The sequence below is a fragment of the Micromonospora sp. NPDC002389 genome (genome assembly GCF_040296095.1).
Classification (GTDB): Bacteria; Actinomycetota; Actinomycetes; order Mycobacteriales; family Micromonosporaceae; genus Micromonospora.
Genome location: NZ_JBEOWP010000001.1, coordinates 476,904 through 532,583, shown reverse-complemented (window position 1 = coordinate 532,583; position 55,680 = coordinate 476,904). Strand labels below are relative to the sequence as shown.

The 55,680-nt window shown below is 69.3% G+C and carries 65 protein-coding genes, 4 tRNA genes and 1 pseudogene (2 of these 70 running past the window's edge); 68 read left to right on the top strand and 2 right to left on the bottom strand.

Going from position 1 to position 55,680, the window contains the following annotated elements; all coding sequences use genetic code 11:
• From ABT008_RS02465 to ABT008_RS02430, 8 genes are all read left to right on the top strand, one after another.
• Positions 1-79, top strand: partial view of a NuoI/complex I 23 kDa subunit family protein gene (locus tag ABT008_RS02465; RefSeq protein ID WP_502890321.1) — the 3' portion only. 587 nt of this gene lie to the left of the window's left edge; the window shows 79 of its 666 coding nt (coding positions 588-666); its start codon lies off the left edge, out of view; the stop codon is at positions 77-79.
• Positions 76-660, top strand: a complete 585-nt coding sequence (locus ABT008_RS02460; RefSeq protein WP_350692924.1) for an NADH-quinone oxidoreductase subunit J family protein — start codon at positions 76-78, stop codon at positions 658-660. Before ABT008_RS02465 ends, ABT008_RS02460 begins: the two co-directional genes overlap by 4 nt.
• Entirely contained in the window at positions 657-1,031 is a 375-nt protein-coding gene (gene nuoK / locus ABT008_RS02455; protein ID WP_350692923.1) for an NADH-quinone oxidoreductase subunit NuoK, read from the top strand. The genes ABT008_RS02460 and nuoK overlap by 4 nt, the downstream gene beginning before the upstream one ends.
• The gene (locus tag ABT008_RS02450; RefSeq protein WP_350692922.1) at positions 1,028-2,980 is read left to right on the top strand and encodes an NADH-quinone oxidoreductase subunit 5 family protein; all 1,953 of its coding nucleotides are present in this window, start codon (positions 1,028-1,030) and stop codon (positions 2,978-2,980) included. Before nuoK ends, ABT008_RS02450 begins: the two co-directional genes overlap by 4 nt.
• A complete protein-coding gene (locus ABT008_RS02445) occupies positions 2,977-4,515 on the top strand; it encodes a complex I subunit 4 family protein (protein WP_350692920.1) in 1,539 nt (512 codons plus the stop codon). The genes ABT008_RS02450 and ABT008_RS02445 overlap by 4 nt, the downstream gene beginning before the upstream one ends.
• 111 nt (positions 4,516-4,626) lie before the next feature.
• The gene (locus ABT008_RS02440) at positions 4,627-6,087 is read left to right on the top strand and encodes an NADH-quinone oxidoreductase subunit N (RefSeq protein ID WP_350692919.1); all 1,461 of its coding nucleotides are present in this window, start codon (positions 4,627-4,629) and stop codon (positions 6,085-6,087) included.
• A 126-nt stretch (positions 6,088-6,213) separates the two neighbouring features.
• Positions 6,214-7,089, top strand: coding sequence for a zinc metalloprotease HtpX (htpX, locus tag ABT008_RS02435; RefSeq protein WP_350692918.1), 876 nt, complete (start codon positions 6,214-6,216; stop codon positions 7,087-7,089).
• Positions 7,090-7,245: 156 nt separating this feature from the next.
• A complete protein-coding gene (locus tag ABT008_RS02430) occupies positions 7,246-8,505 on the top strand; it encodes an MFS transporter (RefSeq protein WP_350692917.1) in 1,260 nt (419 codons plus the stop codon).
• A 160-nt stretch (positions 8,506-8,665) separates the two neighbouring features.
• On the opposite strand, the gene ABT008_RS02425 is transcribed toward ABT008_RS02430, so the two are convergent.
• Positions 8,666-9,295: a TetR/AcrR family transcriptional regulator gene (locus tag ABT008_RS02425; RefSeq protein ID WP_350692915.1), complete on the bottom strand. Its 630-nt coding sequence runs from the start codon at positions 9,293-9,295 to the stop codon at positions 8,666-8,668.
• 122 nt (positions 9,296-9,417) lie between these two features.
• Here ABT008_RS02425 and ABT008_RS02420 point away from each other — a divergent pair, with 122 nt between their 5' ends.
• Positions 9,418-10,239, top strand: a complete 822-nt coding sequence (locus ABT008_RS02420; RefSeq protein ID WP_350692914.1) for an SDR family NAD(P)-dependent oxidoreductase — start codon at positions 9,418-9,420, stop codon at positions 10,237-10,239.
• A gap of 216 nt (positions 10,240-10,455) precedes the next feature.
• On the opposite strand, the gene ABT008_RS02415 is transcribed toward ABT008_RS02420, so the two are convergent.
• Positions 10,456-10,950, bottom strand: a complete 495-nt coding sequence (locus ABT008_RS02415; RefSeq protein ID WP_350692913.1) for a YajQ family cyclic di-GMP-binding protein — start codon at positions 10,948-10,950, stop codon at positions 10,456-10,458.
• Between the two features lie 148 nt (positions 10,951-11,098).
• Here ABT008_RS02415 and ABT008_RS02410 point away from each other — a divergent pair.
• The 59 genes and pseudogenes from ABT008_RS02410 to rplQ form a co-directional block, all read left to right on the top strand.
• Positions 11,099-11,182, top strand: a tRNA-Tyr gene (locus ABT008_RS02410).
• Positions 11,183-11,445: 263 nt separating this feature from the next.
• On the top strand, positions 11,446-12,072 hold the full coding sequence (locus tag ABT008_RS02405) for a hypothetical protein (protein ID WP_350692911.1): 627 nt from the start codon (positions 11,446-11,448) through the stop codon (positions 12,070-12,072).
• 87 nt (positions 12,073-12,159) lie between these two features.
• Complete coding sequence (locus ABT008_RS02400) at positions 12,160-12,648, top strand: hypothetical protein (protein WP_350692909.1); 489 nt, start codon at positions 12,160-12,162, stop codon at positions 12,646-12,648.
• A 189-nt stretch (positions 12,649-12,837) separates the two neighbouring features.
• The gene (locus ABT008_RS02395; RefSeq protein WP_350692907.1) at positions 12,838-12,987 is read left to right on the top strand and encodes a hypothetical protein; all 150 of its coding nucleotides are present in this window, start codon (positions 12,838-12,840) and stop codon (positions 12,985-12,987) included.
• Positions 12,988-13,542: 555 nt separating this feature from the next.
• Positions 13,543-16,074, top strand: a complete 2,532-nt coding sequence (locus ABT008_RS02390) for a putative bifunctional diguanylate cyclase/phosphodiesterase (protein ID WP_350692905.1) — start codon at positions 13,543-13,545, stop codon at positions 16,072-16,074.
• A 92-nt stretch (positions 16,075-16,166) separates the two neighbouring features.
• Positions 16,167-16,239: transfer RNA gene (locus ABT008_RS02385), tRNA-Thr, on the top strand.
• A 25-nt stretch (positions 16,240-16,264) separates the two neighbouring features.
• Positions 16,265-16,337 (top strand) — tRNA-Met (locus ABT008_RS02380).
• A 131-nt stretch (positions 16,338-16,468) separates the two neighbouring features.
• The gene (rpmG, locus tag ABT008_RS02375; protein ID WP_007073056.1) at positions 16,469-16,636 is read left to right on the top strand and encodes a 50S ribosomal protein L33; all 168 of its coding nucleotides are present in this window, start codon (positions 16,469-16,471) and stop codon (positions 16,634-16,636) included.
• A gap of 124 nt (positions 16,637-16,760) precedes the next feature.
• Entirely contained in the window at positions 16,761-17,207 is a 447-nt protein-coding gene (locus ABT008_RS02370; RefSeq protein ID WP_350692903.1) for an FAS1-like dehydratase domain-containing protein, read from the top strand.
• A gap of 1 nt (position 17,208) precedes the next feature.
• Positions 17,209-17,601, top strand: a complete 393-nt coding sequence (locus ABT008_RS02365) for a MaoC family dehydratase (protein ID WP_350692901.1) — start codon at positions 17,209-17,211, stop codon at positions 17,599-17,601.
• 126 nt (positions 17,602-17,727) lie between these two features.
• Positions 17,728-17,800 (top strand) — tRNA-Trp (locus ABT008_RS02360).
• A gap of 213 nt (positions 17,801-18,013) precedes the next feature.
• Positions 18,014-18,412 (top strand): preprotein translocase subunit SecE, encoded by a 399-nt coding sequence (secE, locus tag ABT008_RS02355; RefSeq protein ID WP_350692899.1) that lies wholly within the window; start codon positions 18,014-18,016, stop codon positions 18,410-18,412.
• Positions 18,413-18,450: 38 nt separating this feature from the next.
• Positions 18,451-19,173 carry a transcription termination/antitermination protein NusG gene (gene nusG, locus ABT008_RS02350; protein ID WP_131052801.1) on the top strand — a complete coding sequence of 241 codons (723 nt, stop codon included), beginning with the start codon at positions 18,451-18,453 and terminating at the stop codon, positions 19,171-19,173.
• A 216-nt stretch (positions 19,174-19,389) separates the two neighbouring features.
• Positions 19,390-19,821 (top strand): 50S ribosomal protein L11, encoded by a 432-nt coding sequence (gene rplK, locus ABT008_RS02345; RefSeq protein ID WP_131052802.1) that lies wholly within the window; start codon positions 19,390-19,392, stop codon positions 19,819-19,821.
• Between the two features lie 82 nt (positions 19,822-19,903).
• Positions 19,904-20,620: a 50S ribosomal protein L1 gene (rplA, locus tag ABT008_RS02340; RefSeq protein ID WP_131052803.1), complete on the top strand. Its 717-nt coding sequence runs from the start codon at positions 19,904-19,906 to the stop codon at positions 20,618-20,620.
• A gap of 80 nt (positions 20,621-20,700) precedes the next feature.
• A complete protein-coding gene (locus tag ABT008_RS02335; RefSeq protein WP_350692897.1) occupies positions 20,701-21,477 on the top strand; it encodes an ABC transporter ATP-binding protein in 777 nt (258 codons plus the stop codon).
• Positions 21,474-22,163, top strand: a complete 690-nt coding sequence (locus ABT008_RS02330) for a hypothetical protein (RefSeq protein ID WP_350692896.1) — start codon at positions 21,474-21,476, stop codon at positions 22,161-22,163. The genes ABT008_RS02335 and ABT008_RS02330 overlap by 4 nt, the downstream gene beginning before the upstream one ends.
• Positions 22,164-22,488: 325 nt before the next feature.
• Positions 22,489-23,037 (top strand): 50S ribosomal protein L10, encoded by a 549-nt coding sequence (gene rplJ, locus ABT008_RS02325; RefSeq protein WP_350692895.1) that lies wholly within the window; start codon positions 22,489-22,491, stop codon positions 23,035-23,037.
• Positions 23,038-23,090: 53 nt separating this feature from the next.
• Entirely contained in the window at positions 23,091-23,477 is a 387-nt protein-coding gene (gene rplL, locus ABT008_RS02320; RefSeq protein ID WP_350692893.1) for a 50S ribosomal protein L7/L12, read from the top strand.
• Between the two features lie 571 nt (positions 23,478-24,048).
• Complete coding sequence (gene rpoB / locus ABT008_RS02315; protein WP_350692891.1) at positions 24,049-27,480, top strand: DNA-directed RNA polymerase subunit beta; 3,432 nt, start codon at positions 24,049-24,051, stop codon at positions 27,478-27,480.
• Between the two features lie 103 nt (positions 27,481-27,583).
• The gene (locus ABT008_RS02310) at positions 27,584-31,471 is read left to right on the top strand and encodes a DNA-directed RNA polymerase subunit beta' (protein ID WP_350693182.1); all 3,888 of its coding nucleotides are present in this window, start codon (positions 27,584-27,586) and stop codon (positions 31,469-31,471) included.
• Between the two features lie 102 nt (positions 31,472-31,573).
• Positions 31,574-31,939: a hypothetical protein gene (locus tag ABT008_RS02305; protein WP_350692889.1), complete on the top strand. Its 366-nt coding sequence runs from the start codon at positions 31,574-31,576 to the stop codon at positions 31,937-31,939.
• Between the two features lie 557 nt (positions 31,940-32,496).
• On the top strand, positions 32,497-32,871 hold the full coding sequence (locus tag ABT008_RS02300; protein WP_350693180.1) for a hypothetical protein: 375 nt from the start codon (positions 32,497-32,499) through the stop codon (positions 32,869-32,871).
• A gap of 509 nt (positions 32,872-33,380) precedes the next feature.
• Positions 33,381-33,755, top strand: coding sequence for a 30S ribosomal protein S12 (gene rpsL / locus ABT008_RS02295; protein ID WP_014440718.1), 375 nt, complete (start codon positions 33,381-33,383; stop codon positions 33,753-33,755).
• 1 nt (position 33,756) lies between these two features.
• Complete coding sequence (gene rpsG, locus ABT008_RS02290; protein WP_350692887.1) at positions 33,757-34,227, top strand: 30S ribosomal protein S7; 471 nt, start codon at positions 33,757-33,759, stop codon at positions 34,225-34,227.
• A gap of 75 nt (positions 34,228-34,302) precedes the next feature.
• On the top strand, positions 34,303-36,399 hold the full coding sequence (gene fusA, locus ABT008_RS02285; RefSeq protein WP_350692886.1) for an elongation factor G: 2,097 nt from the start codon (positions 34,303-34,305) through the stop codon (positions 36,397-36,399).
• A 212-nt stretch (positions 36,400-36,611) separates the two neighbouring features.
• Positions 36,612-37,805: an elongation factor Tu gene (gene tuf, locus ABT008_RS02280; protein WP_117226257.1), complete on the top strand. Its 1,194-nt coding sequence runs from the start codon at positions 36,612-36,614 to the stop codon at positions 37,803-37,805.
• 349 nt (positions 37,806-38,154) lie between these two features.
• Positions 38,155-38,463: a 30S ribosomal protein S10 gene (gene rpsJ, locus ABT008_RS02275; RefSeq protein ID WP_007073037.1), complete on the top strand. Its 309-nt coding sequence runs from the start codon at positions 38,155-38,157 to the stop codon at positions 38,461-38,463.
• An 11-nt stretch (positions 38,464-38,474) separates the two neighbouring features.
• Positions 38,475-39,140, top strand: a complete 666-nt coding sequence (gene rplC, locus ABT008_RS02270) for a 50S ribosomal protein L3 (RefSeq protein ID WP_350692884.1) — start codon at positions 38,475-38,477, stop codon at positions 39,138-39,140.
• Positions 39,137-39,787: a 50S ribosomal protein L4 gene (gene rplD / locus ABT008_RS02265; RefSeq protein WP_350692882.1), complete on the top strand. Its 651-nt coding sequence runs from the start codon at positions 39,137-39,139 to the stop codon at positions 39,785-39,787. Before rplC ends, rplD begins: the two co-directional genes overlap by 4 nt.
• The gene (gene rplW / locus ABT008_RS02260) at positions 39,784-40,086 is read left to right on the top strand and encodes a 50S ribosomal protein L23 (RefSeq protein ID WP_093403611.1); all 303 of its coding nucleotides are present in this window, start codon (positions 39,784-39,786) and stop codon (positions 40,084-40,086) included. Before rplD ends, rplW begins: the two co-directional genes overlap by 4 nt.
• A 12-nt stretch (positions 40,087-40,098) precedes the next feature.
• Positions 40,099-40,938, top strand: a complete 840-nt coding sequence (rplB, locus tag ABT008_RS02255; RefSeq protein ID WP_117226254.1) for a 50S ribosomal protein L2 — start codon at positions 40,099-40,101, stop codon at positions 40,936-40,938.
• A gap of 12 nt (positions 40,939-40,950) precedes the next feature.
• Entirely contained in the window at positions 40,951-41,232 is a 282-nt protein-coding gene (gene rpsS, locus ABT008_RS02250; RefSeq protein ID WP_067359615.1) for a 30S ribosomal protein S19, read from the top strand.
• 40 nt (positions 41,233-41,272) lie between these two features.
• A complete protein-coding gene (rplV, locus tag ABT008_RS02245) occupies positions 41,273-41,728 on the top strand; it encodes a 50S ribosomal protein L22 (RefSeq protein WP_350692880.1) in 456 nt (151 codons plus the stop codon).
• The gene (rpsC, locus tag ABT008_RS02240) at positions 41,728-42,582 is read left to right on the top strand and encodes a 30S ribosomal protein S3 (protein ID WP_131052671.1); all 855 of its coding nucleotides are present in this window, start codon (positions 41,728-41,730) and stop codon (positions 42,580-42,582) included. The genes rplV and rpsC overlap by 1 nt, the downstream gene beginning before the upstream one ends.
• A gap of 3 nt (positions 42,583-42,585) precedes the next feature.
• Positions 42,586-43,011, top strand: a complete 426-nt coding sequence (gene rplP / locus ABT008_RS02235; protein WP_007465292.1) for a 50S ribosomal protein L16 — start codon at positions 42,586-42,588, stop codon at positions 43,009-43,011.
• Positions 43,011-43,247, top strand: coding sequence for a 50S ribosomal protein L29 (gene rpmC / locus ABT008_RS02230; protein ID WP_007073028.1), 237 nt, complete (start codon positions 43,011-43,013; stop codon positions 43,245-43,247). The genes rplP and rpmC overlap by 1 nt, the downstream gene beginning before the upstream one ends.
• Positions 43,244-43,522 (top strand): 30S ribosomal protein S17, encoded by a 279-nt coding sequence (gene rpsQ / locus ABT008_RS02225; protein ID WP_350692878.1) that lies wholly within the window; start codon positions 43,244-43,246, stop codon positions 43,520-43,522. Before rpmC ends, rpsQ begins: the two co-directional genes overlap by 4 nt.
• Positions 43,523-43,618: 96 nt before the next feature.
• A complete protein-coding gene (rplN, locus tag ABT008_RS02220) occupies positions 43,619-43,987 on the top strand; it encodes a 50S ribosomal protein L14 (RefSeq protein ID WP_023358185.1) in 369 nt (122 codons plus the stop codon).
• Complete coding sequence (rplX, locus tag ABT008_RS02215) at positions 43,984-44,304, top strand: 50S ribosomal protein L24 (protein WP_350692876.1); 321 nt, start codon at positions 43,984-43,986, stop codon at positions 44,302-44,304. The genes rplN and rplX overlap by 4 nt, the downstream gene beginning before the upstream one ends.
• On the top strand, positions 44,304-44,873 hold the full coding sequence (gene rplE, locus ABT008_RS02210) for a 50S ribosomal protein L5 (protein ID WP_350692874.1): 570 nt from the start codon (positions 44,304-44,306) through the stop codon (positions 44,871-44,873). The genes rplX and rplE overlap by 1 nt, the downstream gene beginning before the upstream one ends.
• A gap of 1 nt (position 44,874) precedes the next feature.
• On the top strand, positions 44,875-45,060 hold the full coding sequence (locus ABT008_RS02205) for a type Z 30S ribosomal protein S14 (RefSeq protein ID WP_007073023.1): 186 nt from the start codon (positions 44,875-44,877) through the stop codon (positions 45,058-45,060).
• Positions 45,061-45,156: 96 nt separating this feature from the next.
• Complete coding sequence (gene rpsH, locus ABT008_RS02200; RefSeq protein ID WP_093403619.1) at positions 45,157-45,564, top strand: 30S ribosomal protein S8; 408 nt, start codon at positions 45,157-45,159, stop codon at positions 45,562-45,564.
• A 16-nt stretch (positions 45,565-45,580) separates the two neighbouring features.
• Positions 45,581-46,123 carry a 50S ribosomal protein L6 gene (rplF, locus tag ABT008_RS02195; protein WP_350692871.1) on the top strand — a complete coding sequence of 181 codons (543 nt, stop codon included), beginning with the start codon at positions 45,581-45,583 and terminating at the stop codon, positions 46,121-46,123.
• A complete protein-coding gene (gene rplR / locus ABT008_RS02190; protein WP_350692870.1) occupies positions 46,120-46,509 on the top strand; it encodes a 50S ribosomal protein L18 in 390 nt (129 codons plus the stop codon). The genes rplF and rplR overlap by 4 nt, the downstream gene beginning before the upstream one ends.
• Positions 46,510-46,543: 34 nt before the next feature.
• Entirely contained in the window at positions 46,544-47,158 is a 615-nt protein-coding gene (rpsE, locus tag ABT008_RS02185) for a 30S ribosomal protein S5 (protein ID WP_093403623.1), read from the top strand.
• On the top strand, positions 47,158-47,340 hold the full coding sequence (gene rpmD / locus ABT008_RS02180) for a 50S ribosomal protein L30 (protein ID WP_117226245.1): 183 nt from the start codon (positions 47,158-47,160) through the stop codon (positions 47,338-47,340). Before rpsE ends, rpmD begins: the two co-directional genes overlap by 1 nt.
• The gene (gene rplO, locus ABT008_RS02175) at positions 47,340-47,783 is read left to right on the top strand and encodes a 50S ribosomal protein L15 (RefSeq protein WP_350692869.1); all 444 of its coding nucleotides are present in this window, start codon (positions 47,340-47,342) and stop codon (positions 47,781-47,783) included. Before rpmD ends, rplO begins: the two co-directional genes overlap by 1 nt.
• A gap of 232 nt (positions 47,784-48,015) precedes the next feature.
• Positions 48,016-49,341 (top strand): preprotein translocase subunit SecY, encoded by a 1,326-nt coding sequence (gene secY, locus ABT008_RS02170; RefSeq protein ID WP_350692868.1) that lies wholly within the window; start codon positions 48,016-48,018, stop codon positions 49,339-49,341.
• Positions 49,342-49,995, top strand: coding sequence for an adenylate kinase (locus ABT008_RS02165; RefSeq protein ID WP_117226242.1), 654 nt, complete (start codon positions 49,342-49,344; stop codon positions 49,993-49,995).
• 89 nt (positions 49,996-50,084) lie between these two features.
• The gene (gene map / locus ABT008_RS02160) at positions 50,085-50,936 is read left to right on the top strand and encodes a type I methionyl aminopeptidase (protein ID WP_350692866.1); all 852 of its coding nucleotides are present in this window, start codon (positions 50,085-50,087) and stop codon (positions 50,934-50,936) included.
• Between the two features lie 250 nt (positions 50,937-51,186).
• Positions 51,187-51,732 (top strand): annotated as a pseudogene (locus ABT008_RS02155) (DUF1707 SHOCT-like domain-containing protein); the annotation flags it as partial.
• 414 nt (positions 51,733-52,146) lie between these two features.
• The gene (gene infA / locus ABT008_RS02150; protein ID WP_007073013.1) at positions 52,147-52,368 is read left to right on the top strand and encodes a translation initiation factor IF-1; all 222 of its coding nucleotides are present in this window, start codon (positions 52,147-52,149) and stop codon (positions 52,366-52,368) included.
• 91 nt (positions 52,369-52,459) lie between these two features.
• Positions 52,460-52,573 (top strand): 50S ribosomal protein L36, encoded by a 114-nt coding sequence (gene rpmJ / locus ABT008_RS02145; protein ID WP_012184307.1) that lies wholly within the window; start codon positions 52,460-52,462, stop codon positions 52,571-52,573.
• Positions 52,574-52,787: 214 nt separating this feature from the next.
• Positions 52,788-53,168 (top strand): 30S ribosomal protein S13, encoded by a 381-nt coding sequence (gene rpsM / locus ABT008_RS02140; RefSeq protein ID WP_117226239.1) that lies wholly within the window; start codon positions 52,788-52,790, stop codon positions 53,166-53,168.
• Positions 53,169-53,300: 132 nt separating this feature from the next.
• A complete protein-coding gene (rpsK, locus tag ABT008_RS02135; RefSeq protein ID WP_007073011.1) occupies positions 53,301-53,708 on the top strand; it encodes a 30S ribosomal protein S11 in 408 nt (135 codons plus the stop codon).
• 14 nt (positions 53,709-53,722) lie between these two features.
• Entirely contained in the window at positions 53,723-54,349 is a 627-nt protein-coding gene (gene rpsD / locus ABT008_RS02130) for a 30S ribosomal protein S4 (RefSeq protein ID WP_350692864.1), read from the top strand.
• A 98-nt stretch (positions 54,350-54,447) separates the two neighbouring features.
• Positions 54,448-55,470 carry a DNA-directed RNA polymerase subunit alpha gene (locus tag ABT008_RS02125; RefSeq protein ID WP_074472529.1) on the top strand — a complete coding sequence of 341 codons (1,023 nt, stop codon included), beginning with the start codon at positions 54,448-54,450 and terminating at the stop codon, positions 55,468-55,470.
• A gap of 34 nt (positions 55,471-55,504) precedes the next feature.
• A protein-coding gene (gene rplQ / locus ABT008_RS02120; protein ID WP_350692862.1) for a 50S ribosomal protein L17 crosses the window boundary here: on the top strand, positions 55,505-55,680 show its beginning. Its footprint extends 385 nt past the window's final position; 176 of the gene's 561 nt are visible here — the first part of the coding sequence; it begins with the start codon at positions 55,505-55,507; its stop codon lies beyond the right edge, outside the window.

The following is a 55,680-nucleotide window of genomic DNA, read 5'->3' as shown; positions in this document are numbered from 1 at the left end:
CCGCCCACCCGCCGCCGAGCCCGGTGCCGCAGGTGCGGGTACGCCCGAGACCGATGCCGGGGAAGGCACTCCCGCGTGACCGGGGTGGACGCCCTGCTGCTCGCCCTCGGTGCGGTGGCGGTCGGGTCGGGGGTGCTGGTGGTGGCGACCAGCCACCTGGTCCGGGCCGGGCTCTACCTGGTGGTCTGCCTCGGCGCGCTGGCCGCGATGTACCTGGTGCTCTCCGCCGAGATGGTGGCCTGGGTGCAGGTGCTGATCTATGTCGGCGCGGTGGTGGTGCTGCTGCTGTTCGCGGTGATGCTGACCCGGGCACCGATCGGCGCCTCCGACGACCTGGACCGTCCCGGCTGGCCCGCCGCGCTGATTGGTGGCGGCGTCGGGCTCGGGTTGTCCGCCCTGCTCGTCGACGCGTACCGCTGGACCACCGTGGAACTGCCCGAGCCGGGCAACGCCGAGCGCATCGGTGAGCAGGTCTTCGGGAGCTGGGTGCTGCCCTTCGAGGTGCTCTCCGTACTGCTGCTCTCCGCGCTGGTCGGCGCGATCGTGCTGTCCCGCCCGGAGATCGGTCGGGTGCCACGCGACCGGGCCGAGGCGTCCGAGGGCAGCGCGTCGGAGGGCGGCGCGTCCGAGGGCAGCGCGTCGGAGGGGCGGTCGCGGTGAGACCGGTCATCCCGTACGTCACCGCCGCCCTGCTGTTCGGCCTCGGCGTCTACGGCGTCCTGCGGCGGCGCAACGCGGTGCTGGTGCTGATGGCCGTGGAGTTGATGCTCAACGCGGTGAACCTGATCCTGATCACCGCCGACACCACGGCGAAGGCGCTGCTGCCGCACGGCGGGCAGGTCTTCGCCCTCTTCGTGATCGTGCTGGCCGCCGCCGAGATCGGCGTGGGCCTGGCGATCGTGCTCCAGCTCTATCGGATGCGGGCCAGTGTGGCGGTGGACGAGATCCCGCTGGCCGAGCGCCCTCCTGACGAGCCGACGCCGGTGACGGCCGGTCCGGCCGGCGGCGTGGTCGCGGAGGGGGAGCGGTGAGCACCACGACGCTGCTGGGTGTGCTGCTGCCGGTCGTCCCGCTGGTCGCCGGCCTGACCGGTCTGCTGCTGCCGCCCTCGCCGCGCGGCTCCGCCCTCGGTGCGGACCCGGCCCGCCGGGCGGCCGTCGCGCTCGGCGTGACCGGTGCGGCCGGTGCTCTCGCCCTGGCGGTGGCCCTGCTGGTCACGCTGGACGACCCGGTGGAGGCGTCGACCACCTGGATCGACCTCGGCGGTCTCGCCGTCACCCTCGGGGTACGCCTCGACGGTGCCGCCGCGCTGGTCGCCGTCGCGGTCACCGCCGTAGCCCTGGCCGTGCAGGTCTACTCGACCGGCTACCTGACCGGTGGCCCGCGCGAGGACGGGGACGTCGACCACGTACCCGTCGGGAGGGGAGCCGGCGAACCGGCAGGCTACCCGCCGTACGCGGCCCAGATCAGCCTCTTCACCGCCGCGATGCTGCTGGTGGTGGTCTCCGGGGACCTGATCCTGCTGCTGGTCGGCTGGGAGGTGATGGGCCTCTGCTCGTACCTGCTCATCGCGCACGACCGGCGGCTGCCGGAGGCCCCGGCCGCCGCGACGAAGGCGTTCCTGGTGACCCGGGTCGGCGACGTGGGCTTCCTGCTCGGCATCGCGCTGCTCGGCGTCTCGGCGGGCAGTTTCCGGATCCACGACGTGCTCGTCCACTCGCACAGCACCGCCACGCTCACCGCCGCCTGCCTGCTGCTGCTCGCCGGGGTGGCCGGCAAGAGCGCCCAGTTCCCGCTGCACACCTGGCTGCCCGACGCGATGGCCGGCCCGACCCCGATCTCCGCGTTGATCCACGCCGCGACCATGGTCGCCGCCGGGGTGTATGCGGTCACCCGACTGTGGCCGCTGTTCGAGGCCACGCCGGTCGCGTTGGCGGTACTCGGCGTGATGGCGTCGGTGACGCTGCTGCTCGGCGCGTTGGCCGCCACCGCGCAGGACGACATCAAGCGGGTGCTGGCCTGGTCCACGGTTTCCCAGCTCGGCTACATGACCGGTGCGCTGGCCGTCGGTTCGCCGTCCGCCGCCCTGTTCCACCTGCTCACCCATGCCGCCTTCAAGGCGCTGCTCTTCCTCGCCGCCGGTGCGGTGATCCACGCCCTCGGCACTGCGCTGATGTCCCGGATGGGCGGGCTGCGGCAGACCATGCCGGTCACCTTCTGGTGCATGCTGATCGGGCTGGGCGCGCTGGCCGGCGTACCGCCGCTCTCCGGTTTCTGGAGCAAGGAGGGCGTGCTGGCCGCCGCCGCCGACGCCGCCTCCGAGGGCGGCCCGGCTCCGACCTGGGTGGCGTGGCTGGTGCTGGTCTCCGGGCTGGTCGGGGTGGCGCTCACCGCCTGGTACGCCACCCGGCTGCTGCTGCGGACCTTCTTCGGCGCGCTGCGCAGCCCGCAGCTCCATCCGCACGATCCGCCCGCCGCCCTGCGCTGGCCACTGCTGCTGCTCGCGGTGCCGACGGTCCTGCTCGGCCTGGCCGGATTCTCGTCCTGGTTCACCGACCGGCTGCTCTCCAGCGCTCCCAGCGGGCTGGGCGTACCGGAACTGGTGCACATCGGGCCGCTGATGCTGCTGCCGCTGGCGCTGCTGCTGGTCGGGGTGGCCCTGGCCTGGCGGCGTGACCCGGCCGTCGACCCGGCCACCACGCTGGGTCCGCTGCGGCCGGTCCTCGCCCGCGCGTTCCGGCTCGACGACGTCCAGCACGCCCTGGTGGTACGCCCGACGACCGCGTTGGGTCGGCTGGCGCGTACCGCCGACGAGCGGGTGGTGGACGGCGCGGTCACCGGCACCGGGCGGGCGGCCCGAGCGCTCGGCGGCGGGCTGGGCACCCTGCACCGGTCGGCACTGCCCCGGGCGGTCGTCGCGGTGCTCGCCGGTGCGCTGCTGCTCGGCTTGGCCGCCGTCCTGATCGGAGGAGCGGCATGACGTCCGGGGAAGTCCTGCTGGTGGCGGTGCTCGCGCTGCCGGCCCTCGGTGCCCTGGCGGTCGCGGCCACGCCGCACGACCGGGGCGCGCGGGTTCTCGGCACCGTCGTCGCCGCGCTGACCCTGGTCGCGGCCGTCGCGCTGCTCGCCGGCCGGGACGCCGGCTGGTCGGCGTACCTGCCGGACGGCAACGCCGGTGCGGTGCTGCCCTGGCACACCGTCGACCTGCCCTGGGTACCCGGTCTGGACCTGCGCTTCCACCTCGGGGTGGACGGCATCTCCTGGCCGTTGGTGGTGCTCACCGCCCTGCTCACGCTGCTCTGCTGCGGCTACAGCCTCTGGCGGGTGCCGACCGGCGGCAGTGGGAAGGCGCTGGTGGCGCTGCTGCTGGTGGTCGAGGTCGGCATCCTCGGCACCTTCCTCGCCCTCGACCTGGTCCTCTTCTTCCTCTTCTTCGAGGTCGTCCTGCTGCCGATGTACGCGATCATCGTCGGCTGGGGCGGCGACAGCACCGATCTGGCGGCGGTCGACGCGCGGCGGCGGGCGGCCCGGAAGTTCGCCCTCTACACCCTGTTCGGCTCGGTGCTGCTGCTGGTCGGCGTGTACGTCGTGGTGGCCGCCGCCGGCACCGCCGACATCGTGGCGCTGACCGGCGGCACGGAACTGTCCAGGACCACCCAGCTCACCGCGTTCACCCTGCTCGCGGTCGCCTTCGCGGTGAAGAGCCCGCTCTGGCCGCTGCACTCCTGGCTGCCCGACGCGCACACCCAGGCGCCGACGGTCGGCAGCGTGCTGCTCGCCGGTGTGCTGCTCAAGATGGGCACGTACGGCCTGATCCGGGTCGCCGTCGGGGTGGCCCCGGAGGGTGCCCGCTGGGCGGCGCCGGTGCTCGGCGTGCTCGCCGTGGCCGCCATCCTGGTCGGCTCGCTGGTCTGCCTGGCGCAGACCGAGCTGAAACGGCTGATCGCGTACTCCAGCGTGGGGCACATGGGCTTCGTGCTGCTCGGGATCGCCACCCTCACCGCCACCGGCATCCAGGCGGCGCTGATCGGCAACGTGGCGCACGGCATCATCACCGGCCTGCTCTTCTTCCTGGCCGGCGCGATCAAGGACCGTACCCACACCGGAGCGCTGAGCGAGCTGTCCGGGCTGCGGGAGACCGCCCCCCGGCTGTCCGGGCTGCTCGCCTTCGCGGCGGTCGCCTCGCTCGGGCTGCCCGGCCTGGCCGGCTTCTGGGGCGAGGCGTTCGCCGTGGTCGCCGCGATCCAGGTGGGCGGCGCACTCTGGACCACGCTGGCCGTGTTGGCGGCGCTCGGCGGGGCGTTGACCGCCGCGTACCTGCTGCGGCTGTTGCGCCGGGTCACCCACGGTCGACCCACGCCGACGGTCAGCGGCCTCGGCCCGGGGATCGCCGGGGCCGAGCTCGCCGCCTGGGTGCCGCTGGTGCTGCTGACCCTCGCCGTCGGGCTGGCCCCGACCCTGGTGCTGGGCGTCGCCGAGGCACCGGTGGCCGCCCTGGTGGGAGTGCTGCGATGAGTGAGCGTCAGCGGCGGAGCGGAGTGCCGGCATGAGCGAGCGTCAGCGAGCGAATCGTCAACGCAGCGCGGTGGTGTCTCATGACGGCACGCAGCGGAGCGGAGTGCCGGCATGAGCATGGTGCAGAGTGTCGACCACGTCGCGTTGCTTCCGGCGTACCTGGCCGCCGGTACGGCCGTCCTGGTGCTCCTGGTGGACCTGCTGCTGGCCCGTCCGGCGGCGACGGTGGCCGCGGCGGTCACCGGTGCGGTCGCCACCGCCGTGGGGGCGGCGGCGGTCGGCACGCTGCCGGACCGGCGTACGTTCTGCGTCGGCGCCGACTGCTCGTACGTCTTCGGTGGCCGAGCCGCCCTGGTCGCGGCGCTGGTGGCGTTGCTGATGGTCGGGGTGCTGGCGTTGTCCGGGCCGTTGCTGCGCGACGGGCGGACTCCGGTGGGGGAGTACTGCTTCCTGCTCGCCTGCTCGATGACCGGCGGTGTGGTGCTCGGCGCGGCCGGCGACCTGATCACCCTGATCGTGGCGGTGGAGGTGCTCACCCTTCCGCTGTACGTGCTGGTGGGGCTGCGCCGGGGCAGCCTGGCCAGCGCCGAGGCGGCGGTGACCTTCTTCGTGGTGAGCGTGGTGGCCACCACGCTGACGCTGCTCGGTGCCGCGCTGCTCTACGCGGTCAGCGGCGCGCTGCACCTGGAGCGGCTGGGCGGACTGCTCGCCGACGGGGCACTGCTCGACGTGCCGCTGACCACGGTGGCGGTGACGCTCGTGGTGGCGGGACTGGCGTTCAAGGTGGCGGCGGTGCCGTTCCACGTCTGGGCGCCGGCCACCTACGACGGTGCGCCGCTGCCGGTGGCCGCGTACCTGTCGACGGCTTCGAAGCTCGGCGGGGTGGTGGCCCTGCTCGCCGTGGTGCAGCACGCGTTGCCGGCCGAGGTGACCGGTCCGGTGCTGGCCACGGTCGCGGTGCTGACCATGACGGTGGGCAACCTGGTGGCGCTGCGTCAGCGGCGTACGGTGCGGTTGCTGGCCTGGTCCTCGGTGGCGCAGGCCGGCTACATCCTCGCTCCGCTCGGCGCGCTGGCCCTGGCCGATCCGTACGCGCGCACCGGCGCGTACGCGGCCGCCCTGGCGTACGCGGTCTTTTTCGTGCTGTTGGAACTGGCTGCCTTCGCCGGGGTGGTGGCGCTGCGCCCGGCCGGCGCGGACGGCGGCACCCTGGACGACCTGCGGGGTGCGGCCCGCCGGCACCCGTGGATCGGCGGTGGCCTGGCGTTCGCGCTGGTCGGGTTGGCGGGCCTGCCACCGGCGCTGGCCGGGCTGTTCGCCAAGGTGACGGTGGTCCGTTCGCTGCTCGGCGGTGAGGCGAACTCGCTCGCCCTGGTGGTGGCGGTGAACGCGGTCATCGGCCTGGCCTACTACCTGCGGGTCGCGGCGTCGCTCTACGGCCCGCCCGGGGACACCGTCGCGCCCGCGGTCCGGCCGGGACGGGCGGTGACCGCCGCGCTGGCGGTGGCGACGCTCCTCGCCGTGGTGGTCGGGTTCGCACCGCAGGTCGTGCTGGATCTCGCCGGAGGCTGACCGCGACCGCACTCCTGGTCATGACTGCCGTTCAGGTAACTCTCAGTCATGAAGCGGATGGTTTACGGGTACCGGGTTGTTGTACCGGTCAGCGGATCCCGTCATCCGTGCACCGAAGGAGTGATCGTGCACCACAACCGTCTGAAGACCGCCGCGTTGCTCGGCCTGCTCACCTCGCTGATCCTGGCGGTGGGCTACTGGTTCGGCGGCAGTGGCGGACTGGTCGTCGCCGTCCTCGTCTCGCTGGCGATGAACGGTTTCACCTACTTCTACTCGGACAAGCTGGCGTTGCGCTCGATGCGGGCGCAGCCGGTCACCGAGGCACAGTTCCCGGAGCTGTACCACATGGTGCGGGAACTGGCCGCCGAGGCGCGGCAGCCGATGCCCCGCCTCTATGTGAGCCCGACCGCCCAGCCCAACGCGTTCGCCACCGGCCGTAACCCGCAGAACGCGGCGGTCTGCGTGACGCAGGGGATCGTCGAGATCCTCGACTACCGCGAGCTGCGGGGCGTGATCGGCCACGAACTGTCCCACGTCTACAACCGGGACATCCTCATCTCCAGCGTGGCGGCCGGGCTGGCCGGCATCATCACCATGCTGGCGAACCTCGCCCTGTTCATCCCGCTCGGCGGCAACAGCGACGAGGACGGCCCGAACCCGATCGTGCTGCTGCTCACCATCATCCTGGGCCCGATCGCCGCGACCGTCATCCAGCTCGCGATCAGCCGCAGCCGGGAGTTCCAGGCGGACGCCTCCGGCGCTGAGCTGACCCGCGACCCGCTGGCCCTGGCCAGCGCGCTGCGGAAGATCCACATGGGTACCCAGCGTCGGCCGTTGCCGGCCGAGGGCCAGCTCACCAGCACCGCTCACCTGATGATCGACAACCCGTTCAAGGGCGGCGGCATCTCCGCCCTGTTCGCCACGCACCCCCGGATGGAGGAGCGCGTGGCCCGACTGGAGCAGATGGCCGCCCAGACCGGCCCGGTCCGCTACCAGCGCTGACGCACCACCCAACCCCTTCGCCGCCCGCGCCGGGTCACCCGGCGCGGGCGGCGCTCCGGTACGCCCGTGTGAGCGCGATAACCATGTTGCCCGGCGCCGTCGGAGCGTTAGGGTCTAAACGAATCTGGCTCATTACATCTGCGGTGGGGGTTAACGGTGGTCGGGCTGCGCCGGTATCTGAGCGTCTGGCAGATCCCAGGGGCACCGACTCTGCTGGTCACCGGCATCCTCGGGCGACTCGGGATCGGCATGACGCCGCTGGCGCTGCTGCTCGTCGTGGAGCAGGTCACCGGCCGGTACTCGCTGGCCGCCCTGGCCGGCGGCTGCTACGCCCTCACCGGTGCCGCGCTCAGTCCCGTCGCCGGACGGATCGCCGACCGGATCGGCCCCACCCCGGTCCTGGTCGGCACCGCGATCGCCCACCCGTTGGCGCTGATCGGGCTGCTCCTGTCGGCCCGCTCCGACACGCTGCCCTTCGCGTGGGTGCTGGTGGCCTCGGCGCTGGCCGGTGGGTCGTACCCGCCGCTGACCGCCGCCATCCGAGGCGCCTGGAACGACCTGACCAGCGTCTCCTCGGGCCGCTACCACCTGCGCAACACCGCCCTCGCGGCAGAGACGACGCTGTTCGAGATCGTCTTCGTGCTCGGCCCGCTGCTCGTCGCCGGCTTCATCCTGTTCGCCGACGCCGGGGCGGCCCTGATCGGCGCGGCCGTGGTCACCCTCGTCGGCACCGTGGCGGTGGCGCTCGGCAGCACCATGCGGGGCTGGCAGCCGCACTCCCGTGAGCACCGCACCCGAGGGCTCGGCCCACTGCGGGTCCCCGGCTTCCCGGCGCTGCTGCTCTGCGTGGCCAGCCTCGGCATCGCGTTCGGCGCGACCGGCGTGACCGTGCCGGCGTTCGCCACCCGCTACGCCGCCGACGACCCGGACAGCCTCGCCGGTGTGCTGCTGGCCGTCTGGGGGATCGGCAGCGCGATCGGCGGGTTCTGGTTCGGCCTGCGCCGTCCGGCCCGGAACATGACCCGCCAGTTCGCCTGGCTGCTGGGCGGGGTGGCGAGCAGTTTCGTGGTGTTCGCCGTGATGCCCACGGCGGGCGCGCTGGGCGTCGCCCTGGTGATCGGTGGTGCCGCCATCGCCCCCGCGCTGACCCTGGAGAACACCCTGGTCGGGCGGATCTCCCCACTGGGCATGCTGAACGAGGCGTACACCTGGGTGGTGACCATGTCGGTCGGCGCGAGCGCGGCCGGTGGCGCGGTCGCCGGCCTGATCGTCGATCAGGCCGGCGGGGTGCCCTGGGCGTTCCTGTTCGCCGGTGCGGCGGTGGCCGTCGGGGCCGGGGTCGCGGCCATGCCCGCCGGCCCCATCGCCCGCGCCGAAGCCGACACGGTACGCCAGGAAGCCCCGGCCGCCGTCTGACCGCAGCCCGAACGGGTACCCGGGCGGCATGTTCGCATTCTTCTCGAACCGCCTCGGCTGCCTGGGCTCGATCCTGGTCAGCGCCGTCCTGACCGTCCTGCTGCTGTTGCTCTTCAACCGGTGAGTCGCGTCGGCCCGTCCACGTCGGTCCGGTCCACGGTCAGGGGCGCAACGCACGGAGCGCGTGCGCGACCAGCGCGTCGGCATACTCGTCCGTGAGCGGCCCGAGGCGGAGCAGCCACCGCTGGTACAACGGCGCGTAGAGCAGTTCGAGCGCCAGGTCCAGGTCGGCGTCGGCGCGGATCTGCCCGGCCCGCTGCGCGCTGCGCAGCCGCTCCCGCTTGGCCTCGTCCACCGGAGCCGCCAGCCGTTCCCGGTACTGCGCGGCCAACTCCGGATCGGCCGCGATCTCCAGGTTGAGCGCCCGGATCGGCGCCTCGAACGCCGGGTCGGCGAACTCCGCGACGGTGGCCCGCAGCACCGTCCTCAGGTCGGCCTCGATGTCACCGGTGTCCGGCAGCACCACACTGCCGGCCTCCTCGCTCAACGCCAGGAACGCGTCGAAGACCACTGCCCCCTTGGACCGCCACCATCGATAGATCGTCTGCTTGCCGACCCCCGCCCGCGCCGCGATGGCCTCGATGGAGAGCTTCGCGTACCCGACCTCGGAGACCAGCTCCCGGGTGGCCGTCAGCACGGCCTGCCGGGACCGTTCACTGCGGCGCGCCGGGTCCGGGCGCTTCGGGGCCGTCTCAGGTGCTGGGTCGGTGTTTCTCGGGGCCGGGGGCATGGGCCTGAGCATAGCGAGAGTGAGACGAGACGTTCCGTCTTGACGGCACGGTATTGGTGGAGCACACTCGTTTCGTCAAGCGAGACGGTCCGTCTCGTCTTATCTGAGGAGGAGGTGCGAGGGTGGCAGATCCTCGCGTGTGGTTCATCACCGGGGCCACCCGTGGCCTCGGCCGGGCGGTCACCGAAGCCGCCCTGGCCGCAGGCGACCGGGTCGTCGGAGCGGCCCGCGACATCGGGCCGCTGGCCGAACTGGTCGCGCGCTACCCCGACCGGCTGGCCACGCTGCCCCTGGACGTCGCCGACCGGGCCGCCGTCACGGGGGCGGTGGACCGGGCGGCCGGGACGTTCGGCCGGCTCGACGTCGTCCTCAACAACGCCGGCGGGATGCTGCTGGGCATGCTGGAGGAAGCCACCGAGGAACAGATCCGCCAGCACTTCGACGTCAACTTCTTCGGCGCCGTCTGGGTCGCCCAGGCCGTCATCCCGCACCTGCGCGCACAGGGCGGCGGTCGCCTGCTCCAGGTCACCTCGATGGGCAGCGGAGGCGGTGTCGCCTCCGTCGGCCTCTACGCGGCCGGCAAGGCTGCACTCGACGCGCTCAGCCAATCCGTGGCGATGGAACTCGCACCCTTCGGCATCACGGTCAGCATCGTGCAGCCGGGCGGCTACGACACCGGCCTCTACACGTCGGGCATGACCGCAACCGAGCCCCAACCGGCGTACGCACAGTTGCGGGCGAAGCTGGCCGAACTCTGGGGCGACGACGCCGGCCCACCGCCCGAGACCGCCGCACCGGTCATCATGAAGCTGGTCGACCTGCCCGAGCCGCCGCTACGCCTCATCGTCGGCAGCAGCTCCTACGACATCGTGCAGCAGATGGAGCGGGCCAGAGTCGACGAGTACCGAGCCTGGGAGACTCTCAGCCGCCAGGCGCCCGGCTGAGCCGCGCGTACACCCGACCCCACCGCGACGTCTTGCGCCCGGCCCGGGTTGGCGGTGCGGTTCGAGGCGGGGCAGTCGAAGCCGATCTGGCCAGCCCGACCGGCTGGGGCGGCGGCGCCGTCGGCGGTGTGGACGCGGCACGCGGCTCGGCGGAACACCGCTCGCCGGCCGCCCCCGGGTGCTCCTCGGGGGCAGCCGACAGCGTGGGCCGTTGCCTCAGCGGTAGTTGTTGAACTGCAGGGCGACGCCGAAGTCCTCGCCCTTGAGCAGCGTGATGACGGCCTGCAGGTCGTCCTTCTTCTTGCCGGTGACCCGAAGCTGGTCACCCTGAATCTGCGCCTGGACTCCCTTGGGGCCCTCGTCGCGGATCTTCTTGCTGATCGCCTTGGCCTTCTCCTGGTCGATGCCCTGAATCACCTTGGCATCGATCTTGAAGATCTTGCCCGACGGGCGCGGGTCGCCCGCGTCCAACGACTTCATCGAGATGTTGCGCTTGACCAGCTTCTCCTTGAAGACGTCCAGCGCGGCCCGCACCCGCTCCTCGGTCTCCGCCTGAAGGCTGATCGCCTCCTCGCCCGACCAGGAGATCTCCGCGCCGGTCCCCCGAAAGTCGAACCGCGTCGCGAGCTCCTTCTCCGCCTGGCGAAGGGCGTTGTCGACCTCCTGACGGTCGACCTTGCTCACGATGTCGAACGACGGGTTCGCTGCCATGCTCATGCTCCTGCTGTCTGGCTGGTTTGTGATCCTTTGCCCCCGATGCCCAGGGGTACGACTCCCTGACGGTACCCGGTTGCGGCCGAGCCGGGGGTAGCCGCTATCCTTGCTTCCGCTGCTGCGCCACGGTGCGGTGGCACGCCCTGGCGGGTTGCCCGAGCGGCCAATGGGAGCGGACTGTAAATCCGTCGCGAAAGCTTCAGAGGTTCGAATCCTCTACCCGCCACCAGGTGCGACAACGGCCCCTGACCAGCAGAGATGCTGATCAGGGGCCGTTCTCGTTGAGCTAGCTCCGTCCGGCTGAGTCCAGCCCGTTGCGCCCCTGAGCGACTTCCTGGGCCGAGTCCCCTTGCCGCCGGGGATTGACGCGAGCTGTCAGGATCCTCGTCGTGAGGGCGGCTGCCCGCCTGCCGTCGGTAGCTGTGTGCCCGGCACCGTAGAAGGCATGGCGGTCCGCCGCCGGCTGGCTCACCCTAAGGTCGAGGAGGTTGCGTGAGCACTCGGCTCGTCCGAGCGGGGATGGCGGGCATCCTTGTTCTGGCACTCGCTGCCACCGGCTGCGTTTCGCCGTTCTTGGCCTCTGACCAGCTTGGCGATGACGTGTTTGCCCAGACGAGTAGCTACGGCTGGGGAGGGTCCTTCGATCTCGGTTATCGACTTACGGACGGCATCACAATCGTTCGGATCGACAAGGGGCCGGTGACGATCAAAAGCATCGAGCCGGTCATGCACGGCGACTCGGTTCGCCTTCTTGGTGCCCAAGTGCGGTTGCTCACGGCGTCCCGTGGATCGCCGGTGGTGGACTCTGAGGGCTGGCCGCCGACTCACCCTGACCTTGACGGTGCGGAGGACGCGGCCGGGTTCGTCATTCCCGATCCTGGAGCCGTTGATCCGGTCGATCATCCCCACGGCACCGTGCACATCGAGATTCTGCTCGGTTACGAGTTCGTCGGGGAGGGCCGGGCGGTCCGACGCGGGGTGAACGTGAAGTACGAGGCCGGCGGCCGGCAGCGGAAGGTCTTCCTGGGGAGTTACATGGCGGTGTGCGCGCCTGCGGCAGTGCAATGCCAGCACGAGGACGAGAACGGGCCGGTGCCACTCGACACCTCGGCACCCTGATCTTGCTGGGCGTGGCCACATCGTGTGCAGGTTGATCGAATCGTTTCGTGGTTCGGTGCTGGCGATGCGAACGAGGGTGGGAATGCCGTGAGCGATGACGGCGGGCTGGAACTCGCAGAAGAACTGATGTTTTGTTCCCTCGAAGACTCACCGCGATCCCTGCGGGAAATCGGCTGGGCTGAGGTGCCGTCACGGCAGCGGGTGGCTGCGGTCCTCGGGCCGGGCCTGGTCTCGTTGTTGGCCCGCGGTTTCGTCGAGGTGCGCCGCTTCGACGGCTGGCCGTCGCGGTGGGAACGAGGCGTCCCGGCGGGCGGCCGGATCGGGTTCGCGCTCGATCGGGCGGCGCACGATCGGCGTCCCGGCGAGGAGTGGTGGTGCCATGACTCGACCGGCGGCATCCTCGGCCTGCGGGCTGTTCTCCGGGTGGCAGGTCAACGCGAGTTCGTCCAGCGTGCCCGGCAGCCAACGGCGTCGTGCTGCCGACCCGTACGCGACTCCACGCCTTTATCGAGTACGGAATCGGGGTCCGATAATGCGGAAGCTGTCGGTACCTCCAGCCGGGTCGAGGTCGGGTAGCGGTGAACCGGGAAGGTCGTATTCTTCGTCCGGCCGCTGGTCAGCGAGGACGCCGATGTCTCGGACGTCGGGAGCCGGTACCCGACACTTCTCCTCGCCGTACCCGTGAGCAGCACCTTCGTGCAGGTTGGCACGATTCGGCCATCCATGGGGGTGACTGCGATGGTGTGTTCGGCCTACTCTGGGTTCGTGCAGCTCCACAGCGTGCCGTTCGCCCTCGCCGGGTGGGGCGTCGGGCTGGCGGTGCTCTACCTGGTGATCCGGCTGGCTGTCCGGCACGCGATGGAGGACGCGGACCGACGCAGGGCGGAAGAGCGGTCACAGACGCGGGGTGACTGATCGCTCACGATGGCGTGATAGGAGGTCTTCCGCCATTCCGCATTATCCGGTCAAAAGTATTCTTCGCCATTGTCCGCTAGATCCGCTACGCCACCTAAGTAGGGAATGGGTGGTTGGTGTCTTCTTCTCTAGTGGCAACGGCACTGCCAGCGCTGACCTGCCCGGACGTTGTACGGCGCGGGTACGTAAGTGCCGTGCCGGACGACATCCGGACCAACATCAGGTCTGTGAACTTTCCACCGGCCGACTCGCTGTGGCACCATCGTGGGACCTCCATCGCGTTCCCATCACCCCACTCAGGAGCACAGATGTCTGCTCGACGTTTGGGCCGGCTACTCGGCTCCCTCTTGCTCGTTACCGGCCTGGTTCTCGCGACGAGCACGGTCGCGGAGTTCGATGTCAGGGCGAATGGTCTCGAGTGGAACATGCCGACGCTAGGGTCGCTGATCCCCTGACGGGACTCTCCGCTGGCCCCGTTGCTGCCCGGCCCGCAGCACCCGGTGCTGCGTCCGGGCATCTCCGGGATCCGCTGAGTTCAGGGTCGCTAGGGGAGCCATGACGCCTCGCCCCCGCCCCATCCGACGGCGGACGGAGTACGCCTGGCTGGTCACCGGGCCGCTGGCGCTCGGTGCTGTCGTCTTCTCGCTGATCCTCGGGCTGACGACGTCCCCCGCACTGGGGGACTGGCCGATGACGTTGCTGCTCACGGCGGCGATGGTGGCTGCCGCGCTGCCGACCATCAACGTCGTGGTGCGGCGTCAGGCGCTCGCCGCCACGCCGACCGAGATCCCGCTGGTCGTCGCCCTCTATCTGCTGCCACCGCTGTCGGTGGTGCTGGCGTACACGGCCGCCGCCATCGTGGTGCAGATCCGGCGCAAGCTGCTGCCGGCGAAGTTCTGGTTCAACGTCGCGCTCGCGGCGATAGCGACATCGTTGGCGACCGTGGTCTACCACGTCCTGCCGCAGCCGGGCGGCGTCGGCCCGGGTACCTGGGCGGTGCTGACCGCCGCGGTGGGTGCGCACACCCTCGTCGCGCTGGCCGCCGTGGTCGCGGTGGTCTCCGTGGTGCAGGGCTGGCAGGCCGGGCGGGAGATGCTGCGGGCGGCGCCGCCGATGCTGCTCGCGGTCACGATCAACCTCGCGATCGGCCTGGTGATCATCATCGCGCTGGAGGGCACGCCCTGGGCGGTGTTCCTCTTCGCCGGTCTGGGTATCGCCTTCGCCCTGGTCTACGGCTCGTACGCGCAGTTCTTCCGGCAGCACCGCACGGTCGCCGAGATGTACGAGTTCACCAAGGGGATCACCGAGAGCGGCCCGGACGGCAACCTCATCGACGCCCTGCTGGTCCGGATCCGCAGCCTGATGCAGGCGGAGTCCGCCACCCTCTGGTTGCCGGCCCAGGGCCGCCACCCGGAGGTGCTGCTGACCGCTCAGGAGGGCAAGCCCGGCCTGTTGGACTCCACGCACAGCCCGGCCGCGTTGCGGGACGTCGCGGTGGCCCGGCAGGAGACCGTGGCGGTCAGCAGTCGGCTGGGCGGCGACGACCCGGAGCTGCGCGACACGCTGGAGTCGACCTCGGTCAAGGACGTGATCGTGGTGCCGCTGCGCTCCGGCAAGGCGGTCATCGGCACCCTTGAGGTGACCAACCGGCTCGGCGACACCAACTCGTTCCGGGCTGCGGACGTGACGGTCTTCGAGACGGTCGCCGCGCACGCGGCGGTCGCCCTGGAGAACTCGCGCCTGGTCGACCGGCTGCGGCACGACGCGTACCACGACGGGCTCACCAAGCTGCCCAACCGTCGCCGGATCCTCGGTGCGCTGACCGAGGCGGTCCGGATCCGGGCGCCCGGCGAGGTGGTGGCGCTGCTGCTCTTCGACGTCGACCGTCTGCGCCAGGTCAACGAGTCCCTCGGGCACGCCGCGGGGGAAAAGGTCCTGGTCGAGGTCGCCGACCGGCTGCGTGGATGCGTACCCTCGGCGGCCCTGGTCGGACGGGCCGGCGGCGACGAGTTCCTGGTGACCCTGCGTCTGGAGAGCGCCGAGGCGGCGGTGGAACTCGCCGGCCAACTGCGCGAGCAGATCCGGGACGAGATGGTCTTCGACGCCCTCACGCTGGACGTGGACACCGCCGTCGGCGTGGTGGTGCATCCGGATCACGGGAGCGACCCGGCGACACTGCTGCAACGGGTGGACGTGGCGGCGTCGGCCGCGAAGTCGGTCCCGGGCAGCGTGCAGCTCTACACGCCGGCCCTGGAGTCGCGGGCGCTGCACCGGCTGGGTCTCGCCGGTGACCTGCGCAGCGCCTTGGACAACGGCGAGCTGGAGATCTACTACCAGCCGAAGGTGACGCTGCGCGACCGGCGCCTGGTGGGGGTGGAGTGCCTGGCCCGGTGGGAACACCCCACACACGGCACGGTCGCCCCGCAGGACTTCGTCGCGGTGGCCGAACACACCGGCCAGCTCGGCCGGCTCACCGAGTTCGTGCTGCGGGAGGGGCTGCGCCACAGCCGCGACTGGGCGCACGGCGGCCAGTCGCTCGCCGTCGCGGTCAACATCTCCGCGCGTACGCTCAACGACCAGCACTTCCCGGAGCGGGTACGCGAGCTGCTGGCCGAGTACGACGTACCGGCGCAGCTGTTGACCCTGGAGATCGAGGAGGCCGGGGTGCTGGACGGCACCGACCGGCCCATCCCCACCCTGCGCCGCCTGCGGGACCTCGGCGTACGGCTCTCGGTGGACGACTTCGGCACTGGCAGTTCCTCGCTGGCCCACCTGCGCCGCTTGCCGGTACACGAGGTGAAGGTGGACCACTCCTTCGTCCAGGGCATGGCGACCGATCCCGGCGACCTGGCGATCGTCAACGCCGTGGTGACCCTCTCCCAGCAGTTCGGCCTGACCGTGGTGGCCGAGGGGGTGGAGAGCGAGCTGACCCTGGAACTGCTCCAGGACATCGGCTGCGAGATCGGCCAGGGATTCCTGTTCAGCCGCCCGTTGCCGTACGAGCGGCTGGAGGCATGGTTCGGCGCCCAGGTCGATCCGGAATCGATCACCGACAACGAGCTGCCGCGCCTGCGAGTGGTGCCCTGAGCTGGGCGTACAGCGTCCCTGGGGATCCGATTTCACCAGCGCGGTGGGGCCGTGTACTCTTACCTCTGCGCGGCCACCGAGTGATCGCGCAGGCCCCCTTAGCTCAGTCGGCAGAGCGTCTCCATGGTAAGGAGAAGGTCTACGGTTCGATTCCGTAAGGGGGCTCAGAGGGTCCGGCTGGGCCCACCACGGCGGTGTAGCTCAGATGGTAGAGCAAGCGGCTCATAATCGCTGTGTCGCCGGTTCAAGTCCGGCCACCGCTACTCTCGTCCGTCCGGAGCATTCCGGCGGTCGGTGGGACGGGCGCCATGGGCGCCCGCTTTGCGTGTCCGCCCTGGTGGTGCGTACGCTGTAGCGCTGTAGTTGTATCCGTTAGCGAGGAAGGCACTCCGCCGTGGCGAAGGCGACCGATGTCCGGCCGAAGATCACTTTGGCGTGTGTGGAGTGCAAGGAGCGCAACTACATCACGCGCAAGAACCGCCGTAACGACCCGGACCGCATCGAGCTGAAGAAGTTCTGCCCCCGGGACGGTCGGCACACCGTTCACCGCGAGACCCGCTGATCCGTCCGGGCCGCTCGGCCCGGATCGATGCGTACCACGATCGCCGGTTCGTGCGGCGGCGCGGCCCTCGGGCCGACGTCGACCGCGCGGATCGGCGATCGTGCGTTGCGTGTAGGTTCGCGGCATGTCCCTGGACCACTCCTTCGTCGGCCGCAGTTTCCCGCCGACCGCCCCCTACCAGGTGGGCCGCGAGAAGATCCGTGAGTTCGCGACGGCGATCGGGGCCACCGATCCCGCCTACCACGACCCGGAGGCGGCCCGAGCCCTCGGCCATCCCGACGTGGTCGCGCCACCGACCTTCCCCGTGGTGATCACCATGGCCGCCAGCCGCCAGATCGTCGAGGACCCGGCCCTGGGCGTCGACTACAGCCGGGTCGTCCACGGCGACCAGCGCTTCGCGTACACCCGCCCGGTGGCGGCCGGCGACGAGCTGGTCTGCGTCAACTTCGTGGAGGACATCACCAGCCGGGGTGGTCACGAGTTCCTGACCACCCGGACCGAGGTCAGCACGACCGCCGGCGAGCCGGTGGTCACGGTCTGGTCCAAGCTCGTCGTACGCGGGGAGGCCTGACATGGAGCTGACCACCCAGACGTTCCGAGTGACCCGGGCGGACCTGGTCCGCTACGCCGGTGCCTCGGGCGACTTCAACCCGATCCACTGGAACGACCGGTTCGCCACCAAGGTGGGACTGCCGGGGGTGATCGCGCACGGCATGTTCACCATGGCGCTGGTCGGCCGGGCCGTCACCGCCTGGGCCGGTGGACCCGACGCGGTGGTCGACTACAACGTCCGGTTCACCCGCCCGGTGGTGGTGCCGGACGACGACCAGGGCACCGAGATCGTGGTGACCGCAGTGGTCCGCGAGGTCACCGAGGAGGGCCTGACCAGGCTCGACATCACCGCCACCTGTCAGGGCGAGAAGGTGTTGTCGCAGGCCCGGGCCATCGTGCGGATGGCCGGCTGACCGGCACCGTCCACCACGATCGGCAGACCGGTTGGGAAAGTCGGGTCGGTACCCGTACACTGGTCCGCCGTGGGGCAAGTGACTCCTGCCTGGTCGTGTGACCTGGTGGGACGAGCGTTGCCGCACAGGGGTGTAGCTCAATTGGCAGAGCAGCGGTCTCCAAAACCGCAGGCTGCAGGTTCAAGTCCTGTCACCCCTGCGCCTCAGGCCTGACCGTTCCGTGGGTCGCGTCATCAACCGGTGGCGTGCGGCCCGTGGTGGTGGCATCGGCGGAGAGGTTCCGAGGCATCGGGGCCCCTCCGGTTGATCCGCCGGCCGCGGCCCGTCCCGGGACGGTTGGTCCGGCCGGCGTGACCAGCGCCGCGTACGCGCGTACCGCGTGCGACCCCGACATCCCGCGACGGAGGGCGAAGTGGCCGACAACAAGCGGCGCGGCGAGGACGCCGACGACGACCGCCTGAACGACGAGGTGGTCAACGACGGTGACGGTGCCGACGACGACGCCACCGACGCGGACGAGCCGGTATCGCGGGGCGGCACCGCCACCCGTGAGCGGGCCAAGGCGGATTCCGCCGACAGCCGGTCGAAGACGCGGGCCGATGCCGAGAAGGTGGGCCTGTTCGGCCGCGTCGCGCGTTTCATCCGCGAGGTCGTGGCCGAACTGCGTAAGGTCATCTGGCCGACGCGCAAGGAGCTGCTGACCTACACGGCCGTGGTGGTCGCATTCGTCGCGATGATGCTGACGATCGTGGCCGGCCTTGACTACGCCTTCGCGAAGGGCGTGTTGTGGGTCTTCGGCAACCCCAGCTGACCGGCTGACTGTGCCGATAGTGACGGAAGTGAGCAAGCGTGCCTGAGTACGACGAGACCGCCGAGACCCCGGACGAGCAGTCCACGGTGGCGACGGCGGCGAACGACGAGTCGGTCGAGGCCGCCAGCGAGCCGGAGTTCGCAACCACGGAGCCCGCACCCGACGAGGACTACGACCCGGTTGCGGAGCTGCGGCAGAAGCTGCGCTACGCGCCGGGCGACTGGTACGTGGTGCACTCGTACGCCGGCTATGAGAACAAGGTCAAGACCAACCTCGAGACCCGGATCACGTCCCTCGACATGGAGGACTACATCTACCAGGTCGAGGTGCCGACCCGGGAAGAGGTCGAGGTCAAGAACGGCAAGCGGTCCCAGGTCCAGGCGAAGGTCTTCCCGGGCTACATCCTGGTCCGGATGGAGCTGACCGCCGAGTCCTACTCCTGCGTGCGCAACACGCCCGGGGTGACCGGCTTCGTGGGTGCCACGGACCGGGCCGACCGTCCGGCCCCGCTGAGCCTCGACGAGGTGCTGAAGTGGCTGGCGCCATCCGTCGAGACCGAGCAGAAGAAGGCCAAGCCGGAGATCAAGGTCCTCGACTTCGAGGTCGGCGACTCGGTGACGGTCACCGACGGCGCCTTCGCGTCGCTGCCGGCCACGATCAGTGAGATCAACGCTGACCAGCAGAAGCTCAAGGTGCTGGTGTCGATCTTCGGCCGGGAGACGCCGGTGGAGCTGAACTTCAACCAGGTCGCCAAGATCTGATCGCGTCGAGGCGTCGGCGACGACCCCTGGGGTCGTCGCCGACGCTCGTCGTCGCCCATCTGGTCCGGCTCGCCCCATCGGGGCAACCTCTGTGAGCGGGCGGATTCCGGCCTGCGCTACCCTAGAACGTCGCCGCCGTCCCACACGCGCTGACCGTGCGCGCCCGACGGCGACGTCGGTGCGAACATTTCCCAGTTCCAAGCCCCAGGAAGAGACATGCCTCCGAAGAAGAAGCTCGTCAAGACGTTCACGCTTCAGCTGCCGGCGGGCCAGGCCACCCCGGCGCCGCCGGTGGGCCCCGCGCTCGGTCAGCACGGCGTGAACATCATGGAGTTCTGCAAGTCCTACAACGCGCAGACCGAGTCGCAGCGGGGCGATGTCGTCCCCGCCGAGATCAGCGTGTACGAGGACCGGTCCTTCACCTTCGTGCTGAAGACCCCGCCCGCCGCCCGGCTGCTGATCAAGGCCGCTGGTGTGGCGAAGGGCTCGGGCGTCCCGCACACCCAGAAGGTCGGCTCGGTGACCCGCGCCCAGCTGCGTGAGATCGCCGAGAAGAAGATGGCCGACCTCAACGCCAACGACCTCGACCAGGCTGAGAAGATCATCGCCGGCACCGCCCGGTCGATGGGCCTGAACGTCACCGACTGATCTCGGTCACCAGCGACCCGTACGGATCGTGGGAGGGCGCGCGAGCACCGCGGCCCGCCAGAAACCACAGGAGTAGACAGAAATGCAGCGCAGCAAGAGCTACCGCAAGGCCGCCGAGGTCATCGACCGGTCCAAGCTCTACACCCCCGCCGAGGCCGTGAAGCTGGCCAAGGAGACGACCAACGTCAAGTTCGACGCCACGGTCGAGGTCGCCATGCGCCTCGGCGTCGACCCCCGCAAGGCGGACCAGATGGTCCGCGGCACGGTCAACCTGCCGCACGGCACCGGTAAGACCGCCCGCGTGATCGTCTTCGCCGCTGGCGCGAAGGCCGAGGAGGCCGTCGCCGCCGGTGCCGACGAGGTGGGTACCGACGAGCTGGTCGCCCGGATCCAGGGCGGTTGGTTGGACTTCGACGCGGCGATCGCCACGCCGGACCAGATGGCCAAGATCGGCCGGATCGCGCGGATCCTGGGCCCGCGCGGTCTGATGCCGAACCCGAAGACCGGCACGGTGACCATGGACGTCACCAAGGCGGTCGCGGACATCAAGGGCGGCAAGATCACCTTCCGGGTGGACAAGCACTCCAACCTGCACCTGATCATCGGCAAGGCCTCGTTCTCCGAGACCCAGCTGGTGGACAACTACGTGGCGGTCCTGGACGAGGTGCTGCGGGCCAAGCCGTCCGCGGCGAAGGGCAAGTACCTCAAGAAGGTCACCCTCACCACGACCATGGGCCCGGGTGTGCCGATCGACCCGAACCTGGTGAAGAACCTGCAGGAGGGCTCGGCCGACAGCTGAGCAGGACGAACGCCTCGAAGGGGCCCCGCCACGACCGTGGCGGGGCCCCTTCGCCGTGACCGACGTGGCATGCTCGCCTGATGCGACTGGAGGACGTCTGGCTGCGGTACCGCCGCACCGGTCCCTGGGTGCTTCGATCGGTGACGATCGAGATCGCGCCCGGCGAGGCGGTGGTGGTGCACGGGCGCAACGGCGCCGGCAAGTCGACGCTGCTGCAACTCGTCGCCGGGATCCTGCCTCCGTCCCGGGGTCGGGTGCGCGACCGACCGGCCGTGGTGGGCTGGGTACCGGAACGTTTTCCCGCCGACCAGCCCTTCACCGTCGAGGGGTACCTCGAGGCGGCAGCCCGGGTGCGTGGACTCGCTCGTGACGAGGCGGGCCGGGCGGTGCACCACTGGGTCGAGCGCCTCGGTCTCGGACCCTTCCGGACCAGCAGGCTGCCCCAGCTCTCGAAGGGCACCGCGCAGAAGGTCGGCCTGGCCCAGGCACTGCTGCGCCCGCCGGGACTGCTCGTCCTCGACGAGCCCTGGGAGGGACTGGACGCAGCCGCCCGCGAACTGGTCCCCGAGGTGGTGGGCGAGGTGCTGGCCGAGGGCGGTGCGGTGCTGGTCAGCGACCATCGTGGTGAGACGGCCCGACTGCCTGGGGCCCGGCAGTGGGCCGTCGACGCTCAGACGGTGACCGAGGGGCCGTGGGCCGGTGCGGAGGCCACCGTCGTGGTGGAGGTGGCGGTCCCGGCTGCCGGCGTCGCCGACGCCGTGCGCCGGCTGCGCGCCGACGGTCACCGCGTCCTCCGGGTACGCGGACACGACGCCTCGACGCCGGTCACCGGACCTGTGGCCGGGGTGGCGCCGTGATCGCGCTGGTTCGGTTCCGGCTTGCGGGCTTCCTGCGTACCGGACGGGCGCTGGCACCGGTCCTGGCCGGCCTGCTCGCGTTGGGCATCCTCTACGGCGGTGGCCGCGCCGAGCCGGCCGAGGCCTACGGCGTGTCGGCGGTGGTCCTCTTCCCGGTCCTGGCCTGGCAGACCAAGATCCTGCTGGACGTGGAGCCGGACGTGCAGCGCCGGCTGGCCGTGGTCGCGCTCGGGCCGACGCGGGAGTGGGCGGCCGGGCTGCTTGCCGCGGCGACCGCAGGTCTGGGCTTGATCGCGGTCGCGTTGGTGATCCCGTGGCTGCTCGGCGGGATGGCCGTGCCGACCGGACCGGACGACCGGTCGATCGTCGCCGGCCTGGCGCTCGGCCTCTGGGCGCACCTGATCGCCCTGCCGGCCGCCGTGGCGCTCGGTGCCCTCGCCGGCCGGGCGGTCACGCGCAGCGCCGGGTACGGCGTCGCGGTACTGGTCCTCGGTGTGGTCCTTGCCCTGGTGCTCGGCCGCGTCGACCCGGTGCTCCGGTGGCTGGCGCCACCGTTGCTGACCACCGCGCGGGCGCTGGCCGGGTCCCTGTCGTGGGCGACCGGGGTGCTGGTGACCGCCTGGGCGCTCGGTTGGGCGGCCATGCTTCTTGCCGGTTGTCGGCGGGCCCGCCATCGGCGTGCCTGACGTTCACCGTCCGTGGTGACCGAGCGCACTCCGGGGCGATTTGGCGGCTACCGGGAGTAGGGCGTAACCTAGGCCGCGAAGTTCCACCCAGAGACCGCTGGTCACCGTGCCCCGGCACGGTCGAAGGTCCGCGAAGACGGGCGACCCGCGTAGGGCGGCAAGCGAAAACTGGCAGTGTCCCGTGGTCCGCCGACTGCGATGATCTCCGCCGACCTCGCCCCGTGCGCCCTGCGCCGGGGCTTTTCTGTTGCCGCGATGCCTCCGTCCCCGTCACAGGCGCCTGTCTGCGACGGTGACCAGCCTCGAGTAACGAGAGAGGAGGGACATGGCGGACAAGCCGATCCGGGCCGACAAGGCCACGGCCGTTGCTGAGCTGACGGAGAACTTCCGCAGCGCGGGTGCCACCGTGCTGACCGAGTACCGCGGTCTGACGGTTTCCCAGCTCACCCAGCTGCGGCGCTCGCTCGGCAAGGAGACCACCTACACCGTCGCCAAGAACACGCTGGCCAAGCGTGCTGCGGCAGACGCGGGTATCTCCGGCCTCGACGAGCTGTTCACCGGTCCTACCGCGCTGACTTTCGTTTCGGGCGACGTCGTCGAGGCGGCGAAGGGGCTTCGCGACTTCGCGAAGTCCAACCCGAAGCTCGTCATCAAGGGCGGCGTCTTCGAGGGCAAGGCCATTTCCGCGGCCGAGGTCACGAAGCTCGCCGACCTGGAGTCCCGTGAGGTGCTGCTGGCCAAGCTGGCCGGCGCGATGAAGGGCAACCTGAGCAAGGCCGCGGCCCTGTTCCAGGCCCCGCTGTCGAAGACCGCCCGTCTGGCGGCCGCCCTGCAGGACAAGAAGCGTGAGCAGGAGGGCGCCGAGGCGGCCTGAGGCCGCGCGGCGCATCCACGTTCTTAGTTAACCATTCAGAAAGGACGCCAGATATGGCGAAGCTCAGCACCGAAGAGCTGCTCGACGCGTTCAAGGAGATGACGCTGATCGAGCTCTCCGAGTTCGTGAAGCAGTTCGAGGAGACCTTCGAGGTCACCGCTGCCGCCCCGGTCGCGGTGGCTTCGGGCCCGGCCCAGGGTGGCGCTGCCGCCGAGGCCGAGCCGGAGAAGGACGAGTTCGACGTCATCCTCGACGCCGACGGTGGCAAGAAGATCCAGGTCATCAAGGTCGTGCGTGAGCTGACCGGCCTGGGCCTCAAGGAGGCCAAGGACCTGGTCGAGGCCGCCCCGAAGGCGATCCTGGAGAAGGTCAACAAGGAGGCCGCCGACAAGGCCAAGGCCAAGCTGGAGGGCGAGGGCGCCAAGGTCACCCTCAAGTGACCTGAGCCTCACCCGGGCGTCCCGGCTCACGTGAGCCGGGGCACACCCACATCGCGGCGGGCGACGATCCGGATCCCGGATCGGCGCCCGCTGTGTGGTTTAACTGCCCGGAACCGGTCATGAGCAGGGCGTGCGCATCGCGACGGGCGCGGGCCCGAACGGCAGTGGTTTCGCCCGTGGGTGGGAAAGAGCGTCGGATGGCGGCACCGGGCCTTGACGCGACCATGGACTCCCAGGCACGCTGACATCAGCAAGACCTTCCGCGCTTGCGACGGCCACCGGCTGGGTATGAAGCGGCAGCACCACCGCCGCAGACATCTGGGCGGCCCGGCAGGGACGTTGCGTTCCGAGCGGCCCGGTGTGACCCGTTTCCAGGGTCCCGAGGCTCGTTCCGCAACTTCCTGCGGGGTGGGCTGGACAGCGGTTAGCCTCTCGGCTACACTGCTAGTTTGCGCTGCCTTCCGACTTGACCCCTGCTCGGAAATGTCCGTTTGTGGATATTTTCTGGTGGGGTCATTGGAGTGCACGCGTACCAGCCGTTCTGCAGCACCGGTCCTCGGAAGGACGCATCTTGGCAGCTTCCCGCCCTGCGAAGACCAGTCGTACGTCGAGCGCATTCGCTCCCCGCCGAGTTTCCTTCGGTCGGATCACCGAACACCTCGAGGTCCCCAACCTCCTTGCCATTCAGAACGAGTCCTTCGACTGGCTCGTCGGCAACGAGGGTTGGCAGGGCCGGTCGGCGGACGACCCGCACGCACGCTCGGGTCTCGCGGAAATCCTCGACGAGATCAGTCCCATTGAGGACTTTTCTGGCACCATGTCGCTTTCCTTCTCGGCACCGCGCTTCGACGAGGTCAAGGCCTCGATCGAGGAGTGCAAGGAGAAGGACCTGACCTACTGCGCGCCGCTCTTCGTGACCGCGGAGTTCACCAACAACACCACCGGCGAGATCAAGAGCCAGACGGTGTTCATGGGTGACTTCCCGATGATGACGCCGAAGGGCACCTTCATCATCAACGGCACCGAGCGCGTCGTGGTCAGCCAGCTCGTCCGCTCGCCGGGCGTCTACTTCGACAAGCAGCCGGACAAGACCTCCGACCGCGACCTCTCCAGCGTCAAGGTCATCCCCAGCCGGGGTGCCTGGCTGGAGTTCGACATCGACAAGCGCGACACGGTCGGCGTACGCATCGACCGTAAGCGTCGGCAGGCCGTCACGGTCCTGCTCAAGGCCGTCGGATGGTCGGCCGAGCGGATCCGCGAGAAGTTCGGCTGGTCCGAGCTGATGATGACCACGCTCGAGAAGGACCACATCGCCGGCCAGGACGAGGCGCTACTCGACATCTACCGGAAGTTGCGCCCTGGCGAGCCGCCGACCCGCGAGAACGCCCAGACCCTGCTCGACAACCTCTTCTTCAACCCGAAGCGGTACGACGTCGCCAAGGTCGGTCGGTACAAGTTCAACAAGAAGCTCGAAGTGAGCGTGCCGATCACCACCGGCACGCTGACCGAGGACGACATCGTCGCCACCGTGGAGTACCTCTGCCGGCTGCACGCCGGTGAGGAGGGCTACGAGGCCGACGACATCGACCACTTCGGCAACCGGCGCCTGCGTACCGTGGGCGAGCTGATCCAGAACCAGGTTCGGGTCGGTCTGTCCCGGATGGAGCGGGTCGTCCGCGAGCGGATGACGACTCAGGACGTCGAGGCGATCACGCCGCAGACCCTGATCAACATCCGCCCCGTGGTCGCCGCGATCCGGGAGTTCTTCGGCACCTCGCAGCTGTCCCAGTTCATGGACCAGACCAACCCGCTGGCGGGCCTGACCCACCGGCGCCGGCTGAGCGCGCTCGGTCCGGGTGGTCTGTCCCGGGAGCGGGCCGGCTTCGAGGTCCGCGACGTGCACCCGTCCCACTACGGCCGGATGTGCCCGATCGAGACGCCGGAAGGCCCGAACATCGGTCTGATCGGCGCGCTGTCCACCTTCGCCCGGGTCAACCCGTTCGGCTTCATCGAGACGCCGTACCGGAAGGTCGTCGACGGTCGGGTCACCGACCAGATCGACTACCTGACCGCGGACGAGGAGGACCGGTTCGTCAAGGCGCAGGCCAACGCGCCGCTGCGGGCCGACGGCACGTTCGCCGAGGACCGCGTCCTGGTCCGCCGTAAGGGCGGCGAGACCGAGGACGTCGCGCCGGGTGCGGTCGACTACATGGACGTGTCGCCGCGGCAGATGACCTCGGTCGCGACCGCGATGATTCCGTTCCTGGAGCACGACGACGCGAACCGGGCCCTGATGGGCGCGAACATGCAGCGTCAGGCGGTCCCGCTGGTCAAGGCGGAGTCGCCGCTGGTCGGCACCGGCATGGAGTACCGTGCCGCGGTCGACGCCGGTGACGTGGTGGTGGCCGAGGTCGGTGGCGTGGTCGAGGACCTGTGCGCCGACTACATCACCGTCCACCAGGACGACGGCCACCGCCGGACGTACCTCCTGCACAAGTTCCGTCGCTCCAACGCCGGCTCCTGCGTCAACCAGAAGCCGGTCGTCTTCGAGGGTGACCGGGTCGAGGCCGGCCAGGTCGTCGCCGACGGGCCGTGCACCGACGAGGGCGAGATGGCGCTCGGGCGCAACCTGCTCGTGGCGTTCATGTGCTGGGAGGGTCACAACTACGAGGACGCGATCATCCTGTCGCAGCGCCTCGTGCAGCAGGACGTGCTCACCTCGATCCACATCGAGGAGCACGAGGTCGACGCGCGGGACACCAAGCTCGGCCCGGAGGAGATCACCCGCGACATCCCGAACGTCAGCGAGGAGATGCTCGCCGACCTCGACGAGCGCGGGATCATCCGGATCGGTGCCGAGGTCGTCCCCGGCGACATCCTGGTCGGCAAGGTCACCCCGAAGGGCGAGACCGAGCTGACTCCGGAGGAGCGGCTGCTCCGCGCGATCTTCGGTGAGAAGGCGCGTGAGGTCCGGGACACCTCGCTGAAGGTGCCGCACGGTGAGACCGGCACGGTCATCGGCGTGCGTACCTTCTCCCGCGAGGACGGCGACGAGTTGCCGCCGGGCGTCAACGAGCTGGTCCGGGTCTACGTCGCCCAGAAGCGGAAGATCCAGGACGGCGACAAGCTCGCCGGCCGGCACGGCAACAAGGGCGTCATCTCCAAGATCCTGCCGGTCGAGGACATGCCGTTCCTGGAGGACGGCACCCCGGTCGACATCGTGCTCAACCCGCTGGGTGTGCCGAGCCGGATGAACATCGGCCAGGTACTCGAGACCCACCTGGGCTGGGTGGCCAAGACCGGTTGGAAGGTCGACGGCGACGACGCGGAGTGGAAGCGTCAGCTCCAGGGGATCGGTGCGGACGAGTCCGAGCCGGACACCAACGTGGCCACGCCGGTCTTCGACGGTGCCCGCGAGGAGGAGATCTCCGGTCTGCTCGCGTCGACCCTGCCCAACCGGGACGGCAAGCAGCTGATCGGTGCCAGCGGCAAGGCGCAGCTGTTCGACGGTCGCTCCGGCGAGCCGCTGCCGGACCCGATCGCGGTCGGCTACATCTACATCCTGAAGCTCAACCACCTGGTCGACGACAAGATCCACGCACGGTCGACCGGTCCGTACTCGATGATCACGCAGCAGCCGCTGGGTGGTAAGGCGCAGTTCGGTGGCCAGCGCTTCGGTGAGATGGAGTGCTGGGCGATGCAGGCCTACGGTGCCGCGTACGCCCTGCAGGAGCTGCTGACGATCAAGTCCGACGACGTCCTGGGCCGGGTCAAGGTCTACGAGGCGATCGTCAAGGGCGAGAACATCCCCGAGCCGGGCATCCCCGAGTCGTTCAAGGTGCTGCTCAAGGAGCTGCAGTCGCTGTGCCTCAATGTCGAGGTGCTCTCCAGCGACGGTGTGGCCCTGGAGATGCGCGAGACCGACGACGAGGTCTTCCGGGCCGCGGAGGAACTGGGTATCGACCTTTCCCGGCGCGAGCCGAGCTCGGTCGAGGAAGTGTGACGTTGCGGTGCGGTGGTGGGGCGACTCCCTCGGGAGTCACCCCGCCCCGGACCCAGGCCCGGTCAGCTGCTAGCGCAACAAGCGACGTGTGAGGGAATTGAACGTGCTCGACGTCAACTTTTTCGATGAGTTGCGAATTGGGCTGGCGACCGCCGACGACATCCGTCAGTGGTCGCACGGCGAGGTCAAGAAGCCCGAGACGATCAACTACCGCACCCTCAAGCCGGAGAAGGACGGGCTCTTCTGCGAGAAGATCTTCGGTCCGCAGCGGGACTGGGAGTGCTACTGCGGTAAGTACAAGCGGGTCCGGTTCAAGGGCATCATCTGTGAGCGCTGCGGCGTCGAGGTGACCCGCTCGAAGGTCCGCCGTGAGCGGATGGGCCACATCGAGCTCGCCGCACCGGTGACCCACATCTGGTACTTCAAGGGCGTGCCGAGCCGGCTGGGTTACCTGCTGGACCTCGCCCCGAAGGACCTCGAAAAGATCATCTACTTCGCCTCGTACGTCGTGACGAGCGTTGACGCCGAAGCGCGTCATCGTGACCTCTCGACCATCGAGAACGAGATCCTGGCCGAGAAGCGGCAGTCGGAGAACAGCCGCGACTCGGAGATCGAGAAGCGGGCCGCCAAGCTCGAGGCCGACCTGGCCGAGCTGGAGGCCGAGGGCGCGAAGGCGGACGTCCGGCGCAAGGTCAAGGAGGGCGGAGAGCGCGAGATGCGCCAGATCCGCGACCGGGCCCAGCGCGAGATCGACCGCCTGGACGAGGTGCTGGACACCTTCCGCAAGCTCGACTCGAAGCAGTTGGTCACCGACGAGCTGCTCTACCGCGAGCTGCGCGACCGGTTCGGCGAGTACTTCACCGGGGGCATGGGCGCCGAGGCGATCAAGGCCCTGGTGCAGAACATGGACCTCGAGGCCGAGGCGGAGAACCTGCGGGAGACCATCCGCACCGGTAAGGGACAGCGGAAGATCCGGGCGCTCAAGCGGCTCAAGGTCGTCGCGGCGTTCCAGAACACCCGCAACTCGCCGCTCGGCATGGTGCTGGACTGCGTACCGGTCATCCCGCCGGACCTGCGCCCGATGGTGCAGCTCGACGGTGGCCGCTTCGCGACCAGCGATCTGAACGACCTCTACCGCCGCGTGATCAACCGGAACAACCGGCTCAAGCGGCTGATCGACCTCGGCGCGCCCGAGATCATCGTCAACAACGAGAAGCGGATGCTGCAGGAGGCCGTCGACGCGCTGTTCGACAACGGCCGCCGTGGCCGGCCGGTCACCGGCCCGGGTAACCGTCCGCTGAAGTCGCTGTCCGACATGCTCAAGGGCAAGCAGGGCCGGTTCCGCCAGAACCTGCTGGGCAAGCGCGTCGACTACTCCGGCCGTTCGGTCATCGTGGTCGGCCCGAAGCTCAAGCTGCACCAGTGCGGTCTGCCCAAGCAGATGGCGCTGGAGCTGTTCAAGCCCTTCGTGATGAAGCGGCTGGTCGACCTCAACCACGCGCAGAACATCAAGTCCGCCAAGCGGATGGTGGAGCGGCAGCGGCCGGTCGTGTGGGACGTGCTGGAAGAGGTCATCGGCGAGCACCCGGTGCTGCTCAACCGGGCGCCCACCCTGCACCGACTCGGCATCCAGGCCTTCGAGCCGCAGCTGGTCGAGGGCAAGGCCATCCAGATCCACCCGCTGGTCTGCACCGCGTTCAACGCCGACTTCGACGGTGACCAGATGGCGGTGCACGTGCCGCTGTCCGCCGAGGCGCAGGCCGAGGCGCGGATCCTGATGCTGTCGTCGAACAACATCCTCAAGCCGGCCGACGGCAAGCCGGTCACCATGCCCACCCAGGACATGGTCATCGGGCTCTACCACCTGACCCACCTCACCACCGGTGAGCGCGGGGAGGGCCGGTCGTTCAGCTCGGACGCCGAGGCGCGGATGGCGTACGACAACGGTGAGCTGCACCTGCAGGCGCCGGTCAAGATCCGGCTGCGGGACGTCGTCGAGGTCGACAACGGCGCCGGTGGGCAGCCGTGGACCGCGCCCGAGGGCTGGATCCCCGGTGAGCCGCTGACCGTGGAGACCACGCTCGGCCGGGTGCTGTTCAACGAGACCCTGCCGCAGGGCTACCGGTTCGTGAACTACGAGATCCGCAAGGGTCAGCTCTCCGCGATCGTCAACGACCTCGCCGAGCGGTTCCCGAAGGTGGCCCTGGCGGCCACCCTGGACGGGCTCAAGGAGGCCGGTTTCCACTGGGCCACCTGGTCCGGCGTGACCATCGGCATGGAGGACGTCATCGCTCCGCCGCGCAAGCGGGAGATCCTGGAGCGGTACGAGAAGGAAGCCGACCGGATCGACAAGCAGTACCAGCGTGGTCTGATGACCGCCGAGGAGCGTCGCGGCGAACTCATCGAGATCTGGACCAAGGCGACCAACGAGGTCGCCAAGGAGATGGACACCGCGCTGCCGCAGGAGAACCCGCTGTGGAAGATGATCAACTCGGGTGCTCGCGGTAACCTGCTCCAGCTCCGGCAGATCGCGGCGATCCGTGGTCTGGTGGCCAACCCGAAGGGCGAGATCATCCCGCGGCCGATCAAGGCCAGCTACCGGGAGGGTCTGTCCGTGCTGGAGTACTTCATCTCCACGCACGGTGCCCGTAAGGGTCTCGCGGACACCGCCCTGCGTACCGCCGACTCGGGTTACCTGACCCGGCGTCTGGTGGACGTCTCGCAGGACGTCATCATCCGCGAGGAGGACTGCGGCACCGACCGGGCCATCCCGATGCAGGTCGGTCAGCACCTCGACGGCCGGCTGGTGGTGCACGAGCACGCCGAGACGAGCGTGCACGCCCGTACCCTCGCCGACGACATCAAGGGGCCGGACGGCACCGTCGTCGCCGAGCGCGGCGCGGACATCAACTCGATCCTGGTCGACAAGATCGTCGCCGCCGGGGTCGACGGTGTCCGGGTCCGCAGCGTGCTCACCTGCGAGTCGAAGCTGGGCGTCTGCGGTGCGTGCTACGGCCGCTCGCTGCCGACCGGCAAGATCGTGGACGTCGGCGAGGCGGTCGGCATCATCGCCGCCCAGTCGATCGGTGAGCCGGGTACGCAGCTGACGATGCGTACCTTCCACACCGGTGGTGTCGCGGGTGAGGACATCACCCAGGGTCTGCCGCGTGTCCAGGAGATCTTCGAGGCCCGGATCCCGAAGGGCAAGGCGCCGATCGCCGACACCCCCGGCCGGATCCGGATCGAGGACGGCGAGCGGTCGCGCAAGATCGTCGTGATCCCGGACGACGGCAGCGACGAGATCGTGTACGACAAGATCTCGAAGCGGGTCCGGCTGCGGGCGCACGACGGCGACCACGTCGAGGTCGGCGAGAAGCTCACCGAGGGCACCATCGACCCGCACGAGCTGCTGCGCATCCTCGGCCCGCGCGCGGTCCAGGTCCACCTGACCCAGGAGGTCCAGGAGGTCTACCGCTCGCAGGGTGTGCTCATCCACGACAAGCACATCGAGATCATCATCCGCCAGATGCTCAAGCGGGTGACGGTCATCGACTCCGGCTCGACCGAGTTCCTGCCGGGTGTGCTGGTCGACCGGGCGCTGTTCGAGTCGGAGAACCGCCGGCTCGTCGGCGAGGGCGGCGAGCCCGCAGCCGGCCGTCCGGTGCTGATGGGTATCACCAAGGCATCGCTGGCCACCGACTCCTGGCTCTCGGCGGCCTCCTTCCAGGAGACCACCCGGGTGCTGACCGACGCGGCGATCCACGCCCGCAGCGACTCGCTGATCGGTCTCAAGGAGAACGTGATCATCGGTAAGCTCATTCCGGCCGGTACCGGCATCAGCAAGTACCGCAACGTCCGGGTCGAGCCGACCGAGGAGGCGAAGGCCAAGGTCTACTCGATGACCGGCTACCCGGAGACCGACTACGGTTTCGGGCCGGCCAGTGGCCAGGCGGTTCCGCTGGACGACTTCGACTTCGGGTCGTACCGCTAGGACCGTGTGACGTGGGAGGCCCCCGGCATCTGCCGGGGGCCTCCTCGTGTCCGTACCCGCCGCTCCGCCGCACGGCGCGACCCGGACAGGCATCATGTGCTCATGACGATCGCACCCGGACCGGCGCCGACCGCGTCGGCGCCACGTCATCCGCTCGACCCCGATCCGGTCCGGGCGACCAAGGCCCGCGCGGTGTTCGCGCTCGGGCTGATGGGGGCGATGACCGGTCTGCTGCTGGGTGGGGTGATCCCCGCGACGGTCGCGCTGCACCTGGCGCGGCAGGCGCGCCGGGAGGCGTACGCCTCGGGCGGTTTCCTGACCGGCGCGGCCTGGCTGCGTCGCGGCGAACGGTTGGCCTGGACGGGGCTGGCGCTGGTCGCGGTGAGTGTGGTGGCGCTGCTGGTGATCGGCGTGGTCCGGCTCGCCGAGGCACCCTACGGGCAGGACTTCGCCCCCACCGTCGACTGACCCGGGTCGCCGCGGGCATCGCGCCGGGCACGGTGGGCTGACCCGCGACGGTAGCCTGACGGTGTCCGTCGCGCTGCGGTGGACGCGGCCGATGAGGAGGAGATCCCGTGACGGAACCGGCGCGCCCCGAGGGCGGCGAGTCCGCCCAGCCCACTTCCGGGCGCCCGGACGACGCGGCGGGCGCGCAACCGGGGGAGCAGCCACGGCCCGGACCCGCGCCGGAGCCTCCCGCGCCGCCCCCGCCGTCCGGGTACGCGTCGGCATACGCCCCGCCGCCGGGTCCGCCGCCCGGCTTCGGCGTGCCGCCGGGCTGGCCACCTGGCGGTGCCGGCCCCGGTTCATCGCCGGAGAGTCCGCCGTCCGGCCCGCCTGCCATCGGTGCTCCGTACGGTCCGCCCGCAACGCCTCCCGGCTTCGGGCCGCCCCACGGCCCGCCGCCGTCCGGGCCGCCGGCCGGAGGCCCGGGATATGGCGCGCCGCCCGTTCCCGGCTGGGGTGCGCCGCCGTCCGTGCCGCCGCCGCAGGACCGCCCCCGGCCGCCCAAGCGGGTCGAACCGGTGCCCGGTACCCCGTTCGCGACGGTGCACCTGGACGTCCCCCCGGTCACGTCGGGGCTGGCGGTCGGCTCGCTGGTGGCCGGCATCACCTCGATCCTGATCTCGTTCCTCACCATCTGCATCGGCGCGGTCGGGGGAGGCACGGGTGGGGGAGCCTGGGCTGCCGGTGCCTTCGCCGTACTGGGCAGCCTGACCGGTGCCGGTGCCGTGGTGGCTGGCCTGCTCGGCCTCCGGCAGATCCGTCGCCCGGCCGCTCCGCCGGCGGTCCGGTTCACCGGCCGTGGCGTGGCGATCGCCGGGATCAGCTGCGGTGGTGCCGGTCTCCTGCTCTGCCTGTCGGGCCTGGGGCTGGCGCTGCTGCTGACCCTGGCCTGAGATCCGGCCCACGTCGGCGCCGGGTGGGTGAGCCGGGCCCGGATACCGATCGGTCCCGCCCAGGGGCTACCGGTCCGGTTTCCGGCGGAGCCGGTACACTTGTCGTCGTAGGTGCCCATCACAGGCGTGAGGCGTGACGAGCCCAGCCGGCGAGCAGTGAGAAGTCCGGCGGGTCATCCGTTTTGACCTGCACGGCTGTGGTAGGTACTCTTTCCCCTTGCGCCCGGGCTTGCCCGGGCAACTCGTGCGTGCGCGGGATCCGGTGATACCGGCATCCGAACAGCGGCACGACTGAGCCAGAAGACCCGGCGGCGGAGATCCGCGTGCCGGTGACACAACCCGGAGCCACCGCGCGAGCGTCGGAACCGGGACCGTGCTCGGGCGACACGCCCGACCGCGGGTGCCGGGACCGCCGCGAGGTGGACCTGGTCGGAATGTAGGAGGGTCGGTCATCAGGCCGACCGAGCGAGCGCGGCCGCGTGAGCGGCCGAAGGGAGCGGAGAAACCCGGTGCCCACGATCCAGCAGCTGGTCCGCAAGGGCCGCCAGGCCAAGACGAGCAAGACCAAGACCCCGGCGCTGAAGGGTTCCCCTCAGCGGCGCGGCGTGTGCACCCGCGTGTACACCACCACTCCCAAGAAGCCGAACTCCGCGCTGCGCAAGGTCGCTCGTGTGAAGCTCAGCAGCCAGATCGAGGTGACCGCCTACATCCCGGGCGTGGGTCACAACCTGCAGGAGCACTCGATCGTGCTCGTCCGTGGCGGCCGGGTGAAGGACCTCCCCGGCGTGCGTTACAAGATTGTCCGCGGTTCGCTGGACACCCAGGGTGTCCGTAACCGCAAGCAGGCGCGCAGCCGCTACGGCGCGAAGAAGGAGAAGAGCTGACATGCCGCGTAAGGGACCCGCTCCGCGGAAGCCGCTGGTCGCTGACCCGGTGTACAACTCGCCGTTGGTCACCCAGCTGGTGAACAAGATCCTCCTGCGCGGCAAGCGCCAGCTCGCCGAGCGCGTGGTGTACGCGGCCCTGGAGGGCTGCCGGGAGAAGTCCGGCACCGACCCGGTCGTCACGCTCAAGCGCGCGATGGACAACGTCAAGCCGACTCTGGAAGTCCGCAGCCGCCGTGTCGGTGGCGCGACCTACCAGGTGCCGGTCGAGGTCCGTCCGGCCCGGGCGACCACGCTGGGCCTGCGCTGGCTGGTCACGTACTCCCGCGCCCGGCGCGAGAAGACCATGGTCGAGCGGCTGATGAACGAGCTGCTGGACGCGAGCAACGGCCTCGGCGCCGCCGTCAAGCGGCGCGAGGACACGCACAAGATGGCGGAGTCCAACAAGGCCTTCGCGCACTACCGCTGGTAACAGCTTGGTCCCGGTGCCCACCCGGCGCCGGGACCGCCACCAGTTGTGTCGAGACGACGATAAGTAGGGATTGAAGTGGCCGCCGCAGACGCGCTCGCCAACGTACGCAACATCGGCATCATGGCGCACATCGATGCCGGTAAGACCACTACCACCGAGCGAATCCTGTTCTACACCGGTATCACGTACAAGATCGGTGAGGTCCACGAGGGCGCTGCCGTCATGGACTGGATGGAGCAGGAGCAGGAGCGCGGTATCACCATCACTTCCGCCGCCACGAAGTGCGAGTGGAAGGGCCACACGATCCAGATCATCGACACGCCCGGCCACGTCGACTTCACGGTCGAGGTGGAGCGGTCGCTGCGTGTCCTGGACGGTGCGGTCGCGGTCTACGACGGCGTGGCCGGCGTGGAGCCGCAGACGGAGAACGTCTGGCGTCAGGCGGACAAGTACAACGTCCCCCGGATGTGTTTCGTCAACAAGCTGGACCGTACCGGCGCGGACTTCTTCCGCTGCGTGCAGATGATGATCGACCGGCTGAACGCCACCCCGCTGGTGCTCCAGATCCCGATCGGTGCCGAGAGCGACTTCATCGGCGTGGTCGACCTGGTCGAGATGCGCGCCCTCACCTGGCGTGGCGAGACCCAGAAGGGTGAGGACTACGCGGTCGAGGAGATCCCGGCCGACCTCGCCGACTCCGCCGCCGAGTGGCGCGAGAAGCTGATGGAGACCCTCGCCGACGTCGACGACTCGGTGATGGAGAAGTACCTGGAGGGCGAGGAGATCTCCGTCGAGGAGATCAAGGCCGCCATCCGTCGGGCCACCATCGGCGGCAAGGCCAACCCGGTCCTCACCGGCACCGCGTTCAAGAACAAGGGCATCCAGCCGATGCTGGACGCGGTCGTCGCGTACCTGCCGTCGCCGCTGGACATCCCGGCGATCGAGGGCACCGCCACCGACGGTGAGACCCCGCTGCTGCGTAAGCCGGCGGTGTCCGAGCCGTTCTCCGGTCTGGCCTTCAAGATCCAGACGGACAAGCACCTCGGCAAGCTCACCTACGTGCGGATCTACTCCGGCACGCTCGAGTCCGGCTCCCAGGTGGTCAACTCCACCAAGGACCGCAAGGAGCGGATCGGCAAGATCTACCAGATGCACGCCAACAAGCGGGAAGAGCGCAGCTCGGCCCAGGCCGGCGACATCATCGCGGTGCAGGGTCTCAAGCAGACGACCACCGGTGACACTCTGTGTGACCCGGCGAACCCGGTCATCCTGGAGTCGATGACCTTCCCGGAGCCGGTCATCGAGGTCGCCATCGAGCCGAAGACCAAGGCCGACCAGGAGAAGCTCAGCACCGCCATCCAGCGGCTGGCCGAGGAGGACCCGACCTTCCGCGTCAAGCTGGACGACCAGACCGGTCAGACGGTCATCTCCGGCATGGGCGAGTTGCACCTGGACATCCTGGTCGACCGGATGCGCCGCGAGTTCAACGTCGAGGCGAACATCGGTAAGCCGCAGGTGGCGTACCGCGAGACCATCCGCCGCAAGGTGGACAAGGTCGAGTACACCCACAAGAAGCAGACCGGTGGCTCCGGCCAGTACGCCCGGGTGATCGTCAGCCTGGAGCCGCTGCCGCTGGGCAACGACGCGCCGACCTACGAGTTCGCCAACGGCGTGACCGGTGGCCGCATCCCCCGGGAGTTCATCCCGTCGGTGGACGCGGGTGCGCAGGACGCCATGCAGTACGGCATCCTCGCCGGCTTCCCGCTGGTGGGCATCAAGCTCACCCTGCTGGACGGCCAGTACCACGAGGTCGACTCGTCGGAAATGGCATTCAAGATCGCCGGCTCGATGGTGATGAAGGACGCGGCCCGCAAGGCCGACCCCGCACTGCTCGAGCCGATGATGGCTGTTGAGGTCACCACTCCCGAGGAGAACATGGGTGACGTCATCGGCGACCTCAACTCCCGCCGCGGCATCATTCAGGCGATGGAGGAGCGCAGCGGCGCCCGCGTCGTCCGTGCTCTGGTGCCGTTGTCGGAGATGTTCGGCTACGTCGGCGACCTGCGGTCGAAGACCCAGGGCCGGGCTAGCTACAGCATGCAGTTCGACTCCTACGCCGAGGTCCCGTCCTCGGTCGCCAAGGAGATCATCGCCAAGGCGACGGGTGAGTGACACTCACCTGAGCTGATCCGAGGTGGTCGCGGGAGGATTCCCCGACTGCGACCACCTCGGTCGGATTGTGTGAATTCCGGGCCTGTAGGCTTCATCGCCGCAGAACCCACAAAGCTCTCCGGCCGTCAGGTCGGAAAGGCTGTCGACAGAGTCCTAAGCGCCGACCTGGCGCACCGGGGCGAACGAACCAAGAAGTCCACAGGAGGACACCAGTGGCGAAGGCGAAGTTCGAGCGGACTAAGCCGCACGTCAACATCGGCACCATTGGTCACATCGACCACGGTAAGACGACGCTGACGGCGGCCATCACCAAGGTCCTGCACGACCAGTACCCGGACCTGAACCCGTACACGCCGTTCGACGAGATCGACAAGGCGCCGGAGGAGAAGGCCCGCGGCATCACGATCTCGATCGCGCACGTCGAGTACCAGACCGAGGCGCGGCACTACGCGCACGTCGACTGCCCCGGTCACGCCGACTACATCAAGAACATGATCACCGGTGCCGCCCAGATGGACGGCGCGATCCTGGTGGTCGCGGCGACCGACGGCCCGATGCCGCAGACCCGCGAGCACGTGCTGCTGGCCCGCCAGGTCGGCGTGCCGTACATCGTCGTGGCGCTGAACAAGAGCGACATGGTCGACGACGAGGAGCTCCTGGAGCTCGTCGAGCTCGAGGTCCGCGAGCTGCTCTCGGCTCAGGAGTACCCGGGTGACGACCTGCCGGTCGTCCAGGTCTCCGCGCTGAAGGCCCTCGAGGGCGACCCGGTCTGGACCGAGAAGCTGCTCGAGCTGATGAGCGCGGTCGACACCGCGATCCCGCAGCCGGAGCGCGAGACCGAGAAGCCGTTCCTCATGCCCGTCGAGGACGTCTTCACCATCACCGGTCGGGGTACCGTGGTCACCGGTCGTGTCGAGCGTGGCGTGCTGCTCCCGAACGAGGACGTCGAGGTCGTCGGCATCCGCGAGAAGGGCTTCAAGACCAAGGTCACCGCGATCGAGATGTTCCGGAAGACCCTGGACGACGCCCGCGCAGGCGAGAACGTCGGTCTGCTGCTCCGCGGCACCAAGCGCGAGGACGTCGAGCGCGGCATGGTGGTCGTCAAGCCGGGCAGCAGCACCCCGCACACGGAGTTCGAGGCGACCGTCTACATCCTCTCCAAGGAGGAGGGTGGCCGGCACACCCCGTTCTTCCAGAACTACCGTCCGCAGTTCTACTTCCGGACCACGGACGTCACCGGTGTCGTCACCCTCCCCGAGGGCACCGAGATGGTCATGCCTGGCGACAACACCACGATGACCGTGAAGCTGATCCAGCCCATCGCGATGGAGGACAACCTCAAGTTCGCGATCCGGGAGGGTGGCCGTACGGTCGGCGCGGGTCGCGTCACCAAGATCATCAAGTGAGCTGGGTAACCCCGATTAGACCCGCCGCCGGTCGTGCGGCATACTAGTCAGGTTGCGTAACGACAGTTCGCTGCCTGTGTTCGGCTCACGCCGAACCTCCGGGTAGGCAGAACAGTCGGGCGTGGGGTGGTTGGCGGTCCGGCCGCCAACCACCCTCGCGCGGCGTTCAGGTCGCGGTAGCGCGATCGGCGCCTGGACCCACCGCGGTCAGGATCGCTCCGGAATCTCGGGGCGGAGCCTGGCCACAGGGCGCGACACGCCCGACCGCGGGGGTGGGCGAAGAGGGCCTGTACCAGCCGGTACAGGCACCCGCAACACAGCGGCATCGAGAGAAGGAACAGAAGCCACCATGGCGGGACAGAAGATCCGCATCCGGCTCAAGGCCTATGACCACGAGGTCGTCGACTCCTCGGCTCGGAAGATCGTCGAGACGGTGACGCGTACCGGGGCGCAGGTCGCTGGCCCGGTGCCGCTGCCCACGGAGATCAACCGTTTCTGCGTCATCCGCTCGCCGCACAAGTACAAGGACTCGCGCGAGCACTTCGAGATGCGTACGCACAAGCGGCTGATCGACATCATCGACCCGACCCCGAAGACGGTCGACTCGCTCATGCGCCTCGACCTGCCGGCTGGCGTCGACATCGAGATCAAGCTGTAGGGACCGGACACATGGACAGGCAAGTTAAGGGGATCCTGGGCGCGAAGCTCGGCATGACCCAGGTCTGGGACAACAACAAGGTTGTCCCGGTGACCGTGGTTCAGGCCGGCCCCTGCGTCATCACCCAGGTTCGTGACGCCGACAAGGACGGTTACTCCGCGGTCCAGCTGGCGTACGGGACGATCGACCCGCGCAAGGCCAAGAAGCCGCTGCGTGGGCACTACGCCAAGGCCGACGTGGCGCCGCGCCGGCACATCGTCGAGCTGCGCACCGCCGACGCCGGCGACTACTCGCTCGGCCAGGAGGTCACGGTCGAGGAGTTCCCGGTCGGCGTCTCGATCGACGTCACCGGCAAGACCAAGGGCAAGGGCTACGCCGGCCCGATGAAGCGGCACGGCTTCCACGGCCTGCGCGCCAGCCACGGTGTCGAGCGCAAGCACCGCTCCCCGGGCTCCATCGGGGCCTGCGCCACCCCGGGTCGCGTCTTCAAGGGCACCCGGATGGCGGGCCGCATGGGTGGCGTGCGCTACACCGTGCAGAACCTGACCGTCCAGGCGGTCGACACCGAGAACAACCTCCTGCTCGTCCGCGGCGCCATCCCCGGCCCGAAGGGCGCGCTGGTCCTGGTCCGCACCGCGGCCAAGACCAAGGCGAAGAAGGGCGGTGTGGCCAAGTGACCACCGTTGACGTCCTGACCTCCGAAGGCACCAAGAGCGGCTCGGTCGAGCTGCCCGCCGACATCTTCGATGTGCAGGCCAACGTCCCGCTGATGCACCAGGTCGTGGTGGCGCAGCTGGCGGCGGCCCGGCAGGGCACCCACAAGACCAAGACCCGCGGCGAGGTCGCCGGCGGCGGCAAGAAGCCGTACAAGCAGAAGGGCACCGGTCGGGCCCGGCAGGGTTCGATCCGCGCGCCGCAGTTCGCCGGCGGTGGCGTGGTGCACGGCCCGGTACCGCGCGACTACAGCCAGCGCACCCCCAAGAAGATGAAGGCCGCCGCGCTGCGTGGTGCCCTCTCCGACCGGGCGCGCGCCGGGCAGGTGCACGTCGTCGAGGCGTTCGTCTCGGGTGAGAAGCCGTCGACCAAGGCCGCGCTGGCCACGCTCGCGAAGCTGAGCGAGGCCCGTCGGGTGCTGGTCGTGCTGAGCAGCACCGACGAGCTGAACTGGGTGTCGCTGCGCAACGAGCCGCGGGTGCACCTGATCGAGGCCGGCCAGCTCAACACGTACGACGTGCTGGTGGCCGACGACGTGGTCTTCACCAAGGAGGCCCTGGACGAGTTCCTGGGCGTTCCCGCCGAGACCACCGAGGAGGGTGGCAAGTGAGCACGATCGCCGACCCGCGCGACATCATCGTGGCGCCGGTCGTCTCGGAGAAGAGCTACAGCGAGCTGAACCGGAACTGGTACACCTTCCTGGTGCACCCGGACGCGAACAAGACCGCGATCAAGATCGCCATCGAGCAGATCTTCAACGTCCGCGTCCTGACGGTCAACACGCTCAACCGCGAGGGCAAGCGCAAGCGGACCCGTACTGGGTTCGGCAAGCGCAAGGACACCAAGCGGGCGATGGTGAAGCTGGCTGAGGGAGACCGCATCGAGGCCTTCGGCGGCCCGGTCAGCTGAGGGGTGTAGACAATGGCTATCCGTAAGTACAAGCCGACGACGCCGGGCCGGCGTGGCTCGAGCGTCGCCGACTTCGCCGAGATCACCCGGTCGACGCCGGAGAAGTCGCTGCTGGCCCCGCTGCCGAAGAAGGGCGGCCGGAACGCCCACGGGCGGATCACCGCCCGGCACCAGGGTGGCGGCCACAAGCGCCAGTACCGGCTGATCGACTTCAAGCGGGTCGACAAGGACGGCGTGCCGGCCAAGGTCGCGCACATCGAGTACGACCCGAACCGCACCGCGCGCATCGCGCTGCTGCACTACGCCGACGGCGAGAAGCGGTACATCCTCGCGCCGAAGGACCTCAAGCAGGGCGACGCGGTGGAGTCGGGTCCGGGCGCGGACATCAAGCCCGGCAACAACCTGCCGCTGCGCAACATCCCGGTCGGTACCACGATCCACAACGTGGAGCTGCGTCCGGGTGGCGGCGCCAAGCTGGCCCGCTCGGCCGGTGTCGGCATCCAGCTGCTCGGCCGGGAGGGCGCGTACGCGACCCTGCGTATGCCGTCGGGTGAGATCCGCCGTGTCGACGTGCGCTGCCGCGCCAGCGTCGGCGAGATCGGCAACGCCGACCAGTCAAACATCAACTGGGGCAAGGCCGGCCGGATGCGGTGGAAGGGCAAGCGCCCGACCGTCCGTGGTGTGGCCATGAACCCGGTCGACCACCCGCACGGTGGTGGCGAGGGCAAGACCTCCGGTGGTCGCCACCCGGTCAACCCGCAGGGTAAGCCCGAGGGCCGCACCCGTCGTAAGGGCCAGCCGAGTGACCGGCTGATCGTCCGCCGCCGCTACGCCACGCGTAAGCGCGGCTGAGGGAGATAAGACATGCCTCGCAGCCTGAAGAAGGGCCCGTTCATCGACGACCACCTGCTCAAGAAGGTGGAGACGCAGAACGAGAAGGGCTCGAAGAACGTCATCAAGACCTGGTCGCGCCGCTCCACGATCATCCCGGACATGCTCGGGCACACGATCGCGGTGCACGACGGACGCAAGCACGTCCCCGTGTTCGTGACCGAGGCGATGGTCGGGCACAAGCTCGGCGAGTTCGCGTTGACCCGTACGTTCAAGGGTCACGAGAAGGACGACCGGAAGAGCCGCCGGCGCTGACGCCGCGGGCATACGGATAGAGGATCAAGGGGTTACAGCGATGCCAGGAAAGGGCGACGCTCCGGTGCTTCCGGGCGCGCGGGCGATTGCGCGACACGTGCGCATCTCGCCGATGAAGGCGCGCCGGGTGGTCAACCTCGTCCGCGGCCTGCCCGCGAAGGAGGCGCTCACGGTGCTGCAGTTCGCGCCGCAGGCGGCGAGCGAGCAGGTGTACAAGGTGCTCGCGAGCGCGATCGCCAACGCGGAGAACAACGAGCGGCTGGACCCCGACGCGTTGCTCGTCAGCGAGGCGTTCGTGGACGAGGGCCCGACCATGAAGCGGTTCCAGCCTCGGGCCCAGGGCCGGGCGTACCGGATCCGCAAGCGCACCTGCCACATCACGGTGGCGGTCGAGGCGGTCGCGCCGGCCGCGCCGAAGAAGTCGGCGAAGAAGTCGGCCCCGGCCAAGCAGACCGAGCCGGCCGAGACGCAGAGCAACACGGAGGGCGCCGAGTAATGGGTCAGAAGGTTCACCCGCACGGGTTCCGGCTCGGCATCTCGACCGACTGGAAGTCCCGCTGGTTCGCGGACAAGCTCTACAAGGACTACATCGGCGAGGACGTCAAGATCCGCCGGATGATGTCCAAGGGCCTGGAGCGCGCCGGCATTTCCAAGGTCGACATCGAGCGCACCCGCGACCGGGTCCGCGTCGACATCCACACCGCCCGGCCGGGCATCGTCATCGGCCGTAAGGGTGCGGAGGCCGACCGGATCCGCGGCGAGCTGGAGAAGCTCACCGGCAAGCAGGTGCAGCTCAACATCATCGAGGTGAAGAACCCCGAGTCGGACGCGCAGCTGGTCGCCCAGGGCGTCGCCGAGCAGCTCTCCAGCCGGGTCAGCTTCCGCCGCGCGATGCGCAAGGCGATGCAGTCGGCGATGAAGAACCCGATGTGCAAGGGCATCCGGGTGCAGGTCTCGGGTCGCCTCGGCGGCGCCGAGATGAGCCGCACGGAGTTCTACCGCGAGGGTCGGGTTCCGCTGCACACGCTGCGGGCCAACATCGAGTACGGCTTCTTCGAGGCCCGTACCACCTTCGGCCGTATCGGCGTGAAGGTCTGGATCTACAAGGGCGACGCGGTGCCGGGTCGGGAGACCCCGACCGAGGCTCCGTCGCGCCCGCGCCGGGAGCGCGGTGACCGCCCCGAGCGGCCGCGTCGTGGTCGGTCCGGTTCGTCCGGCACGACCTCCGGTGGCACCGAGGCCGGCCGCGCTGCTGCGACGACCGTCGCGCAGCAGGCCGAGACGCCGAGCGGCGAGCCGGTGGACGCGTCCGCCGTCGCCGCCGCGGCAGAAACGCAGCAGGAGGGCTGACAGATGCTGATGCCGCGCAAGCCCCCGAAGGGCTTCCGCAAGCCGCACCACCCGGACCGCAGCGGCGCGTCCAAGGGCGGCAACCGGGTGGTGTTCGGCGAGTTCGGGATCCAGGCTCTCGAGCCGGCGTACGTGACCAACCGGCAGATCGAGTCGGCGCGTATCGCGATGACCCGCCACATCAAGCGTGGCGGCAAGGTCTGGATCACCATCTTCCCGGACCAGGCCCTCACCAAGAAGCCGGCCGAAACCCGGATGGGTTCCGGTAAGGGCTCGCCGGAGTGGTGGGTCGCCAACGTCAAGCCGGGGCGGGTCCTCTTCGAGATGTCCTTCCCCAACGAGCAGATCGCGCGAGAGGCGATGCGTCGCGCGATCCACAAGCTCCCGATGAAGTGCCGCATTGTGACGCGCGAAGTGGGTGAATCCTGATGGCAGCGGGCGTTAAGGCCTCCGAGCTGCGTGAGCTCTCCGAGGAGGAGCTGGTCACGAAGCTGCGCGAGGCCAAGGCGGAGCTGTTCAACCTCCGCGTGCAGGCCGCAACCGGTCAGCTGGACAACAACCGGCGGCTGCAGGTCATCCGTCGGGAGATCGCCCGGATCTACACGATCATGCGTGAGCGCGAGCTGGGGCTCTCGGCCGCGCCGACTGAGGTGACTGCTTCATGAGCGAGAACACGACCGCCACCGCGCAGCGTGGCCGCCGGAAGGTCCGTGAGGGCCTCGTGGTCAGCGACAAGATGGACAAGACCGTCGTGGTCGAGGTCGAGGACCGGGTCAAGCACGCGCTGTACGGCAAGATCATGCGCCGTACCAGCAAGCTGAAGGTCCACGACGAGCAGAACTCCGCCGGCATCGGCGACCGCGTCCTGATCATGGAGACCCGGCCGCTCTCCGCCACCAAGCGGTGGCGGCTCGTGGAGATCCTCGAGAAGGCCAAGTAGCGAAGGCTCGAGCTCGGCCGAGATCGGTCGGGCGCAGGTTCCGCCAGGCTCCGGCCGCCCCGGCGGCCGGAGAACCGGCAGACATAGGAGATAGACGTGATTCAGCAGGAGTCGCGACTGCGCGTCGCCGACAACACGGGTGCCCGGGAGATCCTGTGCATCCGGGTTCTCGGTGGCTCCGGTCGGCGCTACGCGAGCATCGGCGACGTCATCGTGGCGACCGTCAAGGACGCGATCCCGGGTGCCGGTGTCAAGAAGGGCGACGTGGTCAAGGCCGTCATCGTCCGTACCGCCAAGGAGCGGCGGCGGCCGGACGGCTCGTACATCCGCTTCGACGAGAACGCCGCCGTCATCATCAAGGACGGTGGGGACCCGCGCGGTACCCGCATCTTCGGCCCGGTCGGTCGTGAGCTGCGGGACAAGCGGTTCATGAAGATCATCTCTCTCGCGCCGGAGGTGTTGTGACCGTGAAGGTCAAGAAGGGCGACACGGTCGTCGTCATCGCCGGCAAGGACAAGGGTGCCAAGGGCAAGGTCATCGCAGCCTACCCGCGGCAGGACAAGGTCCTGGTCGAGGGCGTGAACCGGGTCAAGAAGCACACCCGCATCAGCACCACTCAGCGTGGCGCCAAGACCGGTGGCATCGTCACCCAGGAGGCCCCGATCCACGTCTCGAACGTGATGGTCGTGGACTCCGACGGCAAGCCGACCCGCGTCGGTTACCGGATCGACGACAACGGCCAGAAGGTCCGCGTCGCGCGTAGCACTGGTAAGGACCTGTGATGACCACGGCTACCGAAACCAAGACCATGCCGCGCCTCAAGGAGCGGTACCGCAACGAGATCGTGGCCCAGCTGCGCGAGCAGCACGAGTACGGCAACCCGATGCAGGTGCCGCGACTGGTCAAGATCGTCGTGAACATGGGCGTCGGCGAGGCCGCTCGGGACGCCAAGCTCATCGACGGCGCGGTCCGCGACCTGGCCACGATCACCGGCCAGAAGCCGCAGGTCCGGCGGGCGACCAAGTCCATCGCGCAGTTCAAGCTCCGCGAGGGCATGCCGATCGGCGCGAAGGTGACCCTGCGCGGCGACCGGATGTGGGAGTTCCTGGACCGGCTGCTCTCCATCGCGCTGCCGCGTATCCGTGACTTCCGCGGCCTGGACGGGCGCAAGCTCGACGGGCACGGCAACTACACGTTCGGTCTGACCGAGCAGTCGGTGTTCCACGAGATCGACCAGGACAAGATCGATCGCCAGCGGGGCATGGACATCACGGTGGTGACCACCGCCACGACCGACGACGAGGGCCGGGCGCTGCTGAAGCTCCTGGGCTTCCCGTTCAAGGAGAACTGAGATGGCCAAGAAGGCGCTGATCCTCAAGGCGGCCGCGAAGCCGAAGTTCTCGGTTCGCGCGTACACCCGCTGCCAGCGGTGTGGGCGTCCCAAGGCGGTCTACCGCAAGTTCGGTCTCTGCCGGGTGTGCATCCGGGAGATGGCCCACCGCGGTGAGCTGCCCGGCGTGTCCAAGGCTTCCTGGTAATAGCCCGGCGCGCTTCGGCGCATCAGCTGGACTGTCTCTTCGCCGTAGGCCTGCGCGAGTCGCGGGAACCCCGGCGAGAAAGGTTGACGAGTTTTCATGACGATGACCGACCCGATCGCAGACATGCTCACGCGTCTGCGTAACGCCAACCAGGCGTACCACGACCGGGTGACGATGCCCTACTCGAAGATCAAGGCCAACATCGCCGAGGTCCTCAAGTCCGAGGGTTACATCGCCACCTGGGCGGTCGAGGAGCCCGAAGAGGGCGCCGTCGGCAAGCGACTGGTCGTCGAGCTGAAGTACGGCCAGAACCGGGAGCGGAGCCTGGCCGGTATCAAGCGCGTCTCCAAGCCCGGTCTGCGGGTGTACGCCAAGTCGGACGGGCTCCCTCGGGTGCTCGGTGGGCTGGGCGTGGCGATCATTTCGACGTCCCAGGGGCTGCTCACCGACCGGCAGGCCCGCAAGCGGAGCGTTGGCGGGGAAGTCCTCGCCTTCGTCTGGTAACGGGAGACAGGTAGAAATGTCGCGAATTGGACGTAAGTCGATCCCGGTGCCCTCCGGCGTCGACGTGACGATCGACGGCCAGACCGTCAAGGTCAAGGGCCCCAAGGGCGAGCTGTCGCACACCCTGGCCGCGCCGATCACGATCGAGCGGGCCGAGGACGGGCAGCTGAGCGTCAACCGCCCGAACGACGAGCGCAAGGCCAAGGAACTGCACGGCCTGAGCCGTACCCTGGTCGCCAACATGATCGTCGGGGTCACCGAGGGCTACCGCAAGAGCCTGGAGATCGCCGGTACCGGTTACCGGGTCACCGCCAAGGGCAAGGACCTGGAGTTCGCACTCGGGTTCTCGCACCCGGTGCAGGTGCAGGCGCCCGACGGCATCACCTTCACGGTGGAGAAGCCGACGCTGTTCCACGTGGCCGGTATCGACAAGCAGCTCGTCGGTGAGGTCGCCGCCAACATCCGGAAGATCCGCCCGCCGGAGCCCTACAAGGGCAAGGGCGTGAAGTACCAGGGCGAGGTCATCCGTCGCAAGGCTGGAAAGGCAGGTAAGAAGTGAGCGCCACGCTGCTCAAGCGCCGCCGCGGTGTCGCCGCCAAGCGTGCCGTCGGGCGTGCGCGTCGGCACTTCCGGGTCCGCAAGAACGTCAGTGGCACCGCCGAGCGTCCGCGCCTGGTGGTCACCCGTTCGCTGCGGCACATCGTGGCCCAGATCGTGGACGACACCAAGGGGCACACCCTGGCGTCGGCCTCGACGCTGGACGCCTCGGTGCGCGGTACCGAGGGCGACAAGAGCGCCCTGGCCGGCAAGGTCGGCTCCCTGCTCGCCGAGCGGGCCAAGGCCGCCGGCGTCTCCAAGGTCGTCTTCGACCGCGGTGGCAACCGGTACGCGGGGCGGGTCGCCGCGCTTGCCGACGCCGCCCGCGAAGCCGGGCTCGAGTTCTGACAATCCCCGTCACGAGAGAGAAGGAAGGCTGCTGATGCCAGGTCAACAGCGCCGTGGCGGCGGGTCCGGTGGCAACGAGGGTGGTCGCCGCGACAACCGCCGTGAGGGCGGCCGCGGAAACGCGCCCGCCGAGAAGACCCCGCACCTCGAGCGGGTCGTCGCGATCAACCGCGTCGCCAAGGTCGTGAAGGGTGGTCGTCGCTTCAGCTTCACCGCCCTCGTGATCGTCGGCGACGGCGACGGCACCGTGGGCGTGGGCTACGGAAAGGCCAAGGAGGTGCCCGCGGCGATCGCCAAGGGTGTCGAGGAGGCCAAGAAGCACTTCTTCAAGGTGCCGCGGATCGGCTCGTCGATCCCGCACCCGGTCACGGGCGAGGACGCCGCCGGTGTGGTGCTGCTCAAGCCGGCCTCGGCCGGTACGGGCGTCATCGCCGGTGGTCCGGTCCGTGCCGTGTTGGAGTGCGCGGGCATCCACGACGTGCTCTCCAAGAGCCTCGGATCGTCGAACCCGATCAACATCGTGCACGCCACCGTGGCGGCCCTGAAGGGGCTGGAGTCCCCGGAGGCTGTCGCGGCGCGTCGGGGCCTGCCGGTGGAGGACGTCGCTCCGGCCGCCATGCTCGCCTCGCGGGCGGAGGTGGCCTCCTGATGGCGCGTCTCAAGGTCACCCAGCTCCGGTCCGACATCGGGACCAAGCACAACCAGCGTGAGTCGCTGCGGTCGCTCGGTCTCAAGCGGATCAACGACGTGGTGGTCAAGGAGGACCGGCCCGAGATTCGCGGCATGATCTTCAAGGTGAGCCACCTCGTGAAGGTCGAGGAGGTCGAGTAATGACGATCAAGGTCCATCACCTGCGCCCGGCACCGGGAGCCAAGACCGCGAAGACCCGTGTGGGTCGCGGTGAGGGCTCCAAGGGCAAGACCGCCGGTCGCGGTACCAAGGGTTCGAAGGCCCGGAAGAACATCCCGGCGGCGTTCGAGGGTGGGCAGATGCCCATCCACATGCGCCTGCCGAAGCTGAAGGGCTTCAAGAACAAGTTCAAGGTGGTCTTCCAGGTGGTCAACCTGGACCGCCTGGCCGAGCTGTTCCCCAACGGTGGTCAGGTCGGCCCGGCCGAGCTGGTCGAGGCCGGTGCGGTCCGCAAGGGTCAGCCGGTCAAGGTCCTCGGCACCGGGGACCTCGGCAACGTGTCGCTCCAGGTCTCGGCGCACGCGTTCAGCGCGTCGGCCAAGGAGAAGATCGCTGCCGCCGGTGGTTCGGTCACCGAGCTGTAAGCAGTACGAACGATGGCGCCCGCCAGTTGATCCCAGCTGGCGGGCGCCATGGTCTCCACGGGGCCTGTGCGCCCGGTAACATCGGATTCGGTTTATGTAGCCGGGCACATCTGCCCGGACGGGGATCGGGCTGTTAGAGTCCCTTCCCAGCCATGGATATCGGGCACCTGCCCGGCACCCACCCCAAACCGCCAGGGACGACCGGCGGCCCGCCTCGCGCAGGAGGAAGAAGTTGCTGTCCGCCTTTCTCAGTGCGTTCCGTACGCCTGACCTGCGCAAGAAGCTGCTGTTCACAGTAGGCATCATCGCGATCTACCGGCTCGGCGCGACGCTGCCCAGCCCAGGCGTGTCGTACGGCAACGTCCAGCAGTGCCTCGACACCATCGACGGCTCGACCGGGGTACTGAACCTGCTCGACCTCTTCTCCGGTGGCGCGCTGCTCCAGCTCTCGGTCTTCGCGCTGGGCATCATGCCCTACATCACCGCGTCGATCATCCTGCAGCTCCTGACAGTGGTGATCCCCCGGCTCGAGCAGCTCCGCAAGGAGGGCCAGGCCGGCCAGGCGAAGATCACCCAGTACACCCGGTACCTGACCCTGGGCCTGGGCGTCCTGCAGGCGTCCGCGTTCGTGGCGCTGGCCCGCTCCGGGCAGCTCTTCAACAACCAGTGCGACCAGTTCCCGATCATCCCCGAGGGCACCGGCATCCCGGACTGGCTGACCCTGTCCATCCTGGTGATGACGATGACCGCCGGTACCGGCGTGGTCATGTGGCTGGGCGAGCTGATCACTGACCGCGGCGTCGGCAACGGCATGTCCGTGCTGATCTTCACCTCGATCGCCGCCCGCCTCCCCAGCGAGGGCTGGCGGATCAAGGAGAGCCAGGGCTGGGCCAAGTTCTTCCTCGTCATCGCCCTGGTCCTGGTGGTCATCACCGCGGTCACCTTCATCGAGCAGGCCCAGCGCCGGATCCCGGTGCAGTACGCCAAGCGCATGATCGGCCGGCGGATGTACGGCGGCACGTCGACCTACATCCCGCTGAAGGTCAACCAGGCGGGTGTCATCCCGGTCATCTTCGGTTCGTCGCTGCTCTACCTGCCCCAGCTGGCGCTGCAGTTCTTCGACCAGAACGACCCGGGTCAGACGCAGGCGTGGATCCAGAACAACCTGGTGGACCCGACCAGCCCGATCTACATCGCGGTCTACTTCCTGCTGATCATCTTCTTCACGTACTTCTACGTCTCGATCACGTTCAACCCGACCGAGGTCGCGGACAACATGAAGAAGTACGGCGGCTTCGTGCCGGGCATCCGCCCCGGTAAGCCGACCGCCGACTACCTGGACTTCATCCTGAGCCGGATCACGCTGCCCGGGGCGCTGTACCTCGCGATCATCTCGATCCTGCCGAACTTCTTCTTCATCTGGCTGGACCGGCAGCAGTACCTCAACTTCCCGTTCGGCGGTACCGCTGTGCTGATCATGGTCGGTGTGGCTCTCGAGACCAGCAAGCAGATCGAGAGCCAACTGATGCAGCGGAACTACGAAGGGTTCCTGCGGTAGATGAGACTGGTTCTGGTTGGCCCGCCGGGGGCGGGCAAGGGAACGCAGGCGGAGTTCATCGCCGCGCACGTCTCCGTGCCGAAGATCTCGACCGGTGACATCTTCCGTGCCAACGTGTCGCAGGGCACCCCGCTCGGGGTCGAGGCCAAGCGCTACATGGACGCCGGCAAGTTGGTACCGGACGAGGTCACCATCAACATGGTGCGGGACCGGCTCGCCGAGCCGGACGCGTCCGAGGGCTTCCTGCTCGACGGGTTCCCGCGGACCACTCCGCAGGCCGCCGCGCTGGACAAGCTTCTGGCAGACCTCGGCACCGCGCTGGACGTCGTCCTGGAGCTGGTGGTCGACGACGACGAGGTGATCCGGCGGCTCTCCGGCCGGCGCACCTGCCGGGGCTGCGGCAAGATCTGGCACGTCGAGTTCGACCCGACCAGTCGGGACGGCATCTGCGACCGCTGCGGTGCCGAGCTGTTCCAGCGCGACGACGACAAGCCGGAGACGATCGCCGCCCGCCTGCGCGAGTACGCGGAGAAGACCGCGCCGCTGGTGGACTACTACGGCGCCCAGGGCAAGCTGGTCGGGATCGACGCCACCGGTCCGGTGGAGGACGTCACCGTCCGCGCGATCGATGCCCTGCGGTCCTACGGCGGCTGAGATCGGCGTAGTCGCCGGCCGGATAGAGTGCGAACAGCGGGGTACGTCCGGCGTACCCCGCTGGTTCGGCAACGAAAGGTAGCGCCCCGATGCGTCGTCCCCAGCTGGACATCCAGCTGAAGACCCCCGAGCAGATCGAGAAGATGCGCGCCGCCGGGCTGGTGGTCGCCGAGGCGTTACGCCGGATGCGCGAGGCGGTGGCCCCCGGGGTGAGCACCGCCGACCTGGACGCGATCGCCGAGTCGACGATCCGTGAGGCCGGCGGGACCCCCTCCTTCAAGGGCTACCACGGCTTCCCGGCGTCGATCTGCTCGTCGGTCAACGAGCAGATCGTGCACGCGATCCCCTCGCCGGACCAGGTCCTCGCCGAGGGCGACCTGATCTCGATCGACTGCGGCGCGGTGCTGGACGGCTGGCACGGCGACGCGGCGATCACCGTCGGGGTGGGCGACGTCGACCCGGCCCTGCTGCGGATGGCCACGGTCGCCGAGGACGCGATGTGGGCCGGTATCGCCGCCGCCGCCCGGGGTGCGGCCAGCGGCAAGGGCCGGCTGACCGACATCTCCCACGCAGTGGAGAACGCGGTCCGCAAGGGCGGCCGGTACGGCATCGTCGACGGCTACGGCGGCCACGGCATCGGCACTGAGATGCACCAGGATCCGCACGTGCTCAACCACGGGCGGCCGGGCAAGGGGCCGCGTCTGGTGACGGGCATGGCACTGGCCATCGAGCCCATGATCACGATGGGCTCGCCGCGTACCGCCGAACTGGCCGACGGCTGGACCGTGGTCACCCGGGACGGGTCCCGCGCGGCACACGTCGAGCACACCATGGCGCTGCTGCCGGACGGGGTCTGGGTGCTGACCGCCCAGGACGGCGGCCGGGCCCGCCTCGGTGAGCTGGTCACCGCCCGCCAGCCCGCCGACTCGCCGGCCGGCTGAACCGACCCTGTTCCGGCGGTCGGCGCGGAGTCGACCGTGGCCGGGCATCGGCCCGGAGCCGCTGACGAGCTGGCCCTCGGCTGGCCGAGGAGGCCCTGCCCCGGTCCCCGGCAGTGTGACGTTCGACACGGCCCGGTCGATGTGCTCACTCTCCGTGATCGCGGCCGGGTGACTGTCGTCGCCCTGGCGCGACGACGGGTGGGCGGGCGCAGGTTAGCCGGACTGGCAGCACGATGGCATGCTTGCCGACATGGACGGGCAGGACGGGATGCGGGCAGCGAACTCCGACCGGCAGGCCGTCGCCGAACGGCTCCGGGAGGCGCTCGACGAGGGCCGGCTGGACCTGCACGAGTACGACGAGCGGTTGCAGCGGGCCTACGCGGCACGGACGTACGCGGAACTCGACGCCCTGACGGGTGACCTGCCTGGGGCGGTGCCGGCACGGCAGGAGCCCGACGCGCCGGTGCTCCCCGACGCCGGGCGTGGAGTGACCGTCCGCTGGCTGGTCGACGTGTGGGAGCCGTGGCTCAAGACCGTCGGCATCGTGGTCGCCATCTGGGCGGTCACCTCGTTCGCCGCCCGCGATCTGGTGTACTTCTGGCCCATCTGGGTGGCCGGGCCGTGGGGCGCGGTGCAGGTGGTGCGTACCGTCACCGGGCTGAGCACCGGCGAGCCGCAGCGGTGGGCGGCGCAGCAGGAACGCCGTCGGCAGCGTCGGAAAGAGAAGAAGGCCCGCAAGCGGGAGCGTGCCGCGCTCGCCGCCGAGCAGCCCGCCGAGATCACCGCCACGGCGGCCGGGTTCACCGGGCCGGGCGAGGAGCGAGACCGGCCGACCGGAGTCACCGGGCCGGGCAATGATCGCGAGCGGCCGGGGGCGGACCCGCAGGCCGAGGAGCAGGGCACGGAGGCCCGCAGCGGCACGCCAGCCGAGCATGAGTCCACCGGTGGGGTACGCCGTGCGGAGCGCGACGCGGCGGGCTGAACGCCGGGTTTGTCCACCCCGTCGGCGTACTCTGGCCGGTCGGTTTGGCGACGACGTGCAGGCGGGCGTACACTTTCTGATCGGCGCACAGCGTCCACTCCGCCATGCCCACCAGCGCTTCGGTGGGACGCGGAGCCGCGGCTGGCGCGGGAAATCTGATCTTGATCAGTCACCCGTGTAAGACGTTGTGGGCCGTCCGGAGTAACCGACGTCAGGACAGCGGAGGACATGCCGAAAAAAGACGGAGCCATCGAGATCGAAGGTCGGGTCATCGAGCCCCTGCCGAACGCCATGTTCCGGGTGGAGCTCGCCAACGGCCACAAGGTGCTGGCTCACATCAGCGGCAAGATGCGGCAGCACTACATCCGCATCCTGCCGGAGGACCGGGTCGTCGTCGAGCTCTCGCCGTACGACCTGACTCGCGGGCGCATCGTCTACCGCTACAAGTAAGCCTGACGGCGGCCGGAAATCGTCCCGTGTCCGTCTTCGACGTCCGGTGTCGCGCCTCGTGGCGCCGGGCCAGATGGGAAGTAAGGCAACCGTGAAGGTCAAGCCGAGCGTCAAGAGGATCTGCAACAAGTGCCGGGTTATCCGCCGGCACGGCCGGGTCATGGTGATCTGCACCGACCCGCGCCACAAGCAGCGCCAGGGCTGAACCCAGCCCACACATCACACATGCTCGTCCCAGCCGCGAGCGGTGCGCAGCGCGTACTCACTCGTGGTTGACCCCCGGTCGGAGGCCGGGGCCCGCTCGGGCAGCGACCATCCCGGTCGCCGGCGTGTACCGCGCCGGAAAGACGGGACGGCCGCGTAGCGGGGTGGGACGGGACCACACCTCCGGCAGAAGACCACAAGGAGTACGCCCGCAGATGGCACGTCTAGTCGGCGTGGATCTCCCCCGCGAGAAGCGGCTGGAGATTGCGCTCACCTACATCTTCGGCGTGGGTCGTACCCGCGCTCTGGAGACGCTCGCCGCCACCGGCATCTCGCCGGACAAGCGCGCCCGGGACCTCACGGACGAGGAGCTGGTCCAGCTCCGTGACCACATCGAGGCCAACTACAAGGTAGAAGGCGACCTGCGCCGCGAGGTCGCCGCTGACATCCGCCGCAAGGTCGAGATCGGCTGCTACGCGGGTATCCGGCACCGCCGGGGACTGCCCGTCCGTGGCCAGCGGACCCGCACGAACGCGCGTACCCGCAAGGGCCCGAAGCGGACGGTCGCCGGCAAGAAGAAGCCCGGCAAGAAGTAGTAGTTCCTCAACCGGAATTCTGGTCGTTCTCCGTCGAGGTAGGCCGGGCTCCCACCGGAACCGGTGTCTATCTGATCAACGGGGCGAAGAGCCAGAACCGATCGAGAACCAAAAACAGGAGCGCACAGACTTATGCCACCGAAGGCTCGTGCCGGAGCCGCAGTCAAGAAGGTCCGGCGCAAGGAACGCAAGAACGTCGCCCACGGGCAGGCGCACATCAAGAGCACCTTCAACAACACCATCGTGTCCATCACGGACCCGACCGGTGCCGTCATCTCGTGGGCCTCCGCCGGCCAGGTCGGCTTCAAGGGCTCGCGCAAGTCGACTCCGTTCGCCGCGCAGCTGGCCGCCGAGGCCGCCGCGCGTCGGGCCATGGAGCACGGCATGCGCAAGGTCGACGTGTTCGTCAAGGGTCCCGGTTCCGGCCGGGAGACCGCCATCCGTTCGCTGCAGGCGGTGGGTCTGGAGGTCGGGCAGATCTCCGACGTCACCCCCCAGCCGCACAACGGGTGCCGTCCGCCGAAGCGTCGTCGGGTCTGAGAGGTTAGAGAGAGATGGCTCGTTACACCGGTGCTGACTGCCGCCGTTGCCGGCGGGAGAAGATGAAGCTGTTCCTCAAGGGCAGCAAGTGCGATGGTCCGAAGTGCCCGTTCGAGTCCCGGCCGTTCCCGCCCGGGCAGCACGGCCGCGGCCGCACCAAGGAGACGGAGTACCTGCTCCAGCTCCGTGAGAAGCAGAAGGCTCGCCGGGTCTACGGCGTGCTGGAGAAGCAGTTCCGCGGTTACTACGAGGAGGCCGTGGCCAAGCAGGCCAAGACCGGTGAGGTCCTCCTGCAGATCCTCGAGTCGCGGCTGGACAACGTGGTCTACCGGGCCGGCTACGCCAAGTCCCGGGACATGGCCCGTCAGCTGGTCAAGCACGGTCACTTCACGGTGAACGGCAAGAAGGTCGACATCCCGTCGTACCGCGTCAAGGAGCACGACATCATCGAGGTTCGGGTGAAGAGCAAGGAGCTCACCCCGTTCATCGTGGCGCAGGCCGAGGCCGGCTCCAAGACGGTCCCGGCGTGGCTGGAGGCCATCCCCAGCCAGATGAAGGTGCTCGTGCACTCGCTCCCGGCCCGCCAGGTGATCGACACCCAGGTCCAGGAGCAGCTGATCGTCGAGCTCTACTCCAAGTAAGGGCTCGTTGCGGTGGCCCGCCCGGCGACGGGCGGGCCACCGGAACACGTTGTGTCGTGGACGTCATATAGCGGGCGTCCCGGAAGAGAAGAGAAAACATGCTCATCAGCCAGCGACCGTCTCTCTCCGAAGAGTCGATCAACGAGACCCGGTCCCGGTTCACCATCGAGCCGCTGGAGCCGGGCTTCGGCTACACCCTGGGCAACTCGCTGCGGCGCACGCTGCTGTCGTCCATCCCGGGTGCGGCGGTCACCTCGATCAAGATCGATGGTGTGCTGCACGAGTTCACCACGATCCCCGGGGTCAAGGAGGACGTGGTCGAGCTCGTCATGAACATCAAGGAGCTCTGCGTCAGCTCCGAGCACGACGAGCCGGTCAGCATGTACCTGCGCAAGCAGGGCCCGGGCGACGTGACCGCCGGTGACATCCAGCCCCCGGCCGGTGTCTCGGTGCACAACCCGGACCTGAAGCTCGCCACCCTCAACGGCAAGGGCCGGCTCGACATGGAGCTGACCGTCGAGCGGGGTCGGGGCTACGTCACGGCGGCGCAGAACAAGCAGGCGGGTGCCGAGATCGGCCGGATCCCGGTCGACTCGATCTACTCGCCGGTGCTCAAGGTGACGTACCGCGTCGAGGCGACCCGTGTCGAGCAGCGGACCGACTTCGACCGGCTGATCATCGACGTCGAGACCAAGCCGTCGATGGGCCCGCGTACCGCACTGGCCTCGGCCGGTTCGACGCTGGTGGAGCTGTTCGGGCTGGCCCGGGAGCTGGACGAGACGGCGGAGGGCATCGACATCGGCCCGTCGCCGCAGGACGCGCAGCTGGCGGCGGACCTGGCCCTGCCGATCGAGGAGCTGGACCTGACCGTCCGCTCCTACAACTGCCTCAAGCGCGAGGGCATCAACTCCGTTGGTGAGCTCATCGGGCGTACCGAGGCCGACCTCCTCGACATCCGCAACTTCGGCCAGAAGTCGATCGACGAGGTCAAGATGAAGCTCGCCGGAATGGGGCTGGGGCTGAAGGACTCGGCTCCGAACTTCGACCCGGCGCATGTCGTGGACACCTTCGGCGAGGCCGACTACGACACCGACGACTACCGCGAGACCGAGCAGCTCTAGTCCGCGCTGCCGCCACACCTGAGGAGCACCAAGCATGCCCACGCCCACCAAGGGCCCCCGCCTCGGCGGCAGCCCCGCGCACGAGCGGCTGATGCTGGCCAACCTGGCCACCGCGCTGTTCCAGCACGGCAAGATCAAGACCACCGAGACCAAGGCCCGGCGGCTGCGTCCGCTCGCCGAGCAGCTGATCACCAAGGCCAAGCGGGGCGA

Coding starts and splice junctions, on each gene's coding strand:
- ABT008_RS02445 (WP_350692920.1), top strand. CDS start 2,977: ATGACGTCCGGGGAAGTCCTGCTGGTGGCGGTGCTCGCGCTGCCGGCC.
- ABT008_RS02440 (WP_350692919.1), top strand. CDS start 4,627: ATGAGCATGGTGCAGAGTGTCGACCACGTCGCGTTGCTTCCGGCGTAC.
- ABT008_RS02425 (WP_350692915.1), bottom strand. CDS start 9,295: ATGCCCCCGGCCCCGAGAAACACCGACCCAGCACCTGAGACGGCCCCG.
- ABT008_RS02415 (WP_350692913.1), bottom strand. CDS start 10,950: ATGGCAGCGAACCCGTCGTTCGACATCGTGAGCAAGGTCGACCGTCAG.
- ABT008_RS02390 (WP_350692905.1), top strand. CDS start 13,543: ATGACGCCTCGCCCCCGCCCCATCCGACGGCGGACGGAGTACGCCTGG.
- ABT008_RS02370 (WP_350692903.1), top strand. CDS start 16,761: ATGTCCCTGGACCACTCCTTCGTCGGCCGCAGTTTCCCGCCGACCGCC.
- ABT008_RS02365 (WP_350692901.1), top strand. CDS start 17,209: ATGGAGCTGACCACCCAGACGTTCCGAGTGACCCGGGCGGACCTGGTC.
- rplK (WP_131052802.1), top strand. CDS start 19,390: ATGCCTCCGAAGAAGAAGCTCGTCAAGACGTTCACGCTTCAGCTGCCG.
- rplA (WP_131052803.1), top strand. CDS start 19,904: ATGCAGCGCAGCAAGAGCTACCGCAAGGCCGCCGAGGTCATCGACCGG.
- ABT008_RS02335 (WP_350692897.1), top strand. CDS start 20,701: ATGCGACTGGAGGACGTCTGGCTGCGGTACCGCCGCACCGGTCCCTGG.
- rplJ (WP_350692895.1), top strand. CDS start 22,489: ATGGCGGACAAGCCGATCCGGGCCGACAAGGCCACGGCCGTTGCTGAG.
- rplL (WP_350692893.1), top strand. CDS start 23,091: ATGGCGAAGCTCAGCACCGAAGAGCTGCTCGACGCGTTCAAGGAGATG.
- ABT008_RS02305 (WP_350692889.1), top strand. CDS start 31,574: ATGACGATCGCACCCGGACCGGCGCCGACCGCGTCGGCGCCACGTCAT.
- rpsG (WP_350692887.1), top strand. CDS start 33,757: ATGCCGCGTAAGGGACCCGCTCCGCGGAAGCCGCTGGTCGCTGACCCG.
- rpsJ (WP_007073037.1), top strand. CDS start 38,155: ATGGCGGGACAGAAGATCCGCATCCGGCTCAAGGCCTATGACCACGAG.
- rplC (WP_350692884.1), top strand. CDS start 38,475: ATGGACAGGCAAGTTAAGGGGATCCTGGGCGCGAAGCTCGGCATGACC.
- rplB (WP_117226254.1), top strand. CDS start 40,099: ATGGCTATCCGTAAGTACAAGCCGACGACGCCGGGCCGGCGTGGCTCG.
- rpsS (WP_067359615.1), top strand. CDS start 40,951: ATGCCTCGCAGCCTGAAGAAGGGCCCGTTCATCGACGACCACCTGCTC.
- rplV (WP_350692880.1), top strand. CDS start 41,273: ATGCCAGGAAAGGGCGACGCTCCGGTGCTTCCGGGCGCGCGGGCGATT.
- rpsC (WP_131052671.1), top strand. CDS start 41,728: ATGGGTCAGAAGGTTCACCCGCACGGGTTCCGGCTCGGCATCTCGACC.
- rplP (WP_007465292.1), top strand. CDS start 42,586: ATGCTGATGCCGCGCAAGCCCCCGAAGGGCTTCCGCAAGCCGCACCAC.
- rpmC (WP_007073028.1), top strand. CDS start 43,011: ATGGCAGCGGGCGTTAAGGCCTCCGAGCTGCGTGAGCTCTCCGAGGAG.
- rpsQ (WP_350692878.1), top strand. CDS start 43,244: ATGAGCGAGAACACGACCGCCACCGCGCAGCGTGGCCGCCGGAAGGTC.
- rplE (WP_350692874.1), top strand. CDS start 44,304: ATGACCACGGCTACCGAAACCAAGACCATGCCGCGCCTCAAGGAGCGG.
- ABT008_RS02205 (WP_007073023.1), top strand. CDS start 44,875: ATGGCCAAGAAGGCGCTGATCCTCAAGGCGGCCGCGAAGCCGAAGTTC.
- rpsH (WP_093403619.1), top strand. CDS start 45,157: ATGACGATGACCGACCCGATCGCAGACATGCTCACGCGTCTGCGTAAC.
- rplF (WP_350692871.1), top strand. CDS start 45,581: ATGTCGCGAATTGGACGTAAGTCGATCCCGGTGCCCTCCGGCGTCGAC.
- rpsE (WP_093403623.1), top strand. CDS start 46,544: ATGCCAGGTCAACAGCGCCGTGGCGGCGGGTCCGGTGGCAACGAGGGT.
- rpmD (WP_117226245.1), top strand. CDS start 47,158: ATGGCGCGTCTCAAGGTCACCCAGCTCCGGTCCGACATCGGGACCAAG.
- rplO (WP_350692869.1), top strand. CDS start 47,340: ATGACGATCAAGGTCCATCACCTGCGCCCGGCACCGGGAGCCAAGACC.
- ABT008_RS02165 (WP_117226242.1), top strand. CDS start 49,342: ATGAGACTGGTTCTGGTTGGCCCGCCGGGGGCGGGCAAGGGAACGCAG.
- map (WP_350692866.1), top strand. CDS start 50,085: ATGCGTCGTCCCCAGCTGGACATCCAGCTGAAGACCCCCGAGCAGATC.
- infA (WP_007073013.1), top strand. CDS start 52,147: ATGCCGAAAAAAGACGGAGCCATCGAGATCGAAGGTCGGGTCATCGAG.
- rpsM (WP_117226239.1), top strand. CDS start 52,788: ATGGCACGTCTAGTCGGCGTGGATCTCCCCCGCGAGAAGCGGCTGGAG.
- rpsK (WP_007073011.1), top strand. CDS start 53,301: ATGCCACCGAAGGCTCGTGCCGGAGCCGCAGTCAAGAAGGTCCGGCGC.
- rpsD (WP_350692864.1), top strand. CDS start 53,723: ATGGCTCGTTACACCGGTGCTGACTGCCGCCGTTGCCGGCGGGAGAAG.
- ABT008_RS02125 (WP_074472529.1), top strand. CDS start 54,448: ATGCTCATCAGCCAGCGACCGTCTCTCTCCGAAGAGTCGATCAACGAG.